The 57,671-nt window shown below is 60.3% G+C and carries 40 protein-coding genes (2 of these 40 only partly in view); 30 read left to right on the top strand and 10 right to left on the bottom strand.

The annotated features are described in order from the left end of the window. Positions 1–739, top strand: partial view of an aldo/keto reductase gene (locus B9Z47_RS06275; protein WP_108330390.1) — the 3' portion only. Its footprint begins 263 nt before the window's first position; the window shows 739 of its 1,002 coding nt (coding positions 264–1,002); the start codon falls outside the window, past its left edge; it ends in the stop codon at positions 737–739. 14 nt (positions 740–753) lie between these two features. Here the strand turns inward: B9Z47_RS06275 and maiA are convergent, their stop codons facing one another. The 5 genes from maiA to B9Z47_RS06250 all read right to left on the bottom strand — a co-directional run bounded on the left by maiA (position 754) and on the right by B9Z47_RS06250 (position 5,642). Next, complete coding sequence (gene maiA / locus B9Z47_RS06270) at positions 754–1,389, bottom strand: maleylacetoacetate isomerase (protein ID WP_108330389.1); 636 nt, start codon at positions 1,387–1,389, stop codon at positions 754–756. A 61-nt stretch (positions 1,390–1,450) separates the two neighbouring features. Continuing rightward, positions 1,451–2,152: a fumarylacetoacetate hydrolase family protein gene (locus tag B9Z47_RS06265; protein WP_108330737.1), complete on the bottom strand. Its 702-nt coding sequence runs from the start codon at positions 2,150–2,152 to the stop codon at positions 1,451–1,453. A 211-nt stretch (positions 2,153–2,363) separates the two neighbouring features. Further along, on the bottom strand, positions 2,364–3,401 hold the full coding sequence (locus B9Z47_RS06260) for a cupin domain-containing protein (protein WP_108330388.1): 1,038 nt from the start codon (positions 3,399–3,401) through the stop codon (positions 2,364–2,366). An 18-nt stretch (positions 3,402–3,419) separates the two neighbouring features. Continuing rightward, positions 3,420–4,628, bottom strand: coding sequence for a 3-hydroxybenzoate 6-monooxygenase (locus B9Z47_RS06255; protein WP_108330387.1), 1,209 nt, complete (start codon positions 4,626–4,628; stop codon positions 3,420–3,422). Between the two features lie 102 nt (positions 4,629–4,730). Continuing rightward, on the bottom strand, positions 4,731–5,642 hold the full coding sequence (locus B9Z47_RS06250) for a LysR family transcriptional regulator (protein WP_108330386.1): 912 nt from the start codon (positions 5,640–5,642) through the stop codon (positions 4,731–4,733). A gap of 84 nt (positions 5,643–5,726) precedes the next feature. On the opposite strand from B9Z47_RS06250, the gene B9Z47_RS06245 reads away from it, so the two are divergent. The 8 genes from B9Z47_RS06245 to B9Z47_RS06210 all read left to right on the top strand — a co-directional run bounded on the left by B9Z47_RS06245 (position 5,727) and on the right by B9Z47_RS06210 (position 12,017). Next, on the top strand, positions 5,727–6,071 hold the full coding sequence (locus B9Z47_RS06245) for a protocatechuate 4,5-dioxygenase subunit alpha (protein WP_108330385.1): 345 nt from the start codon (positions 5,727–5,729) through the stop codon (positions 6,069–6,071). Between the two features lie 68 nt (positions 6,072–6,139). Beyond that, positions 6,140–6,985 (top strand): class III extradiol dioxygenase family protein, encoded by an 846-nt coding sequence (locus tag B9Z47_RS06240; RefSeq protein WP_108330384.1) that lies wholly within the window; start codon positions 6,140–6,142, stop codon positions 6,983–6,985. 248 nt (positions 6,986–7,233) lie between these two features. Then, a complete protein-coding gene (gene paaZ, locus B9Z47_RS06235) occupies positions 7,234–9,279 on the top strand; it encodes a phenylacetic acid degradation bifunctional protein PaaZ (RefSeq protein ID WP_108330383.1) in 2,046 nt (681 codons plus the stop codon). A gap of 31 nt (positions 9,280–9,310) precedes the next feature. Next, positions 9,311–9,925, top strand: a complete 615-nt coding sequence (locus tag B9Z47_RS06230) for a class I SAM-dependent methyltransferase (protein ID WP_108330382.1) — start codon at positions 9,311–9,313, stop codon at positions 9,923–9,925. A 17-nt stretch (positions 9,926–9,942) separates the two neighbouring features. Beyond that, complete coding sequence (locus tag B9Z47_RS06225; RefSeq protein ID WP_108330381.1) at positions 9,943–10,977, top strand: zinc-binding dehydrogenase; 1,035 nt, start codon at positions 9,943–9,945, stop codon at positions 10,975–10,977. Between the two features lie 56 nt (positions 10,978–11,033). Beyond that, on the top strand, positions 11,034–11,312 hold the full coding sequence (locus tag B9Z47_RS06220) for a type II toxin-antitoxin system RelE/ParE family toxin (RefSeq protein WP_108330380.1): 279 nt from the start codon (positions 11,034–11,036) through the stop codon (positions 11,310–11,312). 5 nt (positions 11,313–11,317) lie between these two features. Further along, positions 11,318–11,605 carry a HigA family addiction module antitoxin gene (locus B9Z47_RS06215; protein ID WP_233253681.1) on the top strand — a complete coding sequence of 96 codons (288 nt, stop codon included), beginning with the start codon at positions 11,318–11,320 and terminating at the stop codon, positions 11,603–11,605. A 7-nt stretch (positions 11,606–11,612) separates the two neighbouring features. Then, positions 11,613–12,017 (top strand): YkgJ family cysteine cluster protein, encoded by a 405-nt coding sequence (locus tag B9Z47_RS06210; RefSeq protein WP_108330378.1) that lies wholly within the window; start codon positions 11,613–11,615, stop codon positions 12,015–12,017. Here B9Z47_RS06210 and B9Z47_RS06205 read toward each other — a convergent pair. Beyond that, positions 11,990–12,688: a response regulator transcription factor gene (locus tag B9Z47_RS06205; protein WP_158271636.1), complete on the bottom strand. Its 699-nt coding sequence runs from the start codon at positions 12,686–12,688 to the stop codon at positions 11,990–11,992. The two genes, B9Z47_RS06210 and B9Z47_RS06205, sit on opposite strands and share 28 nt — an antisense overlap. A 315-nt stretch (positions 12,689–13,003) precedes the next feature. Here B9Z47_RS06205 and B9Z47_RS19150 point away from each other — a divergent pair, with 315 nt between their 5' ends. Together B9Z47_RS19150 and B9Z47_RS06195 are read left to right on the top strand one after the other, a co-directional pair. After that, positions 13,004–38,620: an Ig-like domain-containing protein gene (locus tag B9Z47_RS19150; RefSeq protein ID WP_108330376.1), complete on the top strand. Its 25,617-nt coding sequence runs from the start codon at positions 13,004–13,006 to the stop codon at positions 38,618–38,620. A gap of 33 nt (positions 38,621–38,653) precedes the next feature. Further along, positions 38,654–39,361, top strand: coding sequence for a glycosyltransferase (locus tag B9Z47_RS06195; protein WP_108330375.1), 708 nt, complete (start codon positions 38,654–38,656; stop codon positions 39,359–39,361). Between the two features lie 52 nt (positions 39,362–39,413). On the opposite strand, the gene B9Z47_RS06190 is transcribed toward B9Z47_RS06195, so the two are convergent. The 4 genes from B9Z47_RS06190 to B9Z47_RS06175 form a co-directional block, all read right to left on the bottom strand. After that, entirely contained in the window at positions 39,414–39,698 is a 285-nt protein-coding gene (locus B9Z47_RS06190; RefSeq protein ID WP_108330374.1) for a BrnA antitoxin family protein, read from the bottom strand. Continuing rightward, positions 39,661–39,933 carry a BrnT family toxin gene (locus tag B9Z47_RS06185; RefSeq protein ID WP_108330373.1) on the bottom strand — a complete coding sequence of 91 codons (273 nt, stop codon included), beginning with the start codon at positions 39,931–39,933 and terminating at the stop codon, positions 39,661–39,663. The genes B9Z47_RS06190 and B9Z47_RS06185 overlap by 38 nt, the downstream gene beginning before the upstream one ends. 98 nt (positions 39,934–40,031) lie before the next feature. Continuing rightward, the gene (locus B9Z47_RS06180; protein WP_158271635.1) at positions 40,032–42,227 is read right to left on the bottom strand and encodes a YjbH domain-containing protein; all 2,196 of its coding nucleotides are present in this window, start codon (positions 42,225–42,227) and stop codon (positions 40,032–40,034) included. A 135-nt stretch (positions 42,228–42,362) separates the two neighbouring features. After that, positions 42,363–43,298 carry a hypothetical protein gene (locus tag B9Z47_RS06175; RefSeq protein ID WP_108330371.1) on the bottom strand — a complete coding sequence of 312 codons (936 nt, stop codon included), beginning with the start codon at positions 43,296–43,298 and terminating at the stop codon, positions 42,363–42,365. A gap of 500 nt (positions 43,299–43,798) precedes the next feature. On the opposite strand from B9Z47_RS06175, the gene B9Z47_RS06170 reads away from it, so the two are divergent. The 19 genes from B9Z47_RS06170 to B9Z47_RS06080 form a co-directional block, all read left to right on the top strand. Next, on the top strand, positions 43,799–44,947 hold the full coding sequence (locus B9Z47_RS06170; RefSeq protein ID WP_108330370.1) for a polysaccharide biosynthesis/export family protein: 1,149 nt from the start codon (positions 43,799–43,801) through the stop codon (positions 44,945–44,947). Positions 44,948–44,951: 4 nt separating this feature from the next. After that, a complete protein-coding gene (locus B9Z47_RS06165; RefSeq protein ID WP_108330369.1) occupies positions 44,952–45,386 on the top strand; it encodes a low molecular weight protein-tyrosine-phosphatase in 435 nt (144 codons plus the stop codon). A gap of 49 nt (positions 45,387–45,435) precedes the next feature. After that, complete coding sequence (locus tag B9Z47_RS06160; protein WP_233253680.1) at positions 45,436–47,688, top strand: polysaccharide biosynthesis tyrosine autokinase; 2,253 nt, start codon at positions 45,436–45,438, stop codon at positions 47,686–47,688. 22 nt (positions 47,689–47,710) lie between these two features. Continuing rightward, complete coding sequence (locus tag B9Z47_RS06155; protein WP_108330368.1) at positions 47,711–47,860, top strand: addiction module antidote protein; 150 nt, start codon at positions 47,711–47,713, stop codon at positions 47,858–47,860. Positions 47,861–47,946: 86 nt separating this feature from the next. Further along, entirely contained in the window at positions 47,947–48,255 is a 309-nt protein-coding gene (locus B9Z47_RS06150; RefSeq protein ID WP_108330367.1) for a type II toxin-antitoxin system RelE/ParE family toxin, read from the top strand. Continuing rightward, complete coding sequence (locus B9Z47_RS06145) at positions 48,252–48,548, top strand: addiction module antidote protein (protein ID WP_108330366.1); 297 nt, start codon at positions 48,252–48,254, stop codon at positions 48,546–48,548. Before B9Z47_RS06150 ends, B9Z47_RS06145 begins: the two co-directional genes overlap by 4 nt. A 196-nt stretch (positions 48,549–48,744) precedes the next feature. Further along, entirely contained in the window at positions 48,745–48,975 is a 231-nt protein-coding gene (locus tag B9Z47_RS06140; protein ID WP_108330735.1) for a UPF0175 family protein, read from the top strand. Positions 48,976–49,012: 37 nt separating this feature from the next. Beyond that, a complete protein-coding gene (locus tag B9Z47_RS19190) occupies positions 49,013–49,150 on the top strand; it encodes a DUF3368 domain-containing protein (RefSeq protein ID WP_158271634.1) in 138 nt (45 codons plus the stop codon). Positions 49,151–49,233: 83 nt separating this feature from the next. Then, the gene (locus B9Z47_RS06130) at positions 49,234–49,533 is read left to right on the top strand and encodes a nucleotidyltransferase domain-containing protein (RefSeq protein ID WP_108330364.1); all 300 of its coding nucleotides are present in this window, start codon (positions 49,234–49,236) and stop codon (positions 49,531–49,533) included. 93 nt (positions 49,534–49,626) lie between these two features. Further along, complete coding sequence (locus B9Z47_RS06125) at positions 49,627–49,896, top strand: type II toxin-antitoxin system ParD family antitoxin (protein ID WP_108330363.1); 270 nt, start codon at positions 49,627–49,629, stop codon at positions 49,894–49,896. Continuing rightward, positions 49,893–50,222 carry a type II toxin-antitoxin system RelE/ParE family toxin gene (locus tag B9Z47_RS06120; protein WP_108330362.1) on the top strand — a complete coding sequence of 110 codons (330 nt, stop codon included), beginning with the start codon at positions 49,893–49,895 and terminating at the stop codon, positions 50,220–50,222. Before B9Z47_RS06125 ends, B9Z47_RS06120 begins: the two co-directional genes overlap by 4 nt. 237 nt (positions 50,223–50,459) lie before the next feature. After that, the gene (locus tag B9Z47_RS06110) at positions 50,460–50,906 is read left to right on the top strand and encodes a DUF2442 domain-containing protein (protein ID WP_108330360.1); all 447 of its coding nucleotides are present in this window, start codon (positions 50,460–50,462) and stop codon (positions 50,904–50,906) included. 223 nt (positions 50,907–51,129) lie between these two features. Beyond that, entirely contained in the window at positions 51,130–52,263 is a 1,134-nt protein-coding gene (gene wecB / locus B9Z47_RS06105; RefSeq protein ID WP_108330359.1) for a non-hydrolyzing UDP-N-acetylglucosamine 2-epimerase, read from the top strand. After that, positions 52,260–53,543 carry a UDP-N-acetyl-D-mannosamine dehydrogenase gene (wecC, locus tag B9Z47_RS06100; protein WP_108330358.1) on the top strand — a complete coding sequence of 428 codons (1,284 nt, stop codon included), beginning with the start codon at positions 52,260–52,262 and terminating at the stop codon, positions 53,541–53,543. Before wecB ends, wecC begins: the two co-directional genes overlap by 4 nt. Continuing rightward, the gene (locus tag B9Z47_RS06095) at positions 53,540–54,388 is read left to right on the top strand and encodes a glycosyltransferase family 2 protein (RefSeq protein WP_158271633.1); all 849 of its coding nucleotides are present in this window, start codon (positions 53,540–53,542) and stop codon (positions 54,386–54,388) included. The genes wecC and B9Z47_RS06095 overlap by 4 nt, the downstream gene beginning before the upstream one ends. Next, positions 54,385–55,434, top strand: coding sequence for a polysaccharide pyruvyl transferase family protein (locus B9Z47_RS06090; protein WP_108330356.1), 1,050 nt, complete (start codon positions 54,385–54,387; stop codon positions 55,432–55,434). Before B9Z47_RS06095 ends, B9Z47_RS06090 begins: the two co-directional genes overlap by 4 nt. Further along, entirely contained in the window at positions 55,431–56,579 is a 1,149-nt protein-coding gene (locus B9Z47_RS18360; protein ID WP_146185767.1) for an O-antigen ligase, read from the top strand. Before B9Z47_RS06090 ends, B9Z47_RS18360 begins: the two co-directional genes overlap by 4 nt. 21 nt (positions 56,580–56,600) lie before the next feature. Continuing rightward, the gene (locus B9Z47_RS19145) at positions 56,601–57,113 is read left to right on the top strand and encodes an acyltransferase (RefSeq protein ID WP_108330355.1); all 513 of its coding nucleotides are present in this window, start codon (positions 56,601–56,603) and stop codon (positions 57,111–57,113) included. Positions 57,114–57,122: 9 nt separating this feature from the next. Next, on the top strand, positions 57,123–57,671 hold the beginning of the coding sequence (locus tag B9Z47_RS06080) for an oligosaccharide flippase family protein (RefSeq protein WP_158271632.1). Its footprint extends 711 nt past the window's final position; only the first 549 of its 1,260 coding nucleotides appear in the window; it begins with the start codon at positions 57,123–57,125; its stop codon lies off the right edge, out of view.

The following is a 57,671-nucleotide window of genomic DNA, read 5'->3' as shown; positions in this document are numbered from 1 at the left end:
AAGCGACGGCAGCAAAGTGCGCGTGATCGACGGCCGCCCCGAAACCATCAAAAAGACCTGCGAAGACGCGCTGCGCCGCCTGCAGACCGATGTGATCGACCTGTATTACCTGCACCGCTGGGACAAAAAAGTACCCATCGAAGACAGCGTGGGCGCGCTGAGCGACCTGGTGCGCCAGGGCAAGATCCAGACCATTGGCTTGTCCGAGGTGTCGGCTGGCACCTTGCGCAAAGCGCATGCGGTGCACCCGATTGCGGCGGTGCAGACCGAGTATTCGCTGTGGACCCGCAACCCCGAGATCGCGGTGTTGCAAGCGTGCCGCGAATTGGGTGTGGCCTTTGTGGCCTTCAGCCCGGTGGCGCGGGGCTTTTTGTGTGGCCCGCTCGACATTGCGGGCTTCGATGCCAAAGACATCCGCCGCAGCATGCCGCGCTTTGCGCCAGAAAACTACGCCGCCAACCTGAAGCTGCTGCCCGCCTACAACGCGCTGGCACAAGAAGCCGGTTGCAGCCCGTCCCAGCTGGCTCTGGCCTGGCTGCTGCACCAAGGCGATGACATCATCCCGATCCCCGGCACCACCTCGGTTGACCATTTGCTGGATGACCTGGCGGCGGTGGATGTGCAGCTCGACGCCGGTCTGCTGGCACGGCTTGACGCCCTGATCAACCAGCGCACGGTGGCAGGGGACCGCTACAACGCGCAGGCCAACAGCGAGGTGGATACCGAGGTGTTTGGCTGAAGCCTTGAGATGGCTCAGGCGTCAGGCTGGGCCATGGGCGCGGCCTTTTTGAAGGCCTCCAGCTCACCGCAGGCCTTGTCGATTGCGCTGATCAGGGGCCAGCGGCTCATATCCACCTTGAAGCGGCGGGCGCTTTCGACCTGGGGGATCAAATACACATCGGCCAGGGTGGGCGTGTCGCCAAAACTGAAGCGGCCACGCTGTGTGTCGGCCGCGATCAGGGCTTCGTAGGCGTCAAAGCCGGCGCTGATCCAGGTGCCGCACCAGGCGTTGACGGCGTCTTCGTTGGCTCCGAACTGCTTGCGCAGGGTTTCCAGAATGCGGCGGTTGTTGATCGGGTGGATGTCGCAACCCACGATGGCCGCCAGTGCGCGCACATGGGCGCGCTCGTCAACGCCAGATGGCAGCAGGGCGAGCGTGGGGTATTTTTCTTCCAGCCATTCGATGATGGCGGGCGACTGGACCAGCACCTGCTCACCCGTGTCGAGCGCGGGCACCAGTTGTTGCGGGTTGATTGATTTGAATGCGTCTTTCAGGTGCTCTTCCACCCGCAAATCGACCGCCACGTAGTCGGTGGCGATGCCTTTGAGGTTGAGCGCAATGCGCAGGCGGTGCGAGGTGCCGCTTCGGAAAAAGTTGTAGAGCTTCATGGCTTGGGTCCTGTTGGTGGGCGTGCAGTCGCCAGCGCATGGCGGCTGCCGGTACTTGGCATTATTGAGCAGCGCCGATGGTCAAGGCGATTTCGGCCACACCCTCTACGCGCCCGGTGATCTTGTCGCCGGTCACCACAGCGCCCACGCCTTCGGGCGTGCCGGTGTAGATCAGGTCGCCGGGTTGCAAGTGGTAATAGGTGGACAGGTCGGCGATGATTTCACGGATGTTCCAGATCAGCTTGTCCACATCGGACGACTGCTTGGTGGCACCGTTGACTTCGAGGGCGATGCTGCCGTTCTCAATCACCACGCCAGGCATGGGCACGATCTCGGAGCAGACCGAGCCTTCTTCGATGTCCTTGCCCGTGTCCCAAGGACGGCCCTTGTCACGCGCCACCAGTTGCAGGTCGCGGCGGGTCATATCCAGGCCTGCGGCATAGCCATAAACCAGCTCATGCGCGTTGGCTTCGCTCACGCGAAAACCTTCTTTGCCAATGGCCAGCACCAGCTCCATCTCGAAGTGGTAATTGCTGGTGCGGGGTGGGTAAGCCACAGTCGCGCCACTCTCCACCAGGGTTTGGGGCGACTTGGTGAAGTAAAAAGCCTGCTCGACGCTCTTGTCGACCGGGCGGCCCATCTCGACGGCGTGCGCATGGTAGTTGCGGCCCACGCAGAAAATGCGGTTGATCGGGAAGCGCTCGGTTTTGCCGCGAACGGGCAGGGACTGGACGGCGGGTGGGGTGAAGAGGTAAGGGGTCATGGGGTCAAGATCAAGTGATGAAATGGGCACGGCCGTGGTCATGCCCTTGGGTGGGTTGGGTGTTTTGTGGGAGCGAGCCACTGCTCGCGAATGGTTGAATCACCTGGACCCATTGCAAAATGGCTGAGTCAATTCACCATTCGGCCGCAGGGGCAGCCTCCCACAGAAGTCAGGTATCCGCATGTTTCAAAGGACCACACTGGTCAACGATTCAGCCGCGGTTCTCGTAAACACCCAGCTTGCGGTGCAGGGGCGATTCGTCGGCGATGAACACGAACGCGGGCTGGCCGGCGTTCAGGTTGGTCAGCGTCACGGCTTCGTAGCCGGGGGCGCAGCAGGTGTCGGCTTCGGCCAGGGTGAAGGTGCTGTTCACGATCTGCGCTTGCACTGCGCCTTCGATGACGTGGAACACCTGTGCTGGTGAGCGGGCAGGCAGGCGCAGCGTCTGGCCGGGGCGCAGCATCAGGGCATAAAAGCCCAGAATGTTTTCGGCATCGCCACCGGTTTCGGGGTTGGTGTAGGTGACCTGCACCTGCTCCAGACCCGCATCGTCAGCGGCCAGCGATTCCAGCGCGGCCTTGGCGTCTTTCCAGGCGTAACGCAGCATGGGGTAAGCCTTCTTGCTGCGCTCGAACACATGGCTGGGCACCACGCCGCCACGGGCGTATTGCTTGTCGCCCTGGCCGGGCACCACGGTCTGGCGGTCGCCGTTGATGTGGTAGCTGGCCTCCATGTAATAGACCAGCGGCAGGTCCAGCACATCGAGCCAGATGACGGGCTCGGTGCCGTCGTGGCCGTGTTCGTGCCACAGGCCTGTGGGTGTGAGGATCAAATCGCCTCGGCTCATCGGGCATTTCTCGCCGTCCACCGTGGTGTAAGCGCCTTCGCCTTCGACGATCATGCGCACTGCGTTGGGGGTGTGGCGGTGGCTGGGGGCCCATTCGCCGGGCATGAGCAATTGCATGCCCAAATACATGGCGGCAGAAGCCTGCATTTTTTCCAGGCCGTGGCCGGGGTTGGCCAGCACCAGCACGCGGCGCTCGGCTTTTTCAATCGGGGTCAGCTCGCCCGCTTTGAGCAGCAAGGGCTTGATGTCCTTGTAGGCCCAGCAAGTGGGCTGGGTCTGGCGGGTGGGCACCTTGGGGGGCAGCACGCCGCGCAGGCTGGGCCACAGGGGCACCAGGTTCAGGTTTTTCAGATCGTCGCGGTAGTCTTGCGGCAGGTCTTCGAGTTTTCCGAGTTCTTGCATGAAAGGTCTCCTTGGGGTTCAGTCCTGGGCCAGGCAGTTGTTGACGTTCCAGCCATACAGCCATTCGATCGCATCATAGAAGCGCTCTTGGGTGCGGCCTTTCCACAGCGAGTTGCGGATCAGGCGCTCGACACCGGCGGCGTGGTACAGGCGGCCCATTTCGCGGCCCGACAGCACGATGCGGGCGGTGCGCGCCACGCGGGAGCGTTCGTACAAAGCCAGCGCTTTTGTCCAGTCGTTGTTATTCACGCGCAGGGCTTCGCCCAGGGTGACGGCGTCTTCCATCGCCATGCAGGCACCTTGCGCCATGTACTGCGTGGTGGGGTGGGCGGCGTCGCCCAAGATGGTGGCGCGGCCAAACACCCAGGTGCCGATCGGCTCGCGGTCAGCGGTGGCCCAGCGTTTCCAGGTCTTGGGCAGCTCGATCAGCTGGCGTGCCTTGGGGCTGATGCCCTGGAAGTAGCTCTCGACTTCTTCCTTGGAGCCATCGGTCACGCCCCATTCTTCTTGCTGGCGGCTGTGGAAGGTCACGACCACGTTGTACTGCTCGCCGCCGCGCAGCGGGTAGTGCACCAGGTGGCACTTGGGGCCGGCCCACAGGCTGGCGGCGTTCCACTGCAGGTTCAGCGGGAAGTCTTTTTTCTCGACCACGGCGCGGTACACCACATGGCCGGTCACGCGGGGTGGGTCGTTCACATACTGCTGGCGCACCACCGACTTGCCGCCGTCGGCACCGATCAGGGCCTGGCCGGTCCAGCGCTTGCCGTTCTGGTCGATGGCGGTGACGGTCTTGTTGGCTTCGTCCTGCTCAATCGAGACGATGCGGGTGTTGGTGTGGAACTCGACCTTGCCGGTCTCCTGCGCCCCTTCGAGCAGCGACAGGTGCACGTCCACGCGGTGGATCACGGCATAGGGGTTGCCAAAGCGCTTGCGAAAGGCTTCGCCGGTTTCGATCTTGCCAACCTGCGACTCGTCGAGCGCGTCGTGCATGACCATGAAGTCGGTGTAAACAGCGCGGCCACGGGCTTTGTCGCCAATGCCCAGTGCATCAAAAGCGTGGAAGGCGTTGGGGCCGAGCTGGATGCCTGCACCGATCTCGCCGATCTCGGGCGCTTGCTCCAGCACGGTGACCTGAAAGCCCTGGCGCACCAAGGCGAGCGCGGCGGCCAGGCCGCCAATGCCACCGCCAGCGACGATGACGGGAAGTTGAGAAGGCGCAGTGCTCATGATGGCTCCAACAAGTGACAGTGAAGAAAGTAGCGAGATTATATGCATGCATATCAATTTCACAAAACCCTGTTAGTTCCCTCATTTTCTAGGTGAAAACCCTTAACTGGATGGCGTGACCAAAGGCCGGGCCACCGCTTCCAGTTGCTGGCGCAGCCATTGGTGGGCCGGGTCTTGCTGGTGGCGCTGGTGCCAGATCATGTACATCGGCATGTCGGGGCAGGGCACGGGCACCGGGGCGCTGGCCAGATCGCGCATCAGGTGGTTTTGAAGCAAGCCGGGCACGGTGGCCAGCCACGGCGTGCCCACAATGAACGAAGGCAGGCCCGAAAAGCCCGGCACCTGCACCGCAAAGCGCCGCACCACGCCACGTGAAAGCAGCAAAGCGTCCAGATCGAGCGGGCGCTGGGGCGCATAAACCACGGTGACGTGCTCGGCGGCCAAATAGTCCTCGGCCGTGGTCGGGGCGCTGCGCACGGCCGGGTCGTAAAACACGCGGTAGCGGTCGGCAAACAGACGCTTTTGCAGGATGTCCGCCCCCTCGGGCGGGCGCGGGCTGATGATGAGCTGGCAGTGTTGCTGGCGCAGCATTTCGGGCGTGGGCACATCCGAGGGGATCACGCGCAGGCACACACCGGGCGCTGTTTCGCGCAGGCGCTGCATCAGGGCGGGCAGCAGCGCGTCGCGCTGAAAATCGTTGGCCGCGATCGTCACGGTGCCGCGCCATTGGGCGGGGTTGAAACTTTCCGAACGCGCAAAGCGCTCCAGTTCTTCCAGCAGCGTGCGGGCCCTCTCGGCCAGCGCCTCGGCCCGGGCGGTGGCGACGATGCCCCGCCCGGACTTGGCAAACAGCACGTCACCGGTGATGCCGCGCAGCTTGTCCAGCAGGTGGCTCACAGCCGACTGTGTCACGCCCAAGCGCTGGGCGGCGGCCGTGATCGAGCCGGCGTCCACCACCGTCACCAGCAGGCGCAGCAGTTTGGCGTCCAGATCCAACCAATCGAAATTGTTCATGGGTTATATGAGTATTCATCTGTTTATTTGTAGGGATGGTATCCCGATACTTCCAACCAGTCACCGCTTTTTGGAGAAACTCAGATGACCCAACCCACCCGCCAGATCGCAGGCACCACGCCGTTTGACGGTGACATGGCCCGCAAAGGCTATGCCCTCAACAAAATGTGTTTCTCGTTCAACTCGGCCGACAACCGTGCCGCATTCAAGAACGACGAAGAGGCCTACATGACCCAATACGGGCTGACCGAGCCGCAAAAAGCCGCGATCCGCTCGCGCCAAGTGCTTGACCTGATTGCCGCAGGCGGCAACGCCTATTACCTGGCCAAGTTCGCCGGCATTTTCGGCCTCGACATGCAGGACATTGGCGCGCAGCAGACCGGCATGAGCAAGGACGAATTCAAGGCCAAGCTCAAGGCTTACGCCTGAACGGTACGGAATATGCAGGTCGGCGGCTTCGGCCCCGACCTGTAAAGCGAAATTGAAAGGACAAAACCATGGCTCAACTCATCGGCGGACTCGCCACTTCCCACATCCCCGCCATCGGCAATGCGATCCACAAAGGTCTGCAAAACGACCCCTACTGGGCCCCGTTCTTTGCCGGTTACCCGCCCGTGCAACAGTGGCTGGGCGCGCAAAAGCCCGACGTGGTCGTCATGTTCTACAACGATCACGGCCTGAACTTCTTCCTCGACAAGATGCCCACTTTTGCAGTCGGCGCTGCGGCCCAGTACAACAACGCCGATGAAGGCTGGGGCATCCCCACGCTGCCGCCATTCCAGGGCGAAGTCGATCTGTCGTGGCAGATCATCAACACCTTGGTGGGCCAGGACTTTGACATCGTGACCTGCCAGGAAATGCTGGTAGACCACGCGTGCACCTTGCCACTCAAACTGTTCTGGCCCGAGGGCGAAGCGCCCGTGACCATCGTGCCGATCAACATCAACACGGTGCAGTTTCCGCTGCCATCGGCCAAACGCGTGTACGCGCTGGGCAAAGCGGTGGGTGAGGCGATTGCCGCTTGGGACAGCCGCAAGAAAGTGGTGGTCTGCGCCTCTGGGGGCCTGAGTCACCAGCTCGACGGCGAGCGCGCCGGGTTCATCAACAAGGCGTTTGACCTGCAGTTCATGGACAGCCTGGTGAGCAACCCCGAATGGGCCACCCAGTTCAGCACGCTGGACTTGGTGGAAAAGACCGGCACGCAAGGTGTGGAACTGCTGATGTGGCTGGCCATGCGCGCCGCTTTGTCGACCGCTGGCCCAAGCGTCAAGGAAGTCCACCGCAATTACCACATCCCGATTTCCAACACGGCCACGGGTTTGATGGCGTTTGAAGTGGCTTGATCGGGGTATGTGTAGGCGCTTGCCTGCAAGCTGCGAGGCAGGGTTGTTGTCTTTTGTAGGAGCTTGCCCTGCAAGCGATGGCTGGCCGACCACCATGGCCAAATCGCCAGCAGGGCTGGCTCCTACAAAGAACCAGCCGCTTGTTGATTTGGTTTTGGAGATGTGTGCAAACCGACTAGAATTCCCCGACCGCTCGGTTGGTTAATTCTCGTGGACCGGGCTTTGTTCATTTCAGAAAGCACTTTCCCATGTCCCAAGTCCTGCAAAGTTTCATCGGTGGCCAATGGATCGGCGAGCAAGGCGCACAAAACCTGCGCAGCGCCATCAACGGTCAGATGGTTTACCAAACGCATGCCGAAGCCATCGACTTTGGCGACGCCGTGCACTACGCCCGCACCGTGGGCTTGCCGAATTTGCTCAAGCTCGACTTTCAGGAGCGCGCCCAGCGCCTGAAAGCCCTGGCCAAGTATTTGGGTGAGCACAAAGAAACGCTGTATGCCATCTCGGCCCACACCGGGGCCACGCGGGCAGACAGCTGGGTCGACATCGAAGGCGGCGCAGGCACGCTGTTCGCCTATTCGGGCATGGGCAGCAACGAGTTGCCCAGCGGCAACCTGATCCACGAAGGCCCGGCTTTTCCGCTCGGCAAAAAAGGCGGCTTTGCGGGCACGCACATCCTGGTGCCGCGTGGCGGCATCGCGGTGCACATCAACGCCTTCAACTTCCCCATCTGGGGTCTTTTGGAAAAGTTTGCGCCCAGCTTTTTGGCGGGCATGCCTTGCATCGGCAAACCTGCTTCGTCCACCAGTTACCTGACCGAAGCCATGGTGCGTTTGGTTGAGCAATCGGGCATCTTGCCTGCCGGTGCGCTCCAGCTGGTGATCGGCTCCACGGGTGATCTGCTGGATCGGCTGAACGGCCAGGACGTGGTCACCTTCACCGGCTCGGCCGACACCGCCGCCATGCTGCGTGTGCACCCGAATGTGGTCAAACACAGCATCCCCTTCAACGCCGAAGCCGACTCGCTCAACTGCGCCATCCTCGCGCCCGATGTCTCGCCCGACGATGAAGAGTTCGACCTGTTCGTGAAAGAAGTCGCCCGCGAGATGACCGTCAAGGCCGGCCAGAAGTGCACGGCGATCCGCCGCGCCATCGTGCCGCGCCAGCACCTGGACGCAGTGGCTGAAAAACTCAAAGCACGTCTGGCCAAAGTGGTGGTGGGTGACCCGTCGGTCGAAGGCGTGAAGATGGGCGCTTTGGCCTCTCACGCCCAGCAAGCCGACGTGGCCGAGCGCGTGGCCCTGCTGCGCCAAAGCGCCGAGCTGGTGTTTGGCGGCGGTGCCGATTTCAAGCCCGTGGGGCAGGGCGTCGAAGGGGGTGCTTTTTTTCAGCCCACGTTGCTGCTGTGCCAAAAGCCTTTGCACACCGACAGCGTGCACGACGTGGAAGCCTTTGGCCCCGTGAGCACGCTCATGCCTTACGACGGCATTGACGAAGCCCTGCAACTGGCCGCACGCGGTCAGGGCAGCCTGGTCGGCACGCTGGTCACCAAAGACCCGCAAATCGCTGCGCGCATCATCCCGGTGGCTGCCGCCTTGCATGGCCGCCTGCACATCCTGGACCGCGAATCGGCGGTGGAGTCGACCGGCCACGGCTCGCCGCTGCCGCCCCTCAAACACGGCGGCCCGGGCCGCGCAGGGGGCGGTGAGGAGCTCGGCGGCATCCGCGCCGTCAAGCACCTGATGCAACGCACCGCGCTGCAGGGTTCGCCCTCCATGATCGCTGCCGTCACCGGCGAGTACATGCGCGGCGCCAAGCTGATTGAGACCGAGGTCCACCCCTTCCGCCGGTACTTTGAAGAGTTGCAAATTGGCGAGAGCCTGCTCACCCACCGCCGCACCGTGGGCGAGGCCGACATCGTGGCCTTTGGCGGCCTGTCGGGCGACTATTTCTACATGCACTTCGACGAGATCGCCGCCAAGGACTCGCCGTTTGGCAAGCGCATCGCGCACGGCTACTTCGTGCTGTCGGCCGCTGCTGGCCTGTTCGTCTCGCCTGCACCCGGCCCGGTGCTGGCCAACTACGGTCTCGATACCCTGCGCTTCGTCAAGCCCGTGGGCATTGGCGACACCATCCAGGCGCGCCTGACCGCCAAACGCAAGATCGACCGCAACAAGAAAGACGCCAATGGTGTGGGCCAGGGCGTGGTGGCCTGGGACGTGGAAGTCACCAACCAACTGGGCGAAGTCGTGGCCAGTTACGACATCCTGACCTTGGTCGCCAAAAAGGGCTGAGGGCCTGTCATCAACACAGAGGAGGCGCAGCATGAATTGGTACGACCGTTTGGTGCTGCCCTATTTGCTCGATGTGGCCTGCGGCCTGCCGATGGTGCAAAACCAGCGCCGCCAGCTGGTGCCCAAGGCGCAGGGGCGGGTGCTGGAGGTTGGCATGGGCACCGGGCGCAATTTGCCGTTTTACGACCGCAGCCGTGTCAGCCAACTCGTGGGGGTGGACCCGGCCATGCAAATGCACCGCCTGGCCCGAAAGCGCAGCCAACAGGCGGGCATGGCGGTGGAGCTGATGGGCCTGTCGGCCGAGCAGCTGCCCACGGCCGATGCCAGTTTTGACACCGTCGTTTGCACCTACACCCTGTGCAGCATTCCGGATGCGGCGCAGGCCCTGCGCGAAATGCGCCGGGTGCTGGTGCCGGGCGGCAAGCTGCTGTTTTGCGAACATGGCCGCGCCCCCGACCAAGGCGTGCGCCGCTGGCAAGACCGTTTGCAGCCGCTGTGGGGGCCATTGGCCGGTGGTTGCCAGCTTGGGCGTGATATTCCCGCATTGCTGGACGCTGCAGGCTTTGTGGCCAGCACGCAATCGGCCTATTTGGCTGGCCCGCGCCCGATGACCTTCCATTACTGGGGCGAGGCGCAGGCCGCCTGAACACACAAGGATTGAAGATGAAAGCGGTGTACCTGACAGGCCATGGCGGCAACGAGGTGGTGGCGGTGGGCGAGCGGCCCCTGCCCGAGCGGCGCGCAGGCGAGGTGCTGGTGCGCATGCACGCGGCCACGCTCAACCGGGTGGACCTTTACATGCGCGACAGCGGCGCGGGCATCACCCACACGCTGCCGCAGACCATGGGGCTAGATGGCGCGGGCGTCATTGAAGCCATGGACGCAGAGGAGCCCGGCCTGCACATCGGCCAAAAAGTGCTGGTCTACCCCGCAGTCACCTGCGGTGCCTGCGAGTTTTGCCAGCGCGGCCAGGAAGTGCTGTGCACCCGCATGAGCCTGCTGGGTGAGCACCGTGACGGTACTTTGTCCGAATACCTCTGTGTGCCCGCCCGCAATCTGGTGCCCATGCCAGAAGGCTGGACGTTTGAAGAAGCCGCCGCCTTGGGGGTGAACCACCTCACGGCCTGGCGCATGCTGGTCACGCAGGCCCGTTTGCAGGCGGGCGAGACGGTGCTGATCTTTGGCATCGGCGGCGGTGTGTCGCTGGCGGGGCTGCAACTGGCCAAGGCCATGGGGGCAAGGGTGTTCGTGACTTCGACCCAGCAGGACAAACTGGACCGTGCGCTGGCGCTGGGGGCCGATGGTGTCATCCACAGCCGCGAACAGGACGTGGTGCAGCAAGTCATGCGCCTGACCGGCAAACGCGGTGTGGATGTGGTGTTCGAAAACGTGGGGCAGGCCGTGTGGGACAGCGCCTTGCGCTCGGCCGTGCGCGGTGGCCGCATCGTGACCTGCGGTGCCACCACCGGTGACCAGCCCGGTGCCGATCTGCGCCGGGTGTTCATCCGCCAGTTGCAAATTTTGGGCTCGACCCTGGGCAATCTGGATGAACTCCAGGCCTTGACCCGCTTTTGTGCGCAACAAGGCGTGCGACCGCTGATTGAGCAAACCTATGCGCTGGACGACATCCATGCCGCCCTGGACCGCTTGGCCAGCGGCCAGCAGTTTGGCAAGCTGGCAGTGCGCATCCGGGGTTGAAAAACAGATCTGGGGCTTGCATTGTTGCGTACTGCGCAACATGTTAGAGTTTGCCCATGATCAAGTCGTTCAGGCACAAGGGCTTGCGCAGTCTTTTTGAGACGGGCAAAACCGCCGGTGTTCAGGTCAGTCACGTCAAGCGCTTGCGCATGCAGCTGGCAGCGCTGGACACGGCCCAAGTGATTGACGACATGGACATTCCGGGTTTTCGGCTGCATTCGCTCAAAGGTGAGATGCGCGGGCGGTGGTCGATTTCGGTCAACGGCAACTGGCGGCTGACTTTTGAATTTGAAGATGGCAATGCCTACATATTGGACTACGAGGACTGTCACTGATGGCCATGCACACCCCCCCTCATCCTGGTGAATTTATTCAGGAAATTTACCTGGGACCCCATGGCATTTCCGGTCGCGAACTGGCCGAAAAACTGGATGTGGCACCGTCCACGCTGAGCCGAGTTCTCAAAGGGAGCAGCCGCGTGACCCCTGAGATGGCATTGCGCTTGTCCAAGGCCTTGGGGCGCACACCTGAAAGCTGGTTGAGCCTGCAAGATGCCCATGATTTGTGGATCGCTCGCCAAAACGTGGACATGAACCGCGTTGTTCCTTTGCAATTTTCTCCAGCCTGATTGACCCATGAGATCTCCGATTGCCGTTGTTGACGTTGACCGCTGCGAAACCTGGACCCGTTACAAAAACGGCTTGTGCGACACCTGTGCGGCCAACTGCTGCACCATGCCGGTCGAGGTCAAGCTGGCCGATCTGGTGCGTCTGGGCATGGTGGACCCATTTGAGGCTGAGCACGACGACCCCAAGCAGATCGCCAAACGCTTGACCAAAGCGGGTCTGATCGATCACTTCAACTTCAAGAACAGCATCTTCAGCCTGGCGCGTCGCGCCAGCGGTGACTGCCACTTGCTGGATGCGAAAACCCGCCGCTGCACCGTGTACGACAAGCGGCCCAACACCTGCCGCCTGCACCCCCAGGTGGGGCCACGCCCCAACCATTGCCCTTACGGGAACAAAGCCCAGTCGCGCTGAGGTTCTGCTGAGCGCGGTGCCGATGGGGGCTGCTCGGGCGTGTCCAGCAGATGCTTGACGCGTTCGTAGAACCGGACCAAATCTGCCACATGGCCCAAGCCCAAGCGCTGCATGATGCCTGCGCGGTGCATCTTGACGGTGCGCGCCGTGATGTGCATTTCACTGGAAATGGCCACGTTTGATTGCCCATTGGCGACCCATTTGAGCACCTCTCGTTGTCGCGGGGTCAGTCGCTCGAGTTGAACCAACAAGTTTGGGTCTGTTTTGTCGGCTGCAGTTTGGGGGGCAAGCGGGGCTGTGGCAAAGACATCTTCGAGGATCTGGAGCAGCTCGATGGATTTGAAGGGTTTGAACAAAAAGGCCTTGGCACCCTCTCGCCAGGCTGCATTCACATTCAACGCATCCAACTGCCCACTCATGAAGACGATGGGCGTTTGGCAATTCATGCGGCGCAAGGTTTTTTGAACCTCCAGGCCGTTCACGCCATTCAAGTGCACATCCATCAAGATGCATTGCGCAGCGTCAGTTCGGGCCAACAGTGGCCAATCCGATAGAAAAAATTCTCCACAGGAGTAGGTGCTGACCGCAAAGCCGGACATGTTCAGCAGGGCCACCAAGGGGGCCATCAGCGATTCGTCATCTTCCACCAACAGCACTTGGGGTCTTGACACGCTTGCAAAAGGACTCTGGAGGGCTGTGTTTGGCATGGAAATTGTTGATTTTGTGATTTTATTGGTATTTGTATTGTGGCTTAAGGGTCATGTCCATTGTGACATATTGATTCTTTTAAACTAATTTAGCAAAATATTTGGTTGAATTTGCGACTGCAATAAATCAATCAAGCCCGACTGGCCGGTTGGCCCATCGTGGAGAGACCGCTTGAGCCAGATCCGGCAAATCACCCATCACCCACCTCAGACATCAGGCCGTGCCCATCGCGTTTGAAATGCGCTGTTGTCTTTGCATGCCGACTTTTAAGGATTGATATGACCGAAAAAACCATCGCCGCGACCCCCAAAATTCAATTCATTGAGAAAAGTACGCAGAACAAAGGGCCCAAAGATGTGGTGCACGACCTCCGTGCGCGCATGGGCGATGAAGGTCGAGCGTTGGTGGTGGGCGCACAGCCGAACACCCGTTATGAGTTGCTGGACACGGTGACGCAACGCGGTGCACAAAAGGTACGCGCCAACAGGGTGGGGCACCATTTGCACATCTTTTTGGAGGGCTCGGAGCAAGCCGACGTGGTGGTGGAGAACTATTACGACGAGGCGATTGTTCAATTTCCAAACGATATTTTGACGGGCATGACGCCAAAAGGTGACTTGTCTGTTTATGTCATCGACGAGATCTTGCGCCCTGGCCTGGTGACGCTTTACAACGCCACACAACCGATTGTGCTGCTGCAAGCGAATTGGACGCCCTGGTTGCTGGCGGGGGCTGGACTTGTGGGGGCGGCTATGTTGTTGGACGCCAAGGGCAGGCCTTCCGATGCCGCTGCACCACGGCCGCCAGCCGCACCCACCGCCTACCTGGACGCGGCCAGTGACAGTGGCACACAAGGTGACAACATCACCAACGACACCACGCCCACGCTCAGCGGCACCAGCACCGCGGGTTACCGCATCACCGTCAAAGATGCCGCAGGCCAAGTCATTGCCACCGCCGTCGTGGGCAGTGATGGCGCCTGGAGCGCGACCCCCACGGGTGATTTGCCCTTGGGTTTGAACAGCCTGAGCGTGACCGCTACGGATGCTGCAGGGCTGACCAGTTCCGCCACGGTGGTGGCACTGACGCTGATCAGTGAGAGTTCGCCCAAGCCCCCGAGCCCGAACCCGACTGAGCCCACCGTCTACCTGGACTCAGCCAGTGACAGTGGCACGCAAGGTGACAACATCACCAACGACACCACGCCCACACTCAAGGGCACCGGCACCGCAGGGCACACCATCACGGTCAAAGATGCGGCTGGCCAGGTGCTGGCCACGGCCTTGGTCGCAGACAACGGCACTTGGAGCGCCACGCTCGCTCAGGCCTTGCCGCAAGGTGCGCAAACACTCAGCGTGACCGAGTCCAATGCCGCAGGGCAAAGCAGTCAACCTGTTGCGCTGGCCTTGACCATTGACAGCATGGCCCCCGATGCACCACCGATCTGGATGGCGCCTGGCAGTGACACGGGCGTCATCGGTGACGGCATCACGCAGGAAACCCGTCCCGCCATCATGGGCACGGGCAGCCAAGGGGACCGGATTCGGGTGGTCATGCCTGAAACCGGCGAGGTGCTGACGACCACGGTCAAGGCCGACGGGACTTGGACGGTCTCGCCCACACAAGCCTTGACGCCTGGATTTGCCGGTCAGGTCGCGGTGACCGCCACGGATGTGGCGGGCAACACCAGTGCACCGAGCTACCTGCCCATCCGCATTGTGGTGGGTGATCTGAGCATTGTGGGCAGCGTCACGGCAGGTCCTGTGGATGCGGGCGTGACACTCTACGCTTACGACGCGCAAGGCAGCTTGCTGGGTTCAGGCAGCATCCAGGCCAATGGCACTTACCGCATCCTCGTGCCTGAGCGCGGCGATTACCGGGGCGCGGTGTTGCTCAAAGCCATCGACAGCAACGCAGGGGGGGCCAATTACCGCGACGAGGTCACGGCGGCGCACAAAAGCCTGGGCACCCCGCTGCGTGCCATGGGTGTGGCGCAAGAAGGCCAAACCCAATTTTTTGTCAGGGACCTCGACGCCGAATTGGTCATCCACATCACGCCCGTGACCGAATTGGCCACCCGCAAAGCGGGCGTCACCAACGACAGTGCACCTTCCGTGGCACAGATCACGCAAAACAACCAGGCTGTGGCCAAGGCACTGGGCCTGGACAATGTGGACATCACAGCCCGTCCAGAGGCCACCAACAGCCCGCAGTTTGACGCCACCAATGGGTTGACCGCCAGCGAGAAATACGGGCTCTTGTTGGCCAAGCTGTCCGGACTGGATGCGCGCAACGGCGGCAGTGTGGCCGTGAGTCTGGCGCAACTGGAACAAAACATCGATACCCAAAACGGCGGCAGCATTCAGCCCGAAGGCGCTGCTTTGGTGGACCAGGGGCGTCAATATGCCCTCAAAGCACTCATTGCCGCACCCAGCGACGCAGAAAAAACATTCGCAGCCGACAGCGTGCTGAACCGACAGTTGCTCGGCGATGTCATCGTCCAGGCTCAAAACGTCGATGCCAATGGCAAGTTGGTGGTCAGCGGCACCGCTTTGCCCGGCAGCACGGTGCAAGTCACTTTGCCCGATGGCAACACCCAAACCGCCACCGCCGACGCGCAGGGAATTTTCACGCTCACCAGCGTCAGCGCGCAGTCCCGGCTCGACATACCTTTGAAGGTGGTGGGCTCCGATGGCCTGAATCAACCGGCCGCGCACACCGCCCCGGCTGCACCCGAAGTCGACACCGGCAATGGCAAGCTGGTCAGTGGCACCGGCACACCCGGCACCACGGTCACGGTCAAGGACAGCTCTGGCAGCGTGATTGGCACCGCCACCGTGGATGCCCTGGGTCAATGGAGCTTCGTCCCGGCAACGCCGCTGGCAGACAATGCCGTGCTCAAAGCCTCTGCCGCCGACGCTTTGGGCAACGTGTCGGGACCCGGCGCTGGCGAGGTGGATGTGGAGCAAGTGAGCGTGCGTCTGGCTGAGGCGGCGGATGGCTACATCAACGCCGCAGAAAAAGCCAGTGGCGGTGGCATCAACTTCGACATTGGGCTGCCAGCCTCTGCCAAAGCGGGTGACGCGGTTCGCACCGTGGTCAGCTTGCCCGATGGCACGTCACTCACAATCGAAGAAGTCCTCACCCAAGGGCAGATCGATGCCGGATTCATCACCCGCAACCTGAGTCCCGCGCAATTGGCCACCGACGGCCTTTACAACGCCGGCATGTCGTTGGTCACCCAAGTGGGTCAAAGCGCAGCGGTGCGTCTGGGCTTCATCTTGGACACGACCGCGCCGCAAGCGCCCATCGTGGCCCCGTCCAATGGCCAGTATGTCAACGGCACAGCCGAACCCGGCACCACCGTCACCGTGCTGGATGGCGCAGGTCAGGTCATTGGCACAGCCGGCCCCGTCGGCGCAGACGGCAACTGGACTTTGCTGCCCGCACAACCGCTGCCCAACGGCACGGTGCTCAAGGCCACCGCCACCGATGTGGCGGGCAACACCAGTGCACCCGGCAGCAACAGCGTCAGCACCCATGCATTGCTGATCACGGGAGCCATTGACAATGTGGGGCCGCAACTTGGCTTGCTGTCCGACGGCGCCGCCACCAACGACACCAGCCCGCAACTGGCCGGCACTTTGGGGGCCGACTTGTTGCCAGGTCAGACCCTGGTGGTTTACCGGCAACTGGCCGATGGCACGCCGGTGAAGGTGGGCTTGGCCAACATCAGCGGCACCGCCTGGACCTTCCAGGACGGCGCGGGCACAGGCCTGAATGCGCCTTTGACCGACGGTCACTACACCTGGCAAGTGGTGGTCGAAACCAGCAGCGGCCCCGTCTCTGGCCTCACCCCTTCGGGCTATTTTGATCTGGTGGTCAACACTACGGCGCCCACAGCACCTGTCACCGCTGTGCCGGAGGCCAGTGGTGCCGACACCTTCATCAACGCCGCCGAAAAAGCCTCCGATGCGGGCGTGCCCATCGTGACCTCATTGGCCCCGACCGCGCAAGCCGGGGATGTGGTCACCACCACCGTCACCTTGCCCGACGGCAGCACCCAAGTGCTGACCCGCACGCTCAGCGTCGCTGACATTCAGTCCGGCAAGATCAGCCAGCTGCTGGCCCAGAGTGCTTTGAGCGCCGACGGTGCCTACAGCGCCAGCACCACCATCACCTCCGCCGTCAACGGTTTGGTCAGTCTGCCCACCGTCAACGGCTTCACGCTGGACACCAGCCCCCCGGCCGCAGGCACCGGCGCGCTGGACGCGTCCAGCGACAGCGGCACATTGGGTGACCACAAAACCAACGACAGCACGCCCGCTTTGAGTGGCACGGCCGAGGCCAATGCCACGGTGCAAATCGTGGTCAACGGCCAGACCTACACAGCCACCGCCAATGCCCAAGGCACATGGAGCCTGCCCGCCACCGCCAGCTTGCCCGATGGCACTTACACCCCCGTCATCACCGTCACCGACGCGGCGGGCAACAGCAGCGCCGCCACCAACGGCACGCCTTTCAAGGTGGATGCTTCTGTTCCCGCCGTGGGCACCGGCGCACTGGCCACCGCCAGCGACACCGGCACCTTGGGTGACAACCGCACCAACGACAACACCCCTGCGCTCAGCGGCACGGCCGAGGCCAACGCCACGGTGCAAATCGCCATCAACGGCCAGACCTACATCGTCAGCGCCAACGCCCAAGGCGAATGGAGCCTGCCCGCCACGGCCACCTTGCCTGACGGCAGCTACACACCCGTCATCACCGTCACCGACGCAGCAGGCAACAGCAGCACCGCCAACGGCACGTCGTTCACGGTGGACGCCAGCACCCCGGCCGCAGGCAACGGCGCACTGGCCGCTGCCAGCGACACCGGCACCTTGGGTGACAACCGCACCAACGACAACACGCCCGCGCTCAGCGGCACGGCCGAGGCCAACGCCACGGTGCAGATCGCCATCAACGGCCAGACCTACACCGTCAGCGCCAACGCCCAAGGCGAATGGGTTTTGCCCGCCACGGACGCACTGACTGACGGCAGCTACACACCCGTCATCACCGTCACCGACGCAGCAGGCAACAGCAGCACCGCCAACGGCACGCCGTTCACGGTGGATGCTTCTGTTCCCGCTGCGGGCACGGGCGCACTGGCCGCCGCCAGCGACACCGGCACCTTGGGTGACAACCTCACCAACGACAACACGCCCGCACTCAGCGGCACCGCCGAGGCCAACGCCACGGTGCAGATCGCCATCAACGGCCAGACCTACACCACCACGGCCAATGCCCAAGGCGAATGGACATTGCCCGCCACGGCCGCACTGCCTGACGGCAGCTACACACCCGTCATCACCGTCACCGACGCCGCAGGCAATAGCAGCACCGCCAACGGCACGCCGTTCACGGTGGATGCTTCGGCACCCACCACCCCTGGGGCGCAGATTCCGGATGCCTTGCACGGCGTCAACGCCACCGAAGCGGCCGACGGCGTGGCCCTGGTCATCGGCTTGCCCAACGACGCGGTGGCCGGTGACACGCTCACCAGCGTGGTCACCCAACCCGATGGCAGCACCTTCACACTGACGCAAGTGCTTATCGCGGCCGACATCACGGCAGGGCAGGTCACACAAACCGTGGCCTTGTCGAAACTCAAGCCAGGCAGCAGCTACCTCGACGGCAGCTGGACCACCAGCACCACGCTCACCGACGCTGCAGGCAACACCAGCCCGGCGAAGACGGACGGCTTTGAACTCTCGGCCAACGCCCCCACGCTCGCGCTGAACACCGTCGCGGTGGACGACACCGTCAACGCCCTCGAAAAAACTGGTGACCTGCCCCTGAGCGGCACCACCACCGCCGAGGCCGGGCAGGCCGTCACCGTGCAGCTCATGAGCGGAAGCACCGTGCTGGGCACCTACTTCACCGTGGTCAAGGCCGACGGCACGTTTGCGCTCAACATCCCACAAGCCGATTTGCCTGCCGATGGCCCTTACACCCTGACGGCCGACGTCAGCAACTTCGCAGGCACGCCCGCCGCACCCATCACCAAGCCGCTCACTTTCGACACCAGCGCGCCCACCATCAGCGTCACCAGCTTGGCCGGTGATGTGGTCAGCGCCACCGGCAGCGGCACCTTTGACGGCACCGAGCGCGGCTTCAATTTGACCGACTACACCCTCAGCGACACCGTCACCACACCGCCCGTCATCAGCGGCACCACCACCGCCGAAGCAGGGCAGGTGGTCAACGTGCTGTTCAACCAAGTCACCTACACCGCCACGGTGCAAACGGGCGGCACCTGGTCCGTTGAACTGACACAGGCCGAAGCCAAAGCCCTGGTGCACGGCACCACCTACGCCATCACCGCCAGCGTGAATGACCTGGCGGGCAACCCGTCCGTGCCCGACACCGACAACCACCTGGTCGTCAACATCGCGCCGCCCGACGTGCCCACCGTCAACCCGCAATACACCGGCATCCTCACGCCCGTCATCACCGGCACCGCGCAAAAGCTCTCCAGCGGCAGCCCCATCGCCCTGGCCGCTGGCGACACCCTCGCCATCAAGCTCAACGGCCTCACGGTCACCGCCACCATCCAGGCCAGCGGCACCGCCACCGACATCACCGGCGTCACCTACGACCCCGCCACCAAAACTTGGAGCCTGGCCACTGCCACCGCAGGCAGCTTTGGCTTGGCCGACGACCGCACCTACAACGTGCAAGTCAGCACCACCACGGCGGGCGGCACACTCACCCGCAGCGACATCAGCGCCGGTGAACTCGTCATCGACACCACGCCGCCCACCATCACGCTCAACCCCATCTCGCCCGATGGGGCAGGGGCCAGCGTCATCAACGGCGCAGAGCAAAACCAGCCCGTCACCCTGACCGGCACCACCACCGCGCAAGTTGGCTCCACCGTCACCTTGACGTGGCTCGACAGCACCAGTGCCACCCTCTTCACAGCCACCGCCACCGTGCAAGCGGGCACCGCAGGCGGTGCCAACACCTTCAGCATCCCCGTCACTGGCGCTGCCATCGGTGCATTGACCGACGGCACCTACACCCCACAAGTCAGCGTCACCAACCTGTTTGGCCTGACCGGCACCGACACCGAAAGCTTGCGCGTCGACACCACCGCCCCCAGCGCCCCCACCGTGGCCCTGCCCGAAGCGCTGGGTGGCATCAACGCCGCCGAAGCGCTCAGCAACAGTGGCACGCCGCTCGTCGTCACCTTGCCTGTTGACGCTGCCGTGGGCGACACCGTCACCACCCTCGTCACCAACCCCGACGGCACCGTGCTCGTGCTCACGCACGTCATCGTGGCCAGCGACCTGCCCGCCGCACAAGGCGGCACTGCCACCGGCACCGGCCCCTTCACCGTCACCCAAACCATCCCGTCCAGCGCCTTGACGGTTGACGGCCCCTGGACCACCCGCACCACCGTCACCGACACGGCGGGCAACGCCAGCGTGCCCCAGACCGCCAGCTTCACGCTCGACACCGCCGCCCCCGGCGTGCCCGGCGTGGCCTTGCCCGAAGCGCTGAACGGCGTCAGCGCCGCAGAGGCACTGAGCAACGGCGGCACCCCCATCAACGTCACCCTGCCGGGCGACGCGTTGGTCGGCGACACCGTCACCACCGTGGTCACCTTGCCCACCGGCGGCACCCTCACGCTCAGCCATGTGCTCACCGCCGCCGACATCGTGGCCGGCAGCATCGGCCAGCTCATCCCCACCAGCGCGCTCACGCAAGACGGCACCTGGTCCACCAGCACCACCGTCACCGACCTAGCGGGCAACACCAGCGCCCCGCGCACCGGCAGCTTCGTGCTCGACACCACGCCGCCTGCGGCCCCCGCCGCCGCACTGGCCACCGCCAGCGACACCGGCACCCTGGGCGACAGCACCACCGCCGACAACACGCCCAGCATCCGTGGCACCGGCACGCCTGGCGACACCATCACCGTCACCTTCCCCGGTGGTGAGGTCAAAACCGTGGTCGTCGCGGCCGACGGCAGCTGGTCCGTCACACCCACCACGCCCCTGACCGACGGCGTCAACACCGTCACCATCACCGCCGCCGACCCGGCAGGCAACGTCAGCGCCCCCACCGCGCTGCCCCTCACCATCGACACCACCGTGCCCGTGGCCCCCACGGCCGCGCTCGCCGCCGTCAGCGACACCGGCACCGTGGGCGACAGCCTCACCAACGACAACACGCCCACCCTCAGCGGCACCGGCGTGCCCGGTGACACCATCACCGTCAAAGACGCGGCAGGCAACGTCATTGCCACAGCCGTCGTTGCACCCAACGGCACCTGGGCGGCCACGCCCACCACCGCCTTGCCCGACGGCCTGAGCACCCTCAGCGTCACCGCCACCGATCCGGCAGGCAACACCGGCCCCGCCGTGGCGCTGCCCATCACCATCGACACCGGCGCACCCGCAGCCCCCGCCGCCGCATTGGCCGTTGCCAGCGACAGCGGCACTTTGGGCGACGCCATCACCAGCGACAACACGCCTACCATCAGCGGCACCGGCACGCACGGCGACACCATCACCGTCACCTTCCCCGGTGGCGAAGTCAAAACCGTCGCCGTGGCCTCCGATGGCAGCTGGTCCGTCACGCCCACCAACCCCTTGGTTGACGGCCTGAACAACATCAGCGTCACCGCCACCGACCCGGCAGGCAACACCAGCCCCGCCACGAGCGTGCCCGTCACCATCGACACCACGCCGCCCGCCGCACCGCTGGCAGACGTGGCCGCCGCCAGCGACACCGGTGCCAGCAACACCGACAACATCACCAGCGACACCACGCCCACCATCAGCGGGGCAGGGGCCACACCGGGCGACACCATCAAGCTCTATGCCCCCAACGGCACCACCGTGCTCGGCACGGCTGTGGTCGCGGCCAACGGCAGCTGGGCCATCACGCCCACCACCCCACTGGCCGAAGGCCTGAGCACCCTCAGCGTCACCGCCACCGACCCGGCAGGCAACACCAGCGCCGCCACCCCCGTGCCCGTCACCATCGACACCACGGCACCGGCCGCCCCCACCGTTCACGGGCAAGACACCAACGACAGCACCCCCGTCATCACCGGCACCGCCACCCTCGGCGCGGGCGAGACCTTGCAAGTCACCGTCAACGGTGCCACCTACAACGTCACCGTCGGCACAGGCGGCGTCTGGAGCCTCAACACCAGCGCCGTCGCGCCCGTCAGCGGCACATTGGGTGCGTTTGTCGATGGCCAGACCTACCCCGTCACCGCCACCGTCACCGACGCGGCAGGCAACGCCACCTCTGACACCAGCACCAACGAACTGCGCTTTGACAACACGGCCCCCTCGGTGCCCACCGTCAACCCGCTGGCCACCAACGACAGCACCCCCGTCATCACCGGCACCGCCAACTTGTTGGCGGGCGAAACGCTCACCGTCACCGTCCACGGTGCCACCTACAACGTCACCGTTGCCAGCAACGGCACCTGGCGTCTGGACACGGGAGCCACCACGCCCGCCAGCGGCACCCTGGGCGCGTTCGCCAACGGCACCAGCTACCCCGTCGTGGCCACCATCACCGACTTGGCCAACAACGCCACCAGCGACACCAGCACCAACGAACTGCGGTTCGACACCACCCCGCCCGCCACCCCGGCAGGCGACGTGGCGTCTGCCAGCGACACCGGCAGCAGCAACACCGACAACATCACCAGCGACACCACGCCCACCATCGTCGGCACCGGCACCGCAGGCGACACCATCACGCTTTACGCCCCCAACGGCGTCACCGTGCTGGGCACCGTCGTGGTCGATGCGGCGGGCCACTGGTCCATCACGTCCACCGCTTTGCCGCAAGGCACCAGCGCGCTGCAAATCACCGCCACCGACCCGGCAGGCAACACCAGCGCCCCCGCCGCCGTGAGCGTCACGATCGACACCACCGCCCCGGCTGCACCCGCCGCCGTGCTCGACGCCAGCAGCGACACCGGCTTGCTGGGCGACAGCCAAACCAAGGACAACACGCCCACCCTCAGCGGCACCGGCGAGCCCGATGCCACCATCACCATCAAAGACGCTGCGGGCAACACCATCGCCACCGCCACTGTCGCCCCTGACGGCACTTGGTCCGCCACCCCCACCACCGCGCTGCCCAACGGCCTGAACGCCCTCAGCGTCACCGCCACCGACCCGGCAGGCAACGTCAGCCAGCCCACCGCGCTGCCCATCACCATCGACACCACCGCGCCCGCCGCGCCTGCAGCCGCCTTGGCCAGCAGCAGCGACACCGGCATCCTGGGCGATGCCAAAACCGCCGACACCACACCCACCCTGAGTGGCACCGGCACGCCCGGCGACACCATCACCATCACCATGCCCGCCACAACGGCGTTCCCCAACGGTGAAATCCTCACCGTTGTCGTCGCACCCGACGGCAGCTGGTCTGCCACGCCCACCGAGGCACTGGCCGACGGTCCGAACAACATCCTCGTCACCGCCACCGACCCCGCAGGCAACACCGGCCCCGCCACCACCGTGCCCGTCAGCATCGACGCCTCGGCACCCGGCGCACCGTCGCCAGATGTGGCCGCTGCCAGCGACACCGGCACCAGCAACACCGACAAGCTCACCAGCGACACCACGCCCACCATCAACGGCACCGGCGCAGCCGGTGACACCATCACGCTCTACGCGCCCAACGGCACCACCGTGCTGGGCACCGCCGTGGTCGATGCAACAGGCCACTGGGCCATCACGCCCACCACCGCGCTGCCCGACGGCACCACCGCCCTCAGCGTCAAGGCCACCGACCCGCAAGGCAACACCAGCGCCCCGGGCACCGTGAGCGTCACCATCGACACCACCGCCCCCGCAGCCCCCACCGCCATGCTCGACAGCGGCAGCGACACCGGCAACCTGGGCGACAGCAAAACCAGCGACACCACGCCCACCCTCAGCGGCATGGGCGTGCCCGGCGACACCATCACCGTCAAAAACGCTGCGGGCACCGTCATCGCCACCGCCACCGTGGCAGGCGACGGCAGCTGGAGCGCCACGCCCACCACCGCGCTGCCTGAAGGCCTGAACACCCTCAGCGTCACCGCCACCGACCCGGCTGGCAACACCAGCTTGCCCACCGCGCTGCCCGTCACCATCGACACCACCGTGGCCGCGCCTGCCATCAGCCCCAGCAACGGGGCAGGGGCCGTCACCGGCACCGGCGAGCCCGGTGCCACCGTCATCCTCAGCGCAGGCGGCACCATCCTCGGCACCGCCGTGGTTGACGCCAGCGGCAGCTGGAGCCTTCCGCTCAGCACCGCGCTGGCCAACGGCACCGCGCTCAGCGCCACCCAGACCGACCTGGCGGGCAACGCCAGCACCCCGGGCACCAGCACGGTGGACACCACCATGCCCAACATCGCCCCCACCAACGGCACCGTCATCACCGGCACCGGCACGCCTGGCGACACCATGGCACTCACGCTGCCCGACGGCACCGTGCTTCGCAATGCCAACGGCGCACCCCTGACCGCCGTGGTGGCCCCAGACGGCACCTGGACCGCCACCCCCGGCGCACCCTTGCCCGACGGCACCACCCTCGTCGCCACCGACACCACCACCCTCAAGACCGGCACCCAAGTGGTCGACGCCACACCGCCTTCGGCCCCCGTGGCCAGCCTGGCGCTCACCAGCGACACCGGCACCGTGGGCGACGGCGTCACCCAAGACACCACCCCCACCCTGAGCGGTGGCGGTGCCAGCCCGGGCGACACCATCCAGCTCTACGCCCCCGACGGCACCACTTTGCTCGGCACCGCCGTGGTCGCGCCTGACGGCACCTGGTCCATCACCGTGCCCACCGCACTGGCCGACGGCACGCACAACTTCAAACTGACGGCCACCGACCCCGTGGGCAACACCAGCGCCCCCGCCACGCTGCCCGTCACCATCGACACCACCGCGCCTGCGGCCCCCACCGCCGTGCTTGACAGCAACAGCGACAGCGGCACCCTGGGCGACGGCATCACCAGCGACAACACGCCCACCCTCACGGGCACCGGCACGCCTGGCGACACCATCACCATCACAGACGCCGCTGGCAACGTCATCGCCACCGCCGTGGTCGGGGCAGGGGGCACGTGGACAGCCACGCCCACCACCGCCTTGCCCGATGGCGTGACCACCCTGGCCATCACCGCCACCGACCCCGCTGGCAACACCGGCCCCGCCGCATCGCTGCCCCTGACCATTGACACCACCGCACCCGCTGCCCCCGCCGCCGTGCTGGCCAGCGTCAGCGACAGTGGCACCCTGGGCGACAGCACCACCCAAGACACCACGCCCACCCTCAGCGGCACCGGCACGGTGGGCGACACCATCACCGTCAAAGACGCGGCTGGCAACGTCATCGCTACCGCCACCGTGGCAGGCGACGGCACCTGGACAGCCACGCCCACCACGCCGCTGCCCGAAGGCACCAGCACCCTCGCCATCACCGCCACCGACAAGGCAGGCAACACCGGCCCGGCCACATCGCTGCCCATCACCATCGACACCACCGGCCCCGCAGCACCTGCTGCCGCATTGGCCAGCGTCAGCGACAGCGGCAAGCTGGGCGACAGCACCACCACCGACACCACGCCCACCCTCACGGGCACCGGCATGCCCGGCGACACCATCACCGTCAAAAACGCGGCAGGCACCGTCATTGCCACCGCCACCGTCGGCACAGATGGCACCTGGACAGCCACACCCACCACCGCCTTGCCCGAAGGCGTGAACGCCCTCAGCGTCACCGCCACCGACCCGGCAGGCAACACCGGCGCAGCCACCGCGCTGCCCATCACCATCGACACCACCGCGCCTGCGGCACCCGCCGCCGCGCTGGCCTTGGTCAGCGACACCGGCACCGTGGGCGACGGCACCACCACCGACAACACGCCCACGGTCAGTGGCACCGGCACGCCCGGCGACACCATCACCCTCAAAGACGCCGCTGGCAACGTGCTGGCCACCGCCGTGGTCGCCGCCAACGGCAGCTGGACAGCCACCACCCCCACGCTGCCCGACGGCGTGAACGCCCTCAGCGTCACCGCCACCGACCCAGCCGGCAACACCAGCGCCCCCACGGCGCTGCCCATCACCGTGGACACCAGCGTCGGTGCGGTCAGCATTGCGCCCACCAACGGCGTGGGGGCCATCACCGGCACCGGCGAGCCCGGTGCCACCCTCACACTCAAAGACAGCGCCACCGGCTTGCCCGTGGGCACCGTCACCGTCGGCCCCGACGGCAGCTGGAGCGTGCCGCTCACTGCAGCCCTGCCTGACGGCACCGTGCTCAGCGCCACCCAAACCGACGCCGCAGGCAACACCAGCAGCCCCGACACCGAAACCATCAACACCGCCATCCCGGTGCTCGCGCCCAGCAACGGCACAGCACTCACCGGCACCGGCAAACCCGGCGACACCATTGCCATCACCGTCAACGGCGCGGCCGTGCTCGACGGCGCGGGCCAACCGCTGACCGCCGTGGTCGACGCCGACGGCAACTGGACCGCCGTGCCCGGCAGTCCCATCCCCGATGGCTCCACCGTCACCGCCACCGACACCGCCAGCGGCCTGACCGACACCACCGTGGTTGACGCCGCACCGCCCGCCTTGCCCCTGGGCGTTGTGGCCACTGCCAGCGATACAGGCACCAGCCACACCGACAGCATCACCGCCGACAACACGCCCACCATCACCGGCAGCGGCACGCCTGGCGACACCATCACGCTGTTTGCAGCCAACGGCAGCACCGTCATTGGCACCGCCGTGGTCGGGCCAGACGGCAGCTGGGCCATCACGCCCACCGCCGCACTGGCCGAGGGCGTACAAGCCCTCAAGCTCAACGCCACCGACCCGCTGGGCAACACCAGCGCGCAGTCCACCGTGACCGTCACCATCGACACCATCGCCCCCGCAGCCCCTCAGGCGGCCCTGGCCAGCGGCAGCGACAGCGGCACCCTGGGCGACAACACCACCAGCGACACCACACCCACCCTCAGTGGCACAGGTGAGCCCGGTGCCACCATCACCCTCAAAGACGCCGCTGGCAACGTGCTGGCCACCGCCACCGTGGCCCCCAACGGCAACTGGAGCGCCACCACCACCGCGCTGCCCGAAGGCACCAACGCCCTCAGCATCACCGCCACCGACGCAGCCGGCAACACCGGCCCCGCCACGGCGCTCACGCTCGTCATCGACAGCGTGGCCCTGGCCCAACCCGCCGCGCCCGACCTGACCACCGCCACCGACCTGGGGGCCAGCGACACCGACAACCTCACCAGTGTCAGCACCCCGGCGCTGGCCGTCACCGCGCCGCCTGCAGGCGGCTCGGTCGTGCTCTATGTTGACGGCGTGGCCGTGGCTGCCACCTACAACGCCAGCACCGGCACCGTCACGCCCACCGTGGCCCTGACCGACGGCCCACACGCCATCACCTACGCCGTGGTCAACGCCGCAGGCAACGTCAGCCCCGTCAGTGCCCCCTTGTCGGTCACCATCGACACCCTGGCCCCGGCCCAGCCCGCTGCGCCCGACCTCACGGCCGCCACCGACAGCGGCAGCAGCCCCACCGACAACACCACCCACGTCAGCACCCCCGCGTTGGCCGTCACCGCGCCGCCCGCAGGCGGCTCGGTGGTGCTCTTGGTCGATGGCGTCCCGGTTGACGCCACCTACAACGCCACCAGCGGCACCCTCACACCCGTGGTGCCACTCACCGACGGCGCACACGCCATCACTTACCAAGTGGTTGACCCCGCAGGCAACGCCAGCTTGGCCAGTGCCCCTTTGTCGCTCAACATCGACACCACAGAGCCAGCCGCCCCCGGCGGCATCCTGGCCGCCATCAGCGACACCGGCACCCTGGGCGACAGCACCACCAGCGACGCCACGCCCACCATCACCGGCAGCGGAGCCACCCCTGGCGACACCATCACGCTTTACGCACCTGACGGCACCACCGTCATCGCCACCGCCACGGTGGCCGGCGACGGCAGCTGGTCGGCCACGCCCACCGCCTCGCTGGCCAACGGCGCGCAAACCCTGCACATCACCGCCACCGACCCGGCAGGCAACACCAGCCCCGCCAGCGACCTGGCCCTGACCATCCAAAACTCGCCTACGGTTTTCAGTGGCGACACGGTCCTGGCCATCATGGAAACCAACGTGGCCCAAACCGTCAGCGGCACGCTCGGCTTCACCGACACCGACGGCCCCACCACCATCACCGCGCTCACCAACGCGGCGGGCACCGGTGGCTACGGCACCTTCACCACCAACGCCAGCACCGGCGCATGGTCCTACACCATGAACACGGCGCAAGACGCGCTCACGGCAGGGCAGGTGCTCACCGACACCATCACCGTCAGCGCCGCCGATGGCAGCAGCCAAGTGCTCAGCGTCACCATCACCGGCACCAACGACCAGCCCTACACCGTCAACAACGACTACGTCACAACCCTTGAAGACGCCGCCGCGCCCGTCAACGGCGTCACGCAAGGCACGCTGATCAGCAGCCTGTATCTGGCCAGTTCATTCAACGACGCCGAAGGCACCATCGCCGGTGTCGCCTTTGTCGGCCCCAGAACCATCATCAGCGCCAACCCCGGCCTGCGTGCCGCCTGGTACAGCAGCGACGGGGGCGCCACCTGGCTCAGCCTTGACACGGCCATCGCCACCGCCAGCACGAGCAACGCTTTCATCCTCGGGGCCAATGCACGCTTGTATTTCCAAGGCCCAGCCAATGACTGGGGCACCTTCCTGAGCGCGCCTGTGCGCCTGTGGGACGGCACCGACAGCGCGACCGTCGGCAGCTACAAAGACATCAGCAGTCTCACGGGTGCCAACGGCGCCTACTCGGCCGCTGACACCACCTTTTCATTTGTTGTCGTCGGCGTCAACGATGCCCCCGTCAACACCGTGCCTGCCGGGCCCATCAACACCAGCCCCAACACGGCCCAGGTCATCACGGGTTTGCAAGTGGCCGATCTCGATGCGTCCAACACCGTCATGACCGTCAAGTTGGCTGTGACTTCGGGCACGTTGACCATGCTCAGCGGCTCCGGCGTCACCGTGACCGGCAGTGGCACGGCCACCGTCACCCTGAGCGGCACCCAGAGTAACCTCAACACCCTGCTGGCCACCACCGACGCGGTCACCTACACGCCCACCACCGGCTTCCTGGGCAGCGACACGCTGACCATGACCACCACCGACAATTTTGTGGGTGACCAGTGGAACACCGGGCCAGCCCTGAGCGACGTCGACACCGTCGCCATCAGCGTGCAGCAAGAGCAGGTCTCCGTCGCCATCACCCACATCACCACCGACAGCGGCACCAGCAGCACCGACGACATCACCCAAGACAAAACGCCCACCATCAGCGGCACCAGCGACCAGATCAACCGGCCTTTGACCCTGACCATCGCAGGCGTCACCTTCTCGGTCATGACCGACGGTGACGGCAACTGGAACGTGGACACCGGCGCGCTCAGCCCCACCTCGGGCATCTACGACAAAACCGTGGGCTTTGCCGACGGCGTCAAAGCCATCAGCGTCAGCGTGGCAGGCGACATGGGCGGTGTGGGCACCGCCACCAGCAGCGTCACCATCGACACCGCAGCCCCCGCCGTGCTCGTCACCAGCGTGTTTGGCGACGCCGTGGGCGCAGCAGGCAACGGGACCTTTGACGGCACCGAGCGTGGCTTCAACCTGTCCGACTACACCCTGAGCAGCAGCGTCACTCCGCTGCCCGTCATCAGCGGCACCACCACCGCCGAAGATGGCCAAGTGGTCACCGTCACCCTCAACGGCAAGAGCTACAGCGCCACCGCCGCCTCTGGCGCATGGTCGGCCAGCGTGCCCTCGGCCGATGCCGTGTTGCTCAACCACGGCAACACCTACGCCATCAGTGCCAGCGTCAGCGACATCGCGGGCAACGCGGCTGTGGCCGACACCAACAACGGCGTGCTCGTCAACATCGCCCCGCCCGACGTGCCCACCGTGGTCAGCCAAACCACCCTCAGCACCACGCCCACCCTCACCGGTGTGGCCAAAAAATTAGATGGCAGCAACAGCATCAGCTTGGCCGCGGGTGACGTGCTCACCGTCGTCGTCAAAGACAGCGGTGGCGCAGCGCTGACCAACGGCACCTACACCCTGACTGTGGGCAGCACCAGCAGCCCCGCAGGCCTGAGCTACAACACCACCAGCGGTGCCTGGACACTGGCCGTGCCCGCAGGCTTATTGCCCGCCACACTGGCCACTTACAACATCGATGTCAGCACCAGCGTCACGGGCTTCCCAGCACGCAGCGACATCAGCAGCGGCGAACTGCAAATCGTGGTGGCCCCCACCATCATCAGCATCCCAGAATCCACCACCATCAACGTGGCCGAAGCCGCCAGCCTGGGCGGCACGCCGGTCAACGTCGGCCTGACTGGCACTGGCGCAGTGGCAGGCCAAACCATCACCGTCACCTGGGGTACGCAGACCTTCACGCAAGTGCTCACGGCCACCGACATCACCAATGGCAGCGTCGCCATCGTGGTGCCCACCGCCGCCTTGCAAGCCGAAACCCCGACCAACATCAGCGAGAACGTGGCGGTCAGCGTGTCGCTGGGCAATGGCGTGACCAGCGCGGCCACCACCGTGGGCGTGAACTTTGTCACGCCAACTGCACCCACCATCAACTCGGTGAGCTGGACGTCTACCGGCGCGGGCAACACCAGTTCCATATTGGGTATCCCCGAGGCCAATTACGACCGCCAATTCACCGGCTTTGCCACTTATACAGGCGGTACGCTCCTCGTCGACAACCAGCTCTACTACAGCGAAGCCATCGCCAACAGCGGCACCATCATGCGGGTGCAGTTGCCCACGGCCGGTGTGGTCGGAGCGACCAATCCGGCCCTGGCAGGCGACACCCTCAAGGTGACCTGGGGCACCCAAACCCTGACCGGCTACACGCTGCTTGCAGCTGACATCACCGCCAAATACGTCGATGTCGTGGTGCCCTTCAGCGTCATCAGCGCAGAACTGTTTGGCACAGTGCCCGTCACCGCAGTGGTCACCAGCGCGGCCAGCGGCAACAGCTCGCCTGCAGCAAGCCTGAACGTGAACTGGGCCTATGACCTGCCCATGGACAACCTGACCAGCCTGAGCGCCGGTTTTGTCATCAACGGCCGCAGTGCCAGCAGCGGCTCGGGCAGTCAGTACCAAACGCAAGGCGTGGTCAACGTGGGCGACGTCAATGGCGACGGCTACGACGATTTCTCTCTGGTGGAAACGACCGGGGGTGCCAAATACGTTGTGTACGGCCGTCCGGGCATGACCGCAGTGGAGCTGTCGAGCCTGACCGCCGCTGGCAACACCAACGGCTTCATCGTCAGCGGTGGCACTTACTACAACACCACCGCAGGCGACTACAACGGCGATGGTTTGAACGACATCCTGGTTCAAAACAGCACCACCGGCAGCTACGTGGTGCTGGGCAGCACCGCCAGCCCGGGCGCGATCAACGTGACCAGCATGGCCGCCAGCCAAGGCTTCAAGATCACATCGCCCACCTACAACGTGGTGGCCCCCACCTTCATTGGCGACACCAACGGCGACGGCCTGGACGACATGATTCTCAACTTCGAGAACGGTGCCAGCGGCGTTTACGGCAACTTCGTGCTCTACGGCAGCACCGACATTTCGAGCCTGACCATTCCAACCGGTCAGACCGGCACCTTCACCAACGGTTTCTTCATCAACACCGGTGCCACCACCGCTGCTTCAGGTTCGCGCACCTTTGCCAAGAGTGGCGACTTCAACGGCGACGGTTACAGCGACTTTGTGATCAACAACTACAACGCGGTCACTTCCACCACCCAAGTTCCTGAATACGTCTACTTTGGTGGACCCAACCTGTCGGGCATCACCTCCAGCAGCATGAGTGCGGCAGGCAGCGGCCGCGGCTTTGCCATCTATGGGCTCACGGGCAACCACGAAGTGTTCTACAGCACGACCACCGGCGACATCAACGGCGACGGCTTGGACGACATGGTCTTCAACGACAAGGCCACCAACGCCTATGTGTTGTTTGGCAAAACCAGCGATGCACCGGTCTATGTGTCTGCCTTGAGCGCGGGCGTGGGCGGTTTCGCGATCAACGGTGCCGTGCAAGACGTTGACGTGGTGGGCGACTTCAATGGCGACGGCCTGGCCGACATGGTCGTGACCCAACTCGCCGGGCAAGTCAACGGCGTGAACGTGGGTGCTGATTACTTGATCTACGGACGCACGGGCACCAGCGCGATCACGCTGAGCAACGTGGCCCCTTCCGAAGGGTTCCGCATCGACGGGCCTACCGGCGTTGGCACCAATTTTGGGCAGTCGGTTGCGGGCGGTGGCGACATCAACGGCGACGGCTTTGCCGACCTCATCATCACGGCCCCGGCCGATGACCCGACAGGCCGCACCGATGCAGGCATCACCCGTGTGATTTATGGCGGTCCTGCTGCCTTGAATTCCATGACTTTCCAGGTCCTCAACGGCGACGCCATCGGCACCACCGGTGCCGACAGCCTGGCAGGCACCAGCGGTGCCAACCAATTGGTCGGTGGTGACGGAGACGACACCCTGACCGGCGCAGGCGGCGCCGACGTGCTGTACGGCGGGCGAGGGGACGACACACTCGTCATCGACGCCAGCAACATCGCGGCGCTGGCCACCAACAGTGGCAACACCACGCAGGCCATCGCCCGTGTGGATGGCGGCAACGGCACCGACACCTTGCAACTCATGGGTTCGCTGGACTTGGGCACCATCCGCCCCGCAGCCATCCAGAGCATCGAGCGCATCAACCTGTTCTCCGCAGGCACCTCGCTGACCATGGGTCTGCTGGATGTGTTGGGCTTGTCCGAGAAGAACAACCCGTTCAACACCGCCACAGGCTGGACAGCCGCTGCCACAGGCGGTGCCACCAACTGGGATGCCGTGAACAACGGCGCGCAAGTGGTGGTGGACGGCACCGCTGCCAACGACCTGTACCTGACTGGCGCATGGCAGAGCATTGGTTTGGTGGAGCGCACCGAAACCGTCAACGGCTCACCGGTCACCAAAACCTACAAAGTGCTGAGCGACCTGACCAAGGCCGAGGCCCAAGTGCTGGTGGACAGCAACGTCAAAGTGCACATGGCCCCCACGGTGGTCAGCACGGCCAACGAGTTGGCCGGTTCGTTGAGCCTGACCGAAGCCAACAGCAGCGGCGGCACGCCGGTGCGCATCAACTTGACCGACACCGATGCCGCCGCCAACATGACGCTCACCCTCAACTGGGGTGGTCAGCAGATCACGGTCACGCTGTTACCCGCAGACATCACCAATGGCTATGTGGATGTGACGGTTTTGACTGCAGCCCTGACGGCAGAAACGCCTGTTGGCACCGCAGAAAACGTGGCCGCTTCGGTCACGCTGACGAGCAGCACGGGCACCACGGTCGCGCAGTCTGCAGCACAACCCATTGCGGTTGACTTTGTGACGCCCACCACGCCCAGCATCAACTCGGTCACCTGGGCCGCCACAGGGGCGGGCAACACCAGCTCGCTGATGGGCATTCAAGAAGCCTATTACGACAAGCAGCTCAGCGCTTTCACGGCCACCACCACCGGCTTTGTGATCGACAACAAGCTGTACTACAGCGAAGCCGTGGCCAGCGCCAACAGTGGCACCTTCATCCGGGTGCAACTGCCCACCATCGGTGCCGTGCCACCCGCCGCCAACGACACCCTGACCGTCACATGGGGCTCGGTCACGCTGCCGGTCATCACGCTGACCACGACCGACGTGACCACCAACAAATACGTCGACATTGCGGTGCCGTTCAGCACCATTGACAGCCAGGCGTTTGGCAATGTGCCGGTCACCGCAACCATCACCAGCGCGGTCTCTGGCAATACTTCGTTACCGGCTACCGTCAATGTGGACTGGTCCTACGATTTGCCTGTTGCACAGCTCACGTCTTTGAGTGCAGGCTTTGCCATCAACGGCGTATCGACTGCCGATGGCACCGGCAACCGCTCTGAGGGGGTGGTCAACCTTGGCGACATCAACGGCGATGGTTACGACGATTTGTCGATCAACCAGATCACCACCGGGGGCGATGTTTCGACCTACCAGTACATCGTGTATGGTCGCTCAGACTTGGCAACCGTTGAGCTGTCTGGCTTGTCCACAGTGGGCAACACCAATGGTTTCGTGATCAACGGAAGCTCGGACAACACCACCCGGGGTGGCGACTTCAACGGCGATGGCTACAGCGATTTCATCATCAGGCAAAACGGCACGACCTCCTATGTGGTCTATGGCGGCAGTGCCAGCCCCGGGCTGCTCAATATCACCGCCCTGGCAGCGAGTGCGGGTTTCAAGATCACGCTGGCTTCGACGAGCTCATCGACAGGAACCGTGGTGGGTGACGTCAACGGCGACGGTTATGACGACATCTTGTTCAACATGCCGTCCGGCGAAAACTTCTTGCTGTATGGCGCGGCCACCACCGCGAACTTGACCCTGCCCACCGTGACCACGGGCACCTACACCAACGGGTTCTTCCTGGGCAAATTTGGCAGCGACACATCGGGCGGTGCTTTGCCAACGGCCAGCGGTGACATCAACGGCGACGGTTACAGCGATTTCGTCTTGAACAGCTACGGCACCACAGCCAACGGTTATGTGGTGTTCGGTGGTTCCAACCTCAGCAGCATTTCTCTCGGGGGCCTGGCTGCGGCAAGTCGGGGCTTTGCCATTTCGAACTTGAGTACAGCCGGTGCTTGGTCTTATCTGGCCAACAATATGGGCGACGTCAACGGTGACGGCATGGCCGACTTCGTCATCAACGGGGGCACTGCGCCCAACAATTCGGCCTTTGTGGTGTTTGGCAAGACCGACTACAGCACGGTCACGCTCAGCACCTTGGGCACGACATCTGCGGGCTTTTCGATCAGTGCAGGCGCGAACGCGGCCATCACCGACGTGGACATGATCGGCGACTTCAACGGCGATGGCCTGGCCGACATGGTTCTGGCCAGCATGGGGGCCACCATTGACGGCGCGGTATCTGGCGCTGCTTATGTGGTGTATGGCCGAACAGGCGCCTCGCCACTCTCGATGACGGATTTGTCAGCCAGTGAAGGTTTCCGCATCGATGGTCTGTCGGGCATCCGGTTCTCTTCTGCGGTGAGTGGCGCTGGCGATGTGAACGGCGATGGCTTTGACGATGTGGTGATATCGGCACCCTTGGACAGCCCAACCAGCGGCCGCGCCCAGGCCGGTATCACACGCGTGATCTACGGCGGCGTTGACAAGCTCGAAAGCATGACCTTCCAGATCGCCAACGGCGATGTGATTGGCACCAGCGGTGTCGACACGCTCACTGGCACCAGCGGCAACAACCAGTTGGTCGCGGGCGACGGCAACGACACCTTGATCGGCAACGGCGGCGCGGACGTGCTGTATGGCGGCCGGGGTGAAGACACCATCGTCATCGACGCCAGCAACATCACGGCGCTGGGCACCCACAGCGGCAACGACACGCAGGCCATCGCCCGTGTGGACGGCGGCAACGGCATCGACACCTTGCAGCTCACCGCCTCTTTGGACTTGGGCAACATCCGTCCAGCGGCCATTCAGAGCATTGAGCGCTTCAACCTGACGGGCGCGGGCACCTCGCTGACGCTGGGTCTGATGGACGTCATGGCCTTGTCTGAAAAGAACAACCCGTTCAACACAGCCACCGGCTGGACAGCCACGGCCACGGGTGGGGCCACCAACTGGGATGCTGTGAACAACGGCGCACAGGTGGTGGTGGACGGCACCGCCGTGAACGACCTGTACCTGAACGGCGCATGGCAGAGCCTTGGTTGGGTGACCAACAACGGCAAGACCTACAAGGTGCTGAGCGATTTGACCAAGCCCGAGGCCCAAGTGCTGGTGGACAGCAACGTCAAAGTGCACATGGCCCCCACGGTGATCACCACCGCCAACGAGTTGGCCGGTTCGCTGAACCTGACCGAGGCCAACAGCACAGGCGGCACCGATGTGCGCATCAATTTGGTGGACACCGATGCCGCCGATGGCATGACCATCAGACTGAACTGGGGCGGCCAGACGGTCTCGTTGACACTGACGGCTGCAGACATCACCAACGGCTATGCCACGCTGCCTTTGACTACCACCCAACTGACAGCGGAAACACCCGCTGGCACTTCTGAAAACGTGGCCGCATCGGTCACGCTGCTCAGCGGCACCACCCCGGTCGCGCAGTCTGTGGCGCAAGCGGTGGCGGTGAACTTTCTGGTGCCGACCACGCCGATCATTGACAGCACGCTGTGGTCTGGTGCCAACACCACCAGCACGCTCACCGGTATTCCTGAGGCGAGCTACGCGATGGACACCACCGTGATGCCCGCAGCGGCTGGCTTTCTGGACAACACCTTGTATTACTCCGAGGCAACCAACTCGGCCGGCACGGGCGGCACGATCATGCGGGTGCAGTTGCCGACCACTGGGCTTGTGCCCACCGTGGCTGGTGACACGCTCACCGTGCGCTGGGGTGACCAGGTGATCAATGTGGGTGCCATGTCGGCCACCGACATCACCAACAAATACAAAGACGTGACGATCTCCCAAGCCACGCTGGAGACGCAAGCCTTTGGCAACGTGGTGGTGTCTGCCGAGATCAGCAGCGGAGCCAGCGGCAATACGTCTTTGACATCGCCGCTCACGGTGAAGTGGGCTTATGACTTGCCTTTGGCGCAGCTGCACAGTCTGAGCCAGGGTTTCCAGATCGAGGGCAACTCGTCTACCAGCAAACTCGGTGTCTCCAACGAGAACCAGGGCGCGCAAAACGTGGGTGACGTGAACGGCGATGGCTATGACGACCTCCAAATGACCGACCTCAACGGCAACCGTTACATCGTCTATGGTGGCAACCGCTTGGGTGCGCTGAACGTGGCGGATTTGACTGCTGTTGGCAACACCAACGGCTTCATGATCGCCAGCACGGGCAGCTTGCAACCGACCCGGGGTGGTGACATCAACGGCGACGGTTTGAGCGACATCCTGATCGGCAACGGTAGCAACAGCTACATCATCTTTGGCAAGACCACCAGCATTGGCAAAGTGACGTTGGCTACCTTGGGCACCAACGGCTTTGCTTTCACCGGTTCGAACATCAATGAGCCGAGCGTGGTGGGTGACGTCAACGGTGACGGCTATGAAGACATGCTGTTCAACAACAGCACCAACTTCAACAACTACCTGGTGTTTGGTGGCACCAACTTTACGCCGGGCGGCAGTGTGGCTTTGCCCACCGGCACCTCGGGCACTTTGGCCACGGGCACCGGCACGGGCACCACGTATGTGCAGATCACCAATGGGGGTTCTTACAGCTCAGGCGGTGTCATCTCCACCTTGCATGGTGACTTCAACGGCGACGGTTACAGCGACTTTGCCTTGGCGCAAGTGCCCACCACGGGCATTAGCACCGGCCCGGTCTATGTGTACTACGGCAGTGCCAGCGTGACGCCTTGGAACACCGCTTCGGTCACGTCGAACAGTGGCCGTGGTTTCCAAATTACTGGCTTGACGGGTCTGAACAGCGTTAAGTTCGAGTCCACCAACATGGGCGACATCAACGGCGACGGCATGGACGACATCGCGTTCAACGACGGCACCACTCGGGCCTTTGTGCTGTTTGGTAAAACCAACAGCACCTCGGTCAGCACGACCGATCTGACGGCAGGCAATGGTGGTTTCATCATCAATGCGGGCGCCATCAACGTCAACTCGGTGTTGACCGACGTGGACGTGGTGGGCGACTTCAACGGTGACGGCCTGGCCGACATGGTGGTCAGTAACTCCAGCATGTACACCAGTGGAGTGGTCGGTGGCGGGGCTTATTTGGTGTACGGCCGCACCGCCACCACAGCCCTGACGCTGGATTCGCTGGAGGTGTCGGAAGGCTTCCGCATCAGCGGTTACTCGTCTACACAGGGCAAGACCTTGGGGCGCACGGCCACGGCCGCTGGCGACTTCAACGGCGATGGCTTTGCCGACTTGGCGCTCACCACTTATGGCGGTGAGGTCACGGGCATGACGTCGGCATATGTGAACGATGCTGGCATCACGCGCGTGGTGTACGGCGGCGTCGAGAAGCTCGAAAGCATGACTTTCGAGTCGGCCAACGGCGATGCCATCGGCACCACCGGCGCAGACACGCTGGCGGGCACTGCGGGCAACAACCAGATCGTGGCCGGTGATGGTGCCGATACGCTGACCGGCGCAGGCGGTGCAGACGTGCTGTACGGCGGACGCGGCGACGACCGGATCGTCGTCAACGCCGACAACTTGGCCAAGCTGGGCATCAACACCGGCAACAACTCGGAGGCGATTGCCCGCGTGGACGGCGGCGCAGGCATCGACACCTTGGCGCTGGACGGCGGCGACATCATGCTGGACCTGAGCCTGGTGAGCGGCCCCGCCCTTCAGAACATCGAGCAAATCGACCTGACGGGCAGCGGCAACAACACCTTGAAGCTGAGCCTGCAAGACATGCTGCAAAGCTTTGACAACTCCAACGTGTTCAACAGCAGCAACACCACCAGTGGCCTGACCGCCAAAGTGACCAAAAACCAACTGATGGTGGACGGCGATGCAGGCGACAAAGTGGTGTTGAGCGACTTGGCCAACTGGATGGCCGCTGGCGTCGTGAATGACAGCGGCGATTTGTATGCGGTCTACAACCACAACACCAGCGCGCAGCAACTCTTGATCTCTCAAGCAGTTCTGGTGGCGTGATGCCAGGGCGCAAGCCCTGGCAAGGAGACATGGATGCTTGTTTTGGTGTGTGCCACCCGCGTGGCTGCGGCGGACTTTGCCACGCAAACTTTGTTGGGCCGTTGTCTGCCCCGTTTGGGGCAGTTCATGCCGTTTGCCCTGAAATTGTTGGCGAACAACACCCGGCCATTGGGCGAGTGCTACAACGCCGCACTCGACGAAGCCGCCAACGACGATGTGCTGGTGTTTGTGCATGACGATGTGCACATTGACGATTGGATGCTGGGTCACCGCCTGTCGGAAGCGCTGGGCGTGTTTGATGTGGTGGGCGTGGCAGGCAATCGCCGCTGCCAAGCCGGTCAACTGACTTGGAACCGCTTGCCGCCTGCGCCCAGCAGCGAAGGCGTGGCGCTTGCGCCGTGGGACAACGAATACCTGAGCGGTGCCATCGTGCACGCGCCTTCGCAACCCGGTCTGTCAGCCAGTGTGGCCCCTTTTGGCCCCAGTCCTGCGCAGGTGGCTTTGCTTGACGGTGTGTTGATGGCTGTGCGTGTGGACCGCCTGCGCGCCAGCGGCGTGAGGTTTGACGCGTCGCTGGGCTTTCACTTTTACGACTTGGATTTTTGCCGCGCCGCCACGGCCGCTGGCCTGAAACTCGGCACCTGGCCCATGGCCATCACGCACGCCAGCCGCGGCACGTCCGCCCACTCCGAAGCCTGGGTACGCTCAAGCGCGCTGTATTTGAAGAAGTGGCCGTTTTGATGGCCAAAGGGGCGGTTGTGGAGGGCCCTTCACGATAGGGCGTTGGCGTCAACTACACCGGGGAATGGGTGCGCAGCCAGTCCCGCAAAGCTTCATTCATGCGGGTTTGCCATCCTGCCCCGGTGGCACGAAATGCGGCCAACACCTCTGGGCTGTAGCGCACGGCCACCTGCTCTTTGAGTGGCTTCCGATTGGGGCCGCGTGTACGGGCACGACCCACCACGACGCCGCCTTGCTTAAGAACGGCACCTTCCCAGTCGGAAGCACGAGTGCTTGGGCTGTCCGGGTCGTTGACCGTTTCAGTCGGGGAAGTTTTTCCAGTAGATGCGTTCTTCATGCTTTGCTGCTTTTCTAATCGAAATCACGTGGTCGGCTTCGCCGCGAGTGGTATGCACCACAAACACCACAAGGCCGTCCCATAAGCCCAGTGTTTGCAGCCGCAATTCGCCGTAAGCATCTCGCGCATCCTCGCGGGTGATGGTGAAGCCCTCAAACACTGCATCGCTTCCCAGAAAGTCAAAACCGTGCTTTTTTATATTGGCATGGCGTTTCACTTCGTCGTAAGTGACCATAAGCAAATTGTAGATGCAAATTAATTTCAGGCAAAGCCCGCAGTAAGCGTGCCGTATTGCTGCCCCGTTTTTGTAAAAAACGGGGCAGCGGGCCCACTTCATTGCGCTTCGGGGCTCTTCAGTACCCAACGCCGATAGGCATAGCGCAAACGCTCCAGTTTGCCCGAGACATGGCTTGGGTTTGCACGGTCGGAATCCAGCAACACCGAGCTGGCGTAGGGCGGCACAGACGGCTCGACCCAGGCTTTTTGATAAATCGGAGCGCCGTTCGAATAGGCCAGGAAGTTTTCGGTTTGGCGGTTGACAGGCGTCAGCAAACTCAACCCCAAACGGGGTGTGCCCTTGATTTGCCAGCCAGACTCGGCGCTCATCGCTTGGCGTGGCGTCAGCGGGAAAGTCAACTCCATGCCGGCCATGGTGATCGATTGCTTGCCTGGCCAAAAGCGCTCGGGTGGCACCGAGTGCCGCAAGAAATAGCTGAACTTCATGTCACCAAACCAATGGCTTGAAGTGGCCGTGATGCCTTTGTCTTTGTACCAATACTCGCCACCCGACACCTCCAGATTCCAGTCAGAGCCCGTGGGCGCATAGCGTGCAAAGGCCAGCTTCGGACTGGCGGACGGCAGTCCCGTGCTGTTGTCAGGCGCCTTCCAGCGCGAAAGATTGACACCTGTCGCCCACTCCCCACCCAAAGAGTCCCAGCGCAGTTCGGTCTGACCCCCGCGCAAATGCCCTTGCATCAGTTCGCCCACGCTCAAGCGTGCCGAAAAACCATGGTTCAGTCTTTGCATGTGGTGCAACATCACCCGGCGGTTGGCATCCGGAATTCGGCTCGACGCCAGGTTGCCGCCGGGCTGAAACTCATGGCTGCTGGTCATGTGCGCTGAACGCGCAAACTCCAAAGCACCGCCATCCCAAAGGTGGATGAATGGATTGATGTTCAAACCTACGGAGTAATCCAGCAGCGAATACTCGGTGGCCCAGTAATAGTTGTACGTGGGGTTGAGTTTCACGCGCAGCTTGTAGCGGTAAGGTGCGTGGTCGCGAACCCGCCAATCCACCCCGTTCAGCGACGCGTTCAAGTCGCGAAATACCGGCTGCACGGCTTCTTCAGTGGGGCAGGCGGGCTCATTGAGCCAAAGTGCAAGACAAGCCAGTCGTCCCGAGTAACCTGCGCTGGGCGTGCCCCAGCGCGCCTGAACCACGCGGTAGTTTTCAAATTGCGGGGACAACTTGCTGACCAGACCCAGGGCCACGCCTGCGCCGTCCAGCAGACTGTGTTCATAGACGAAATCGGAGAACTTCACCACCAAGGTGCTGCCCACCTGGCCCACATCGATCCCCTCAAAACCGTGAGATTCCAGACTCCGGGCCAAGGCATCCATGGCCGCATTGCGAGATTCGATGCTGGCCGAAGCCGATGCTGGCGCGGAAACCGGTGCCTGCGCACCAGACGCCGTGACCGCTGCGCCATGGGCCGTCATGGCGGGGGAGAGCAATTGAGAGGGGGAGGAGGCCAAAGACAGTTGTGAGGGCTGCGCCGTGGCTGGCTGGGTTTGGGCGCGGTTGCCCAAGCTCCAGTCCAAAGGCAAGTTCACGCCCACGCTCACCCAGGGCTTTTGGTCCACACCGAACGCGCCCGGTGTGCCGCGTATCTGTTTGTCCACACTCAAATACACCGAAGCCCCCGCTGGGGCGTTGATGGCCGAGAGCCAGCTCTTGTTGGACAAGGTCATGCCCAGCCAGGACTTGTCCTGGTTGGATTCGGCCCGTACACGCAGCCAGGGGGTTGCCTGATAAGCCGCGCCGACAAATGCCCCATGCAATGTGTTTGTGGCCGGTTTTTGCGCTTTGGCATAACCCACCGAGGCCGCCCAATCCGGCTGGTCATAAGTGGCCACACCGTAATAAGAGCGAAAGTGTGTGGCTGCGCCGCCGTAATCGGTCATGCCCGCGGCCACTTTCAATGGCGAATCCTCCAAGCCAAGCAGGGGATTCAATTGCAGCTTGCCCGAAGCAGACAAATCGCGGATACCGCCGCCGCCCTCGTAAACATTGCGGTTGACGGTGGTGTCTGCCGTGCGGATGCCCACTTCGGCAAAGCGGGTCAAACCCACCGCCATGGAGTGGTTCACACCTTCTTGCCGTGCGGCATCAATGACCCGGTTTTGGTACTGGTAAACCAGCGATCCCGTTGGCACCGTGGCCATCGGAAACACCGTCATGCCGGCCAAACCGTTGGCACCTGCTGCCAACTCCAAGGCGGCTGCGGGTACCGCCAGCATGGTGAACATGCTGGCTTGTAAACATCTGAAACCCAACTGTGTGTGTGACTTGGACCGTAAAAGCATGCTGGCCTCCTTTGACCGAAAAACAGGTCAAATGATAGCCAGTTATGAGTACTTATTAATTGATTATTTGGATTTAAATCAATTCAAAGTGGCGGTGCCCTGGCCGCTCATGCTGGCGCTGCCGCCGGCTTTGGGCGTGGGTGCCACAGCCGTGGTGAGGGGTTTGGCGCGGGCTTCGATGGCCTTTTTCACCAAATTCACGCGTTGGGCCAAGGTGGCGGGGTCATTGATCAACGCCTTGGCGTCCGAAATGATCAAACCCATGGTGCGTGCCGAACCCAAGAAAGCTTGGTTCAAATCCTGCAGCGCCTTGGCGTTCACGACGCCCTGGGCGGTGATTGCTGTGGCCAAGGTGGCCGCTTGGTCGAACGCATTGGTGTCGGGTTCGGTGTGCTTGGCCATCTGGACCAGCAACTTGCCATAAGCCGATGCGGGGTTTTTGTTGGTCTGGCTGGCCGCAATCGGCGCTGCAAACAAGTCAAAGTCAGACGGCAAACCCAAAACAGAGATCACGGTGGCCTGGGCCGTGTTCAATTTGTCCATCGAGAAATCCGGTGCCACGCCCTGACCCAAGTTTTCGGGGTGGATGCCCGCCAGGCGCACGGCCAGGTTGCTCAGCGCCGTAACGCCCACTTCTGCGTTCAGCGAGGAGACCACCGACAGCATGGTCAGACTTTGACCTGGCTGCGTGGTCAACACAGCTTCCAAACCTTCATCGTAGTAACGGCTGCCGGCACCCAACTCCACCTTGTAAATGAAAGGACCTGTTGAGTTGGCTGTCAATGTCAATGTGGCCTTGCCGGTCACTTTGTCTGTGGTGCCCGAACCCAGCAACTGGCCCTTCGTGTCGTAAACACTGACCGACGCGCCATACACCGCACCCAAAGCTGGCACCGTGGTCGTTTGGGTCACCGAAGCATTGCCCGTGACCACAGGGTCAGAGCCGCCGCCACCGCAAGCCGTCAAAGCAACGGAAGCAAGAAAAAAGACAAGTTTGACGAAAAATTTGATCATGATGATTTAATACCAGTTGTTTAGATTTTCGCAAATCTTAAACCATCAAATCGATCAAATCAATAAAAATAGCTAATTTCTCAATTTTTTTAGATGCAACATGGGATTCAATGTATTTTTGGAATTAAAAAGTATTCTTTTTTAATTCAAGAAATTGGCGTTGGCTGTCTGGCTGATCGCCTGAGTCATGGCCAAGTCAAACAAAAAGTTGTAAAAAAACGTGATGAGTACTTACAAATTGGCTGCTCTTCAAGCAAGAAATGCAAACCCTCAACCTAGACTTACCCTTTGCTTTGCGTTCGTCGCACGAGGCCAGCTCTTTGCAAAGCCAGCCTCGCCGTCGGGCGACAACGCATTTGCTGCAGCCACTTGCAGCCCCCTTCATGCCGGCCACAAAGAGGCCCTCGGCACTGCGGTAGCCTGCATGCCTCCTTTGTGTATCAGTTCCATCGCCCCAATGGGGCACTCACAAGCGGTTTTCAAGCTTGCGCCCAACCAACATGATCCTTTTACGTTTGCTGCCTCTGATCGCTGTCCTCAGCGGCTGCGCTTACGCGCCTGGCTTCTACTCGGCCGACAGCACATCAGGCCCTGAAGCCAGATTCAAGGCCAGCGCTGTCACCGGCCATACCGCACAAGACAACGCAGACGCACCGCCTGCGGGCGCACTGGTCAGCATCACGCCTGAACTGCTGCGCCAACAACGCGCCAGCCAGCCCACGGACATCCTCACCCCCATCAAACCCTTCCTTGACACGGCCAAGCCCTATGTCATCGGCAGCGGCGACATCCTCAACATCGTCGTGTGGGACCATCCAGAACTCCTGCTGACCCCCGCTGGCGCGCTGACAGCCGACGCCACAGGTGCCGCCTCTGCGCTGGGCAACGGCTTCAACGTCAACCCCGACGGCATGATTCAGTTCCCGCATGTCGGCACCGTCCAGCTGGCAGGCCTGACCGAATACCAAGCGCGTGACCTGTTGACCACGCGGCTGGCCAAATTCATCAAATCCCCGCAAATCACCGTTCGCGTGCAGTCTTACCGCAGTGGCCGCGTCTATATTGACGGCGAAGTCCGCACCCCCGGGCTGCAAGCCTTGAACGACATCCCCATGACTTTGCCCGAAGCCATTGGCAGGGCAGGGGGCTTCACCCCGTTGGCCGACCGATCCACCATTGCCATCACGCGCAACGGACAAACCACCACCTTCAACCTGCCTCAGATCATTGCCAAAGGCATCAACCCCGCCCAAATCATGCTGGGCAGCGGCGACCTGGTCCGCGTGATGAGCCGGGACGACGCCAAGGTCTTTGTCCTGGGCGAAGTGGTCCGACCCAACACACAGTCCCTGCGCAACGGTCGCCTCACACTCAGCGAAGCTTTGGGTGAAGCCGGTGGCATCAACCCCACGACAGCCGACCCGCGCCAAATTTATGTTGTGCGCGCCACCCCAACAGAGCAGCCCGAGATCTTCCACCTCGACGCCAAGTCACCCCTGGCCTATGCCCTGGCCGAAGGGTTTGAGCTCCAGGCCCGTGACGTGATCTACGTCGACCCCGTGCCCCTGGTTCGCTGGAACCGCGTCATCAGCCTCATCTTGCCGAGTGCACAAGCGGCCAGCGTCACACGCACCGTCACCGGCAACTGACGCCATGCAACACATCATGACTTTGTGCATCGGCAACATCTGCCGAAGCCCACTGGCCCAGGTCTTGCTGGCCCGTGACCTGCCTGACGGCAAGGTCTGGTCGGCAGGTCTGGGGGCCTTGATCGGCGCACCGGCAGACCCCACATCCATCCAGATCGCCCAAGAGCACCAGCTCGACTTGGGTGCCCACCGGGCCCAGCAAGTCACCAGCGTCATGTGCCAACAAGCCGAGCTCATCCTCGTCATGGAACAAGCGCACAAAACCCGGCTTGAACAGCTCTACCCCAGCGTGCGCGGCAAAGTGTTTCGCCTAGGGCAATTTGGCCAATACGACATTGCTGACCCCTACCGTCAGCCGCGTGAAGCCTTCGACACCGCCTACCAAGGCATCGCCCAAGGCGTTGCCGACTGGCTCACGCGCATCAAGCAACTGAGCTGAGCCCCGAGGCCGCGCCCCGCGCAGCCTCTTTGAAAACAACAGACCCGTTATGAATCTCCCCCACGCCAACGTTCAACCCATGCAGCAGCCCATGCCCATGGGAGAAGACGACGACAGCATCAACTTGCTGGACCTGCTCGACATCGTGCTGGACCAGAAAAAACTCATCGCTGCCGTCACGGCCATCATCATGGCCCTGGGCGGTGCCTACGCGCTGATGGCCACGCCCATCTACGAAGCCAACACCCTCATTCAGGTCGAAGACGCCAAAGGCAACCCCATGGGGGCCATCATGGGCGAGGCCGGCAGCCTGTTCGACATCAAATCCCCCGCCAGCGCCGAAATCGAAATCCTGCGCTCGCGCCTGGTCGTGGGCCAAGTCGTCAGCAACCTGCAACTCGACCTCAATGTCACCCCCAAATACCTGCCCATCATTGGCGGCTGGCTGGCACGGGGCCAAACCGAACCCTCCATTCCCGGCATCATGGGCTTCAAAGGCTACGTGCGCGGCAACGAATCCATACGCATCGTCAGCTTCAGCGTCCACCCCACGCAAGAGGGCGAACAGTTCTCGATCATCTTGACCGATAAGGGCTACGCACTGGCCTCCCCCGAAGGCCAGCTGCTGGGCCAAGCCGCATTTGAAAAGCCCCTCAACTTCAAATACTTGGGGCAGCCTGGCCAATTGGTGGTGAGCTCCGCTGTGGGCAAACCCGGCGCCGAGTTCTACATCACCCGCAGCTCGCATCTCAGCATCACCGAGCAGCTGCAAAAAGAAATCAAGATCGCCGAGCAAGGCAAACAGTCGGGCGTGCTGCGCACCACGCTGGAGGGCGCCAGCCCCGACCGCATCACCAAAATCCTCAACGAAATCGGTTCCCTCTACGTTCGTCAGAACATCCAGCGCAAAGCAGCCGAGGCCGAAAAATCCCTCGCCTTCCTCAACACACAACTGCCCCAACTCAAGGCGCAACTCCAATCCTCCGAAGCCAGTTTCAACGAATTTCGCACGCGCAAAGGCACCTTTGACCTCAACAGCGAAGCCGCTGCCTACCTCAAGCAAGGCGTTGACCTGAAAGTCAAACTCTTCGACCTCCAGGCCAAACGCAAAGAACTCGAAACCCGCTACACCGCCGAACACCCCAGCATGCAAGCACTGGACGGCACCATCCGTGACATCCAGGGACTGCTGCGCGGCATGGACGGCAAAGTCAAAACACTGCCCGGCATCGAACAAGACCTGCTGCGCCTGACGCGCGACGTGAAGGTAGACAGTGAGCTTTACACCAACTTGCTCAACAGTTACCAGCAACTGCGCCTCATCAAAGAAGGCAAAGTCGGCAACGTTCGCATCATTGACATTGCCGTCCACCCAGAACGCCCGGTCAAGCCCCAGCGCGCCATCGTGCTCGCCCTGTCGGCCATGCTTGGCCTGCTGGCAGGCCTGGTGCTCGCCTTTGTGCGCAACAGCCTGCGCTCGGGCATCAAAAATGCCGAAGAACTCGAACAACACCTCGGCCTTGGCGTTTTTGCGACCATCCCCCTGTCGCCCACGCAGCGCCAACTGCACGCCGATGCCAAAGCCTTCAAGCCAGGCTTGCACTTGCTGGCTGCTGCCAAACCTGAAGAGCCTGCCATTGAAAGCCTGCGCAGTCTGCGCACCTCGCTCAAATTTGCCATGCTCGATGCACCCAACAACATCGTGCTCATCACCGGCCCCACGCCAGGCATTGGCAAATCGTTCACCTCGGCCAACTTTGCTGCCGTCCTCGCCTCGGCGGGCCAGCGCGTGCTGCTCATCGATGCCGACATGCGCAAAGGCCACATCCACCAATTCTTTGGCCAAAACCGCGCCTTGGGCTTGTCCGAACTGATTGCCGGCAACCCTGAACTTGGCAGAGCCCTGCGCAAAGCCGTCGTCCCCGGGCTGGACCTCATCACCACCGGCACTTTGCCACCCAACCCGGCCGAATTGTTGATGTCGCCCGCCGCACAAAGCCTCTTGAAAAATCTGTCCAGCCAATACGACATCGTCCTCATCGACACCCCGCCTGTGCTCGCCGTGTCCGACACCGCCATCCTTGCGCCGCAAGCAGGCACCACCTTCTTGGTGGCACGCGCAGACGTGACATCGCTGGGCGAAGTCCAGGAATCCACCAAACGCTTGTCGCAATCGGGCGTCTCAGTCAAAGGCATCATCTTCAACGGCCTGGACATTCAAAAACGCCGCTACGGCTATGCCTACGGCTACAAAGACAAACGCTACCGTTACCAGTCGTACAACTACGGCCAAACCCAATAAAACCCAATGAACCCCGCAAGTTATGGCAGAGATTTCAGAGCCAACAGGCCTCTCCCGCGAACAGCTCTATCGTTCATTTAGCGAAAAAGGCAACCCCACGCTCAAAACAATGCTGGCCGTGATGAAAGCGCTAGGAATTGACATGACTGCAAAACTTCACCTCAGCGTGTGAAAACAATCGGGATCTGACCTCAATTACCCTTGGCCAATAGGCAAGGTGGCCTTGTATGGCAGTAGTCTATAAACTACAATCTATCCGTGTTTGAGATCAAACAAACAGCCACTTTCCAAAACTGGGAACGTCGGCTGAAAGATCGGCTGGCCAAAGCAGCGATTGCCGCTCGCATCTTTCGACTGGCAAACGGACTCCCAGGTGATGTCCAGCCGGTGGGTGATGGTGTCAGCGAATTACGGATTCATTACGGTGCAGGCTACAGGGTTTATTTCCAGCAACGTGGCAATGCTTTGGTCGTTTTGTTGTGCGGGGGTGACAAGCGTACCCAAAGTCGCGACATTGAAAACGCAAAACGCCTTGCAAGCGAATGGAAAAATGGAGGTGAAGAATGAGTGAACAACTGCTTTACAACTACGATCCAGCTGCGGCTTTGGACGGACCTCAAGCCATGGCGATCTTCATGGCCGATGCACTGGAAACCGGCGATGCCGCCTACATCGCAAAGGCACTGGGCGTGGTGGCCAGGGCCAAAGGAATGGCTGAAATTTCAGAGCAAACAGGCCTCTCCCGCGAACAGCTTTATCGTTCATTTAGCGAAAAAGGTAACCCAACACTTAAAACAATGCTGGCCGTGATGAAAGCGCTAGGAATTGACATGACTGCAAAACTTCACGTCGGCGTGTGAAAACAATCGGGATCTGACTCCATTTAACGCAGGACAAGGCGTGAACCATGAGGCGCGATAAACTCGGGCCTTGGCCAGCCAGCCAGCCAGCCAGCCAGCCAGCCAGCCAGCCAGCCAGCCAGCCAGCCAGCCAGCCAGCCAGCCAGCCAGCCAGCCCTTCCGCCGCTTGGGTCCGCAATGCCAGCAGGAGCACACCATGCAAATAGCCATAGAACTGCCTAACGACTTTGTCTCTTTTCTGGGGGCCAGCCAAGTTCAAAAGGAAATCAGCATTTCCTATGCACTGTGGCTGTATCAGCAAAGCCGCGTCACGTTGGCCAAAGCTGCCCAGATTGCTGGCGTAGACATTTATGAATTCATGAGTGTTTGTAAGGCAAACCACGTTCCAACGCTGGACATCAGCCCGGAAGATTTAGCGCAAGAATAGTCCGAACTTAATTAACCAAATCAAAGTTGTTGGCTCGTTGGGTGTTCTTATTCAGGCCAAAAAAGCAGGCCTGATTGATCAAGTTAAGCCTCGGTTGGACCAAATTGCACAAAGTCAAATTTTTATGGCACCAGCCTTAGTCAGCGCCGTACTGGCAATGGCTGGTGAACAGTAAAGCGTTTCCCAACCCCGGAAAAGTCGGGATCTGACCCCAATTAACCTGACCCCAATTAACCCGCAAAACTGAACCCCAGAACCATGCGCCTGACCCCTGCCCAAATTGACGCCATCAAAAGCACCGCCACTGCCGTGCTGGGCGAGGGTGCGCAGGTCACGCTGTTTGGGTCTCGGGTCAATGACACGGCCAAGGGGGGCGATGTGGACCTGATGATCGAAGTGCCGCAAGACTTGGCAGATTCTGCCGTGATGTCGGCGCGCATTGCCAGTCAGGTCTCGCGTGCCATGCATGGGCGAAGGGTCGACGTGCTCCTCAAAGCGCCGAACTTGTTGGAGCAGCCCATTCACCGCATTGCTGCGCATCAAGGGGTTGCGCTGTGAACAATCGGGATCTGACCCCAATTAACTGGCTATGTGGACGAACAACTTGCCGCATAGTAGGATTCAATCCTTCTTGATCAACGGGCTGCACCCATGCGAACCACACAACAAATGAGCATCACGCTGCCCAATGACATGGCAGACGCAGTCAAGGCCAGAGTTCGCATGGGCGATTACGCCAGCGAAAGTGAAGTCATTCGCGAAGGTCTTCGGGCGCTAATGGCACGCGAACGTGCTTTAGAAAGTTGGTTGCATCAGCATGTTGGGCCAGCTTTCGACGCCATTCAGGCAGATCCATCTCGCGGCCTGAGTGCAGATCAAGTTCGTGCGCATCTGGCCACCCGTTTCAACAAGCCAGCGTGACCCACCGAGTCATTTTCAGCCCGGAAGCACTGAAGCAATTGAGTGACTTGCTCGACTACATTGCCCGTCGTGCATCACCGGCCATTGCCATGGCTTACACCGATGGCATCGTCAGTTATTGCGAAAGTTTGACCACATTTCCGCAGCGAGGTACTCAACGCGATGACGTGCGTCCAGGCTTGCGGGTCACAAACTATAAGAAAAGAGCAGTGATCGCATTCGCAGTCACCACCGAAGAGGTATTAATCCTGGGTGTTTTTTACGGTGGTCAGGATTATGAAACGCTGCTGCAAGACGACGTCGACAACAACAACACCGCTCACTGACGCGCGCATACCCCGCTTTTCTTCCCTGGATTGCCTGGGGCCCATCCTTGATACAAAAATTGGAAGACTTCCCCGAGTTGACCCAAGAGGACGTTTTGGCGGTTCTCTCCTATGCAGCGGATCGTGAGCACCAGGTCTTCTAAACAATCGGGATCTGACCCCAATTAACGTGACCCCAATTAATGATGGCCGTCAATGCGTATTTGAAACAGCTCAGAACCCACTGGAGCACCTTGCATGACCAAAGCCAACACACCTGAATGGATCAAAACAGAACTTGCGCAGGTCGAGGCAGCCCAAGCCCGGGGCCAAGTGGAGCAGGCCAGCGGATTGCGAGCACTGTCTGCACGCTATGACACACGCAAAAAACACATCGTCGTTGACCTGATCAATGGCTCATCGTTTTCATTTCCACCGCATCTGGCCCAAGGCCTTGCCATCGCACGCCCAGCCGAACTGGCCGACATTGAAATCTCGCCCTACGGCATTGGCCTGCACTGGCCCCAACTCGATGCAGACCTGACGGTAGAAGGCTTGCTGGCAGGGCTGTTCGGCAGCCGAAGCTGGATGCGCCAACATGCCGCGAAGGCAGGCAGCGTCAAGTCAGAAGCCAAAACACAAGCCGCCAAAGCCAACGGAGCCAAAGGCGGCCGCCCACGTAAATCCACAGCAGCTCCCGCTTAACGCATCACCCAAGCCCACCCCGTGGGCGAAGGGCGTGGCATACGCCCCTTCAAGCAAAAAAAAACACCGCATCCCAAGCCGACGCCTGCCCAGACAGGCGCTGCCGCATTCCCGCTTCACAACCGCTGTCACACACCATGAACACCCAAAACAAAACCATCGCCATCATTGGCCTGGGCTACGTCGGCTTGCCGCTGGCGGTGCAACAGGGCAGGGGGCTGGCATGAAACTGCTCATTGTCTTTGGCACGCGGCCTGAAGCCATCAAGATGGCGCCCTTGGTCAAGGCCCTGCAGCAATCGCCCTCGCTGCAAGTCAAAGTCTGCGTGACAGCGCAGCACCGACAAATGCTGGACCAAGTGCTGCAGCTGTTTGAGATCGAGCCAGATTACGACCTCGACCTCATGCGCCCCGGGCAAACGCTCACACAACTGAGCTGCAACATCTTGCAAGGCATGGACGGCGTACTGGCCGACTACCAACCGAAATGGGTGCTGGTGCATGGCGACACATCGACCACCATGGCCACCAGCTTGGCCGCCTATTACCGGCAAACAGGCGTGGCACACATCGAAGCCGGGCTGCGCACCCACAAACTCTATTCACCCTGGCCAGAAGAAGGCAACCGCCAGATCACAGGGCGGCTCACTGCGCTGCACTTTGCACCCACCGAAGAGTCCAGGCAAAACCTGCTCAAAGAAAACGTGCAGCCCGCCGACATCCACGTCACAGGCAACACCGTCATCGATGCCCTGCTCAGCGTCAGCCAGCGCATCGACACCGACACCGCGCTGAACGGCGAACTGGCCGCCCGCTTTCCGTTTTTGGATGCAGACAAACGCCTTGTGCTGGTGACCGGGCACCGCCGCGAAAACTTTGGCGCAGGGTTTGAAGCCATGTGCCAGGCCCTGAAAAACATTGCCAGCCAACGCGGCGTGCAAGTTGTCTACCCCGTGCACCTGAACCCCCAAGTGCAAGAACCCGTGCGCCGCATCTTGGGCGACACCGACAGCGTGCATCTGATCGAGCCACAAGACTACCTGCCCTTTGTCTACCTCATGAAGCGCAGCCACATCATCCTGACCGACTCCGGCGGCATCCAAGAAGAAGCCCCCTCGCTGGGCAAACCCGTGCTGGTGATGCGCGACACCACCGAACGCCCCGAAGCCGTGGCCGCAGGCACCGTGCGCCTGGTGGGCACAGACCAAGACCGCATCGTGCAAGAAACCCAGCGCCTGCTGCAAGACGACAACGCTTACCGACAAATGTCATTTGCCCACAACCCCTATGGCGACGGGCAGGCCTGCCAGCGCATACGCCAAACCTTTGAACAACTCAGCACCGACCAAGCCGCATGAACACGCCACACCCTTACAAAACCATCTCCATCATCGGCCTGGGCTACATCGGTCTGCCCACAGCCGCCGTGTTTGCCAGCCGCAAGATCCAAGTGATCGGGGTGGACGTGAACCAGCAAGCCGTGGACACCATCAACCAAGGCCGCATCCACATCGTGGAGCCCGACCTGGACATGGTTGTGCAAGCCGCCGTGACAGAAGGCTATTTGCGGGCCACCACCACGCCCGAGCCCGCAGAAGCATTTTTGATTGCAGTGCCCACGCCTTTTAAAGACGGCCCCAGCGGCCCGCACCACCCAGACCTGGACTACATCGAGAGTGCAGCCAAATCCATTGCCCCGGTCATCAAGAAAGGTGATCTGGTCATTCTTGAATCCACCTCGCCCGTGGGGGCCACAGAACAAATGGCCGCTTGGCTGGCAGAAGCACGGCCAGACCTGACATTCCCGCAAACGCATGGGGAAGACAGCGACATCCGCGTGGCGCACTGCCCTGAACGCGTGCTGCCTGGCCATGTGCTGCGCGAACTGGTGCAAAACGACCGGGTGATTGGCGGCATGACCCCCAAATGCTCTGATGCGGCGGTGCGCCTGTACAAAACCTTTGTGCTGGGCCAATGCGTGATTACCAACGCTCGCACTGCAGAAATGTGCAAGCTGACAGAAAACAGCTTCAGGGACGTGAACATCGCCTTTGCCAACGAACTGTCGATGATCTGCGACAAGCTGAACATCAACGTGTGGGAATTGATCAAACTGGCCAATCGCCACCCCCGGGTCAACATTTTGCAGCCCGGCCCCGGGGTGGGCGGACATTGCATAGCTGTGGACCCGTGGTTCATCGTTAGCGCTGCGCCTGAAGAATCTAAAATAATAAGTACAGCTCGAATTGTAAATACTAAAAAGCCCGATTGGGTTATTGCAAAAATATTTGAAGGTGTAGATAGTTTTTTGAATGAAAACCCATTAATAAATAATGATGAGGTGATAATCGGATGCTTAGGCCTTACCTTTAAGCCCGACATTGATGACCTGCGGCAAAGCCCTGCTTTAGAAATAACCGAAAAAGTAGCTAAAAAACATAGAGGTAAAGTACTCACAGCGGAACCTAACATCATTAAACTTCCGTCAAACTTACCATTAAATATCAGTTTAAATACAATAAAAGAGTTGCTACAGCGTGCTCATATTTTGGTTCTACTAGTTGACCATAAAGAGTTTAAAAAAATGGAGCTGCCAAAACAAAAAATAATAATTGACACGAGAGGAATATGGAAATGATCCGTGAAATTGATGTCTCAATTATTATTCCTGCATTTAATGCTGAAAAATCACTCGGTCGGGCAATCAATAGCTGTCTGAGGTTTGAGAGATTTAAACCCAGGATTATAATAATCAATGATGGTTCGAAAGATGCAACTATTAAAGTGTTGGAGCAATATGGCAATAGCAAGCAATTGACGATAATTAATTTATCTGAGAATCAAGGTGTTAGTAATGCGAGAAATGCAGGAATTAATGAAGCTGTATCAGATTATATTCTTTTTTTGGATGCAGATGATTACTTTCTGCCAAATGCAGATGTATATATTGCCAAAGCAATAACTAATAATCCAAATATCGATCTATATTGTTTTGGGTACATAATAAATGGTAAAAAAAGTCCAAAACCAAAATCTGATCGTCTTAATATGGAGTTTTTGCGAAATAAATTTTCAAACACAAATACAATTATTGTTAAAAAAAATTCCATGAAAGAAATAAGATTTGACTCAAAATATCGGATTGGTGAAGATACGTTATTTTGGTTTACATTACTATGTAATGCAAAGGCTAAATTTTTTGCTAATGAAATAGCATGCTATGAATATCAACCTAAAATTAACTTAGCTATTAATCATCCTCTTTTAGGTCAGGATTTAAAAAAACTAGGACTAACAGAAATGGAGCAGGTAGAGGTTCGAAGCATTGTTTCGAAAGATCAAAATAGACGTGCTGCATTTTCGCGAATCTTTTCACCTATAGAGGCATTTAATTATCTCGGATTAAAAGGCCTTTTATATTGGAGTCTAGGACCCAATAACTTCGCCATGGCTTGGAGAATAAATAGGTATTTTCGAAAATGAAAAAAAAATTTGGCGTTATAGGCTTTTATGGGCAATCAAACTTCGGGGATGATTTATTTTGCTTTGTAATTGCTAAGTTAATGGAGGCTAACGGTGAAGATTATTTTATTCAAAATGGTTTAATTAGAACTAAGCATAATATAAACGTCTCAAAAGTTCCAGTATTTTGGCGCTGGAATGCAGACACAGGCCTTTTGGGTAAACTCGCCAGAATAGCATCTAATCTAGACGCAACACTGAAAGCAGAAAAATTAATATACGGTGGTGGCTCAGTTTTTGGCAAATATGCATCATTTAAACAACGAGAATTAATTAGAATAGCCGCAAAAATTACAAATACAAAACTCTATGCATTCGGAGTCTCTCTAGGGCCCTTTAAAGGCGAACAAGATGAAAAAAGATATGCTAAATTGTTGCGCTGCTTCAAAGAGATACTGACCAGAGACAAAGAGTCATTCACTTTTGCGATGAGAAATGGTCTAAATGCCATCGACAGTTGTGATATGGTTTGGGGGCTACCATCTGTGTATAAAAAGCCCAATAATGCTTCAAAAAAACTATTGATATGCCTCCATCGGCCTTTATCTTTTAAAAAATTAGATAATCCAGAAATTTTTTTTAGAAATTTTGAAGAAATTAATATTCTAAACTTAGACAAAGGTTCAGTAGCATTAAGTAAAACACTATTGAGTGAATTAAATACTATTGCAAATATACCAGTAATGGTTACCAACTATTTTGAAGAGAATATTGAAAATAGTATCGATGAATTTTCAACGGCTTCGTTTGTTGTAACTTCCAAACTACATGGTGCAATTACCGCAGCAGCCTTTGATGTACCATTTGCATTATTGGAATATCAACCTAAATGCACGCAATTCGTAAAAAGCATTAACGGTTATGAAAATTTTTTAAACCACGGAGATGCATTGATTTTCATGCAAAACATTTCAAAAATTTTTGAATTTCGTCGTAGTATTAAATTTGATGCAATACGTAAAAGCGATATGGTTCAAAAACATTTCAAAGAAATGCTGGCTAGATGAAAATGGATTATAAGAATGAACATCCATTAACTAAAGTTTATTGGCTGACGTATTTTTGGCTAATTTTTTCAATTATATTTGTTGGCGATTTCCAGGTCCCTCAATATGGTTACTATGGCTTTTGGATTGTAGTTATTATTGGACTACCTTTTTTAATCCGTCCAAAGTCAATAATTCTCTTGTATGCAACGTTATCAGGTCCACTGGCTCTCATAGTCTTATTCGGCATTACATACAAAAATATTGATGAAGCATACTATCAAGCACCACTTTTCTCCGTAATTTCTGTTATATATCTAGGTAAGTTAAAAATACTTCTCGAATCACCCCGGAAAGATGTTTATTTGTCAACAGTTTCGCTGTTGCTATTTTTTTTCGTTTTTTTACTTTTGAGTGATTCTTCAAGTTCAAGGACTTCTATGGTTTTCGGTCCAACGATACTTTATAGAGTTATTCTTTTTTTCTACGCTTATTGTTTGATTTATTTGTTGCACCACGATAGGACATTTACTGCCATCGCCATTACCTGTATTACGTTCTATGCAGTTCTTAAAATTGGATCGAGAGGCGGCATCATCGCAATTGGAGTAATATGGTTAATTTTAATAATTAGGTATCTTTCGATAAATTTTTTAATTAAGATGTTGGTTGCTTTAATGCTGTTATGGTATTTTTTGGATTGGGAGGAAATTTTCTCTTCCCGTGCGTTTTATTTTTCATCAGATTCTGAATCCACAAATATACGCCTCGATAAATTGAGCATGGTAGAACAATTCTTAAATAGTAAAGAGATTTGGTTTGGAATGAGTAATCCTTCTGCATTGGTTGGTAATTATCCTCATAATATATTTGCTGAAATTTTAATATATCACGGATTAATAGCTTTTGGAATTTTTTTCGTATTAAATATGATATCACTTTACATTGTATTTAGGAATTTCTCGCAAAAAAAATGGATATTTAATTTTGCTCTTTTATTTGCTCCGATATTCGTTGGGGCACAATTTTCTGGTAATTTGCTTGATAACTATTTTTATATAACTGCAATGGCATTTTTAATTATCACTCACGCATCGAAATATACAACAATAAAATTTTCTTTAAATCAAAAAAAAAGTGCATTGTGCGCTTCAAATAAATTTTAATAACTTAACCTTGATATAATTATGATATCGTTTGAATCTTTATTTTGGAAACTTAAATCAGTACTTCAACGTAGATTTGTTGGATCTTTTGGTCGATTTTCTAAATGGTATGGAGGGAATATTCATTCCGCACATTTGATGCATGTGGGTGAGTATGTATATATTGGTCCTGGATTTACGGCGCATGCATTCGGCGGTATAAATATAGAAGACGGTGTAATTATTGGTCCTAGATTGACCATTCATACGAGGAATCATCGATTTGAACATGCTATGTCGGTGCCCTACGACGCTGACTACACATTGAAAAAGGTGCGAATAGGACGCGGAACTTGGATTGGTGACTCGGTTATTATTTTGCCAGGTGCAAATATTGGTCAAGGTTGCATAATTGGCGCGGGGTCTGTTGTGTCCGGAAATATCGCCGACTTTTCGATTGCGGTTGGCAATCCTGCAAAAGTTATTCGGTTACGTCGTGATATAGACAATACTATAATTTATCTTAATGAGGGCCGGTTTTACTTAAAAAAATAAGGAAAGATCGTGAAAATTTTAGCATTGAAAAGAGTTGGATTTTATTTAACCTCGGATATAGTATCCAAACTTGCACCTTTCATAATTCTTCCTTATATAGCGAATGGATTAGGTATTGTTGAATTTGGGATTTATTCTCTACTCCTTACGATATCATTAACTTTTAGTATATTTATTGGATTTAATACGCAAAATGCTTTAAGTATTTATTTTTTTCGAAAAAAGAGGGGATGGTCACGTCTTGGTCGTGGTCTTTTCAATATTTGGCTGTATTCCTTCGCGTTTTTATCTATCGCATCATTATTTTTCTTTTCTTTACACTGGGTGCGTGTAACCTGGTTGTCTGCTTTAATTGCCTACTGTACTTGGAACTTCCAGTTGCTTATTACGGTATTGCAATTTAAAGAATCACTTTTACTTTATGCTATAGCGCAAGTATTCCGTTCAGTAGTGCTTTCTTTAATTCCTGCATCCGTAGTTTACTATGGTCACCCTGATGCAATTGATGCATATTTAATATTTATTTATTTGACATTGGCAAATATAATTGTATATATT

Source organism: Limnohabitans sp. 2KL-1 (assembly GCF_003063435.1).
Taxonomy (GTDB): Bacteria; Pseudomonadota; Gammaproteobacteria; order Burkholderiales; family Burkholderiaceae_C; genus Limnohabitans_A.
The sequence above is the reverse complement of the archived record's forward strand: the minus strand, read 5'-3'. Positions and strand labels throughout refer to the sequence as shown.

Coding starts and splice junctions, on each gene's coding strand:
- maiA (WP_108330389.1), bottom strand. CDS start 1,389: ATGAAGCTCTACAACTTTTTCCGAAGCGGCACCTCGCACCGCCTGCGC.
- B9Z47_RS06265 (WP_108330737.1), bottom strand. CDS start 2,152: ATGACCCCTTACCTCTTCACCCCACCCGCCGTCCAGTCCCTGCCCGTT.
- B9Z47_RS06260 (WP_108330388.1), bottom strand. CDS start 3,401: ATGCAAGAACTCGGAAAACTCGAAGACCTGCCGCAAGACTACCGCGAC.
- B9Z47_RS06255 (WP_108330387.1), bottom strand. CDS start 4,628: ATGAGCACTGCGCCTTCTCAACTTCCCGTCATCGTCGCTGGCGGTGGC.
- B9Z47_RS06250 (WP_108330386.1), bottom strand. CDS start 5,642: ATGAACAATTTCGATTGGTTGGATCTGGACGCCAAACTGCTGCGCCTG.
- B9Z47_RS06245 (WP_108330385.1), top strand. CDS start 5,727: ATGACCCAACCCACCCGCCAGATCGCAGGCACCACGCCGTTTGACGGT.
- B9Z47_RS06240 (WP_108330384.1), top strand. CDS start 6,140: ATGGCTCAACTCATCGGCGGACTCGCCACTTCCCACATCCCCGCCATC.
- paaZ (WP_108330383.1), top strand. CDS start 7,234: ATGTCCCAAGTCCTGCAAAGTTTCATCGGTGGCCAATGGATCGGCGAG.
- B9Z47_RS06230 (WP_108330382.1), top strand. CDS start 9,311: ATGAATTGGTACGACCGTTTGGTGCTGCCCTATTTGCTCGATGTGGCC.
- B9Z47_RS06225 (WP_108330381.1), top strand. CDS start 9,943: ATGAAAGCGGTGTACCTGACAGGCCATGGCGGCAACGAGGTGGTGGCG.
- B9Z47_RS06220 (WP_108330380.1), top strand. CDS start 11,034: ATGATCAAGTCGTTCAGGCACAAGGGCTTGCGCAGTCTTTTTGAGACG.
- B9Z47_RS06215 (WP_233253681.1), top strand. CDS start 11,318: ATGCACACCCCCCCTCATCCTGGTGAATTTATTCAGGAAATTTACCTG.
- B9Z47_RS06210 (WP_108330378.1), top strand. CDS start 11,613: ATGAGATCTCCGATTGCCGTTGTTGACGTTGACCGCTGCGAAACCTGG.
- B9Z47_RS19150 (WP_108330376.1), top strand. CDS start 13,004: ATGACCGAAAAAACCATCGCCGCGACCCCCAAAATTCAATTCATTGAG.
- B9Z47_RS06195 (WP_108330375.1), top strand. CDS start 38,654: ATGCTTGTTTTGGTGTGTGCCACCCGCGTGGCTGCGGCGGACTTTGCC.
- B9Z47_RS06190 (WP_108330374.1), bottom strand. CDS start 39,698: ATGAAGAACGCATCTACTGGAAAAACTTCCCCGACTGAAACGGTCAAC.
- B9Z47_RS06185 (WP_108330373.1), bottom strand. CDS start 39,933: ATGGTCACTTACGACGAAGTGAAACGCCATGCCAATATAAAAAAGCAC.
- B9Z47_RS06180 (WP_158271635.1), bottom strand. CDS start 42,227: ATGTTCACCATGCTGGCGGTACCCGCAGCCGCCTTGGAGTTGGCAGCA.
- B9Z47_RS06175 (WP_108330371.1), bottom strand. CDS start 43,298: ATGATCAAATTTTTCGTCAAACTTGTCTTTTTTCTTGCTTCCGTTGCT.
- B9Z47_RS06170 (WP_108330370.1), top strand. CDS start 43,799: ATGATCCTTTTACGTTTGCTGCCTCTGATCGCTGTCCTCAGCGGCTGC.
- B9Z47_RS06165 (WP_108330369.1), top strand. CDS start 44,952: ATGCAACACATCATGACTTTGTGCATCGGCAACATCTGCCGAAGCCCA.
- B9Z47_RS06160 (WP_233253680.1), top strand. CDS start 45,436: ATGAATCTCCCCCACGCCAACGTTCAACCCATGCAGCAGCCCATGCCC.
- B9Z47_RS06155 (WP_108330368.1), top strand. CDS start 47,711: ATGGCAGAGATTTCAGAGCCAACAGGCCTCTCCCGCGAACAGCTCTAT.
- B9Z47_RS06145 (WP_108330366.1), top strand. CDS start 48,252: ATGAGTGAACAACTGCTTTACAACTACGATCCAGCTGCGGCTTTGGAC.
- B9Z47_RS06140 (WP_108330735.1), top strand. CDS start 48,745: ATGCAAATAGCCATAGAACTGCCTAACGACTTTGTCTCTTTTCTGGGG.
- B9Z47_RS06130 (WP_108330364.1), top strand. CDS start 49,234: ATGCGCCTGACCCCTGCCCAAATTGACGCCATCAAAAGCACCGCCACT.
- B9Z47_RS06125 (WP_108330363.1), top strand. CDS start 49,627: ATGCGAACCACACAACAAATGAGCATCACGCTGCCCAATGACATGGCA.
- B9Z47_RS06110 (WP_108330360.1), top strand. CDS start 50,460: ATGACCAAAGCCAACACACCTGAATGGATCAAAACAGAACTTGCGCAG.
- wecB (WP_108330359.1), top strand. CDS start 51,130: ATGAAACTGCTCATTGTCTTTGGCACGCGGCCTGAAGCCATCAAGATG.
- wecC (WP_108330358.1), top strand. CDS start 52,260: ATGAACACGCCACACCCTTACAAAACCATCTCCATCATCGGCCTGGGC.
- B9Z47_RS06095 (WP_158271633.1), top strand. CDS start 53,540: ATGATCCGTGAAATTGATGTCTCAATTATTATTCCTGCATTTAATGCT.
- B9Z47_RS06090 (WP_108330356.1), top strand. CDS start 54,385: ATGAAAAAAAAATTTGGCGTTATAGGCTTTTATGGGCAATCAAACTTC.
- B9Z47_RS18360 (WP_146185767.1), top strand. CDS start 55,431: ATGAAAATGGATTATAAGAATGAACATCCATTAACTAAAGTTTATTGG.
- B9Z47_RS19145 (WP_108330355.1), top strand. CDS start 56,601: ATGATATCGTTTGAATCTTTATTTTGGAAACTTAAATCAGTACTTCAA.